The organism is Klebsiella sp. CSG-1 (assembly GCF_056521145.1).
In genome coordinates, this window is record NZ_JBWNLD010000020.1 from 1 (window position 1) to 40,697 (window position 40,697).

A 40,697-nucleotide genomic window follows, 5' to 3' on the forward strand; every position below is an offset into this window, starting at 1 on the left:
CTTATATGTCATTTGTGGTTGCATATCTTGTTTTAAGCGCCTCCCTGTACCCATTCTCATATTATACTTCGGAGAAATTAGCCCTTAAGATAATGACCAAAGACTTTTGGGATCGTCACATTGGCGTGAACAGCGGTGTATTTGGCATGTTCGTTATTGTGTGGTTGTTCTGCATGCCGCTGTCTGTACCCTTATTTATTGTGTATTTATGTATACGCGAAAAAGCTAGAATAAGTACCTAAAAATATAAAAATCTCGTAATTGCATCACGCTACGTCTGATAATGGCATGGAACTGCTGGTAACTACGGGGTTGTTAATTTCTGGAAGGCTGCCGCGTATTTGGCGATGTCGCTCATTTTGACTGGATCACTGGCTGTTTTGTGTGCCCAAAACGGCCCCAAACAGAGCCGTATTGTATTACAGAGTGCTTGCGAAAGCAGCAAATTCTGTGTACCCGCCGGTTGGAACATCGTCCAAAAACACCTGGGGAATGGTTTCTACCAGCTTCCCAACCATGTCACTCAGCTTTTGTTTATCGATCCCTTCAGCGATAATGTCAACATACGGGTATTCGCCGTATCCATGGCCCTGCAGCTGCTTTGCCAGCTCAACGGCTCGATTACAGAAGGAACAATTATCTCGGCCATAAATTACAAAATTATTTTTTTCAATTGCTTAGCGTCGATGGGTTGGGGGGGCGGCCGATCTCTGAACTTGCTGGTTAGTAGTAGGCTATACCGAACGGCAGAGGTAAGAAGTCTTTCTCGGTTTCCATATCAATCATATTTTCCTTACAGATAGGCTTGAAGCGCCACTTTACACAGCTCAGATCGCACGCAATCTTCGGCCGTGAACTCAACGAGGACAACCTGACGGGACGGTTCGAACCGCTCCAGTGAGTCCTCAAGGCCGGATTTAACATTACCTGGCAGGTCACATTGGGTTACATCACCATTAACGATGACCGTTACGTTCTCTTCCATCCGGGTCAGGAACATCTTCATTTATGACACTGTCACGTTTTGGGCGTCATCGAGGATGACCACAGCATTTTCGAACGTGCGACCGCGCATGTATGCGAAGGGCGCGATCTCCACTTTGGCCACCTCTGGCTTTAAGCAGTATTCGAGAAATGAGCCATCTAGGCGCTTCTGTAGCACATCGTAGACGGGACGAAAGAACGGAGCGAACTTCTTCAAAAGGATAAAGCTAGTTATCTTTTTGGTGTGTTCAAACGACAATTCCCTATAGGAAAAGGTATGAAATTCTACTAAGGTGGGAGATATGTCAAATAACATTGTCTATAAAATAATCAGTGGCTCAGATTGGGAGTGGGCGGAAGATTATATATATCTATATGCAGAATATGTTGTAGCTTGCGAACCAGGTCGACAATGTCAAGTAGGTATGGGAGTATTTATTGACGGAGAACCAAGAGGAGAAAAAATACGTTTTTCTGGCGCGGAGACTATTAAAGTGGTATTAGTCGGTGCTCTGTATTTCCGTGTTGACGATGGCAAAGGCCCATGCAACATGCCTTTACTCAAAAGGATAACCAACCGCTCTCATGGACATGGTGAAAATTGAAAAGGCCCAGAAAAATGGGCCTTTTCAATAACAACATCGCTTTCGCAATGGGACGGTTTTCAAGGCCGCTTGGGCGCCATGCTCCCTATCCTCCGTCCAGATGCTTATCTTATGGTTGCTTCAACGAGCTGCAATTCATCACAACGGTAAGGGCATTCAGGGAAAGAGAACCGTCGCGAACAGCCAAAGAGCGCGCCTTCCTTACTGTCGTCCAAATCCCCTTACCGTTGTGGCGAGGTGGGCGGATTTGAACCACCGATCCGTTGATTAACAGTCAACCGCTCTACCACTGAGCTACACCATCTAAGGTGGACACCGTCAGCCTCTGTCGATTTACGGACTTGTGGGGCTGTATCGCCGATTCACCGGTGTCGTTCGCAGCAGTCCTATCAGCAATTGATAGGATTTCTGTCACTTGTGCTTTACGTGTTCACCAAACGCTTGCAAGCCACATGGCGGAGACGATCTGCGGGCTGGTGTAGTGAGCGTTTCGGGGGGACGCGATAGCTGCACCCATCTCGGCCGGTTGCAGAATGTCATTCAGCTCGGCGACTTCCTTCGCCCAGCCGCTGGTGGCCGTACCATCCGTGCGGGCAAACGCTTCCTGGATGCCGCTCCAGCCTACGTATTTGGCGAGCACGGCCTGTTCGTCGACCGTCGCCTGCCGGTTGCCGATCTCCAGCTCTTTCAGCAGTCGGATGGCGGCAATGTTATCGCGGTAATTGGCCTTTTTCCCGCCCTGCCTATGCTGGCGGGGTCGATGGTGAAGAGGTCGGCCGGTTTTTCCTGCGCGGTCAGTCCTGATATTGGGAGGGGCCCTCGTCCTCGTCGTAGAGCGGCATCGCCAGTACGTCCCTCAGCGCCGCACCGCTGCAGAACGGCTCTCTGTCCTGCTTGTCCTTCAGGACCTGTTCTTCGGGCGGAAACAGGTATTTCTCGCGCGTCATCTCCCACGCCTCGTGTTAGTAGAAGCCCGCGTTCTCCAGCTAGTCCATCTCCTCGGACGTCCACATTGCTGCGTCCTGAAGGGCGTCCTCTAGCGTCCCGGCCTTCTTCATTTCTGCGAATTTAGTTGGCTGGAACTCTGCCCAATGTTCTCGGGCTTCATTAATCCAATTTTGCAGCATTACCATTTGATACTGTTTTCAGGGAGGAGATCACCGGTATGCAACCCCGCGCGGGGCTCTGTATTCTGCTGGATGACGGAGACAGCCGGATACTGTTTGATACCGGCCCGGATGAAACATTTATCCGCAACGCCCGGCTGATGAATGAACCTTTGTCGAATCTGAGCGCGGTGGTGCTATCGCACGGCCACTATGACCATATCGGCGGCGTCAACTGGCTCAATTCAGGTACCAGGATTATCTGTCATCCTGACGTTGTACGAGAAAGATATGCCTGTGTACGAGTCCCCGGTAAGGCAATACCGGTCAAAAAGCTTTCACGGCACCTTAATTTCACCGGCGAAAATGTGCTGTTCAGTAAAGGCCCGCACGCAGTGGGAAAACGCTTTACCTGGACAGGTGAAATTCCCGTCGAAAAGCCCGTTGCATATGGTATTACCGATGTCCGTACCGGAGCACTTGATTATGTGCCTGATGAAGGGGCCCTTATCTGGCGCTCCTCCCGTGGCCTGGTCATTATTACCGGATGCGGTCACCGCGGGCTGGAGAACACGATTCACCATTGCCGGAATATTACGCGGGAAGAGAATATTTATGCCGTTATCGGCGGACTGCACCTGCGTACCGCGTCGCCATTAAAACTGATCAATCTTATGAAGTTTCTCAGGGAAATAAAGCCTGAAAAAATCATGGGATGCCACTGCACCGGACGATGGGGCAGACTGTGGCTTAAGGATAAATATCGCCTTTCCTGCGGGGATACACTCTTTTTTGACGCATAGCACCTTTCTGTCTTGCCGGTCATCCGGCACATCTGTCTACGGGAGGGAGCATTTGTGTATCAAATCAGCAGCCCTGTTAAACACGCATAATGCGAAAACAGCTCCTGCATACCTTGATCATTTGCGGCTCGCCGCGTCCGCATAATGCTCACCTCATGCTTGCGCAAGTGGCACCTCCCCCAACACTGAAACTGACCGCCAGCCGAATATGTTGCATTTGGGCGGCGTGAGCGGATTTAAGAACCGTCTTCAGCACTCCGCGACGCTGTCGCGCGTTCTTTCCTGACCGCATGACCATACTGCCAGGTGGATACCAGACATATCAGTAAAACAGGTAACATCATCAGGCCCAGCAGTTTCCAGCCCAGCAATGCCAGCATCACACCCGCCCCTGATGTGGCGATCGCGGAGAAAATAAAACGGCTGGTTTCGGCCAAACCCTGCGCTTTTTTTCGCTCATGATCACGATAAGAGAGACTGAGCAGCGTAGAGCCGCCCACAAACATAAAATTCCATCCGACCCCCACCAGAAGCAGACTTAAGCCGTAAGCCAGCATCGTTTCTCCGGTCAGGTTAACCATGATGGCTGACATGTTGAGAGCGATCCCGGCATATAACAGCACGGTGATCCCCACTTTTCGTATCAGGAGACCGGTAAACAGTGAAGGGACATACATTCCCAGCAGATGCAGCTGAATGACCAGGGCGCCATCATTCATTGAATGGTGGTGCGTAACGGAGAGAGGGGCCGCCGTCATGAGAAAAAGCATCACCAACGAGCCAACGACCAGGTTAAACCAGGCAGTACGATAATCCGGACGTTTCATTAGCTCCCGACTGGTCGGTGACCGTACCGGGGGAGCCGCGGTGTCCGGAGCAGAGGGATATTTTTTTGATCGGCCGAAGAACAGCGCCAGATTAAGTGCCGACATAATACCCAGTGTCGCCACCACGAGATAAACACCGGCAAAGCGAGGTAGCCCGGGAACATCCCGTGCAATAATCGTCAACAGTGGCCCGAGGATTGCCGCCACAACACCGCCAATCATGACCAGAGAGATAGACTGCCCCTTCACTTCCGGCGGGGAGTGATCGGCGGCAACCAGGCGATAGTACTGGCTGAAAGCCTGATAGACCCCCACAAGAAAGCAGCCGGTGCAAAAAAGTAAAAAACTGCCCTTCAGCACAGCGAGAAAAGACAATAATCCGCCCGCTGTACCGCATACAGACCCCAGTATAAACGCGAGTTTTTCGTTTCCCCGCCCGATCATGCCGGCAGCAAACAGACTCGAGAACGCGCCGGCAACAGTGATGAGCGCAAATGGAACGGTGGCCAGTTCATCAGACGGGGCCAGCTGATAGCCCACCAGGGTGGCAATGGTCAGGTCAACAGAGACAGCACAGGTAAAAAACAGATTACTGACCGCAAGGATAGCGGGGATACGGCCTGGTATGTATCGCATGATGCCCTCCTGGAGGGATGAACTTAACGGAAGTCAAGCGGCGGCTCCTGAGCCTAAGTCTCATGGAGTGGACCGGGAAGAACAAAGAGAAGCGGTTGCAGGCGGGCGTCTTTCTCAACGCGAAGCTCCTTGTATTCATTTTTAAGATTCCATCCGTCATTCGTTCACTCAGAACACTATATGTATTGCCTCTCCATGACGTGAGCAATAAATAAAGCAAAAAAGGTGCCATAAAAAAAGGGGGGGACCTGTTATTCATGGCGCTTCTGCACCGTCCGCAAGCAAAGTTATCATTCTCTGGTGCAATGAGCTTAATTACATAATGTTATTATTAATTATAAAATAGATAAATTGTTTACTGATGTCGGTTTTAAATTTAAAAAAAGTCATTGAGAGCGTGTGGCGGCCATGCCATAAAGTTCAGCAGTAATAAAATGTATCCGAAGCCAACCGGTTTCGCGGTCATTTTCGTTGCCATGCGTTCCAGTCTCAGCCTACACGGTATGTCCAGTAAGGCCTTGAATGAGGATGGTAAAATACTGCGGGAGATCGTGTTGATCTCCATCGCATTTAAGCACGAAAAATGCCGGATGTTTACGAGCATCCTGAAAGCGGTTCTCAAATCGGCAGCGGCAGAACGCTGTGCCTGCAGCGCCATGACCTCATTGCTGGCGCGATCGCGACTGCGCGGGCCGCAAAGAAAAATTCAGAATATCCTCCTGCAATAACGGTCTGCCAGGCTTAAATGCAGTGATTTTTTCGGAGGTTGCAATAATCAATAACATAAAATATGAGAATGAACCCCGGGTCATTTATCATGCCTGGTCCAGAAAGAGACTTAATTGTCACTTCTTGTGCTTGAAATATCATCAAATGGTGAAAAATTTGAATGATATTAATTTTAATTAATTGATTTATAAGGCATTAATAAAATTTGATGACAAGAATAAAATGTTACTATAGAGTAAATTTTAGTATATTAATTGCCGTGTTTTATCATGAATACGGCTGAAAAAGAGGGTCTGGCGCCGGTGGGAAATTTACGCTGCCAGTGAGTGCCTGTCAGACAGCACCTTATTTGTCGACTCACCATATCGGGATAATTCCCGCTGATCTTACCGGGGGGCAGAGGCGCCCCTGCACCTGACAGGATATCCCCTCATGCAACAGATCGCTTTTTATATTCTTATTGCCAGCCTGACCATCGCCAGCCCCGGTCCGGGCGTTTTATTCACCCTGACGAACACCCTGAACTATAACTTGCGTCATGCCATGGCCGGGATCATCGGTGTGGCCGCAGGAATGGGGGTGATATCGATCATCGCGGCCAGCAGTGTCGGGGTGATCATTACCACGTCCCGGTTGGCCCTGCTGGCAGTGAAAATCATCGGGGCCGCTTACCTGATTTATCTCGGGAGCAAATTATTTCGTTCACTACCCCGTGCGATGAATAATAACGCGGCCATACCGGGAACCGATGTCGCGCCATCCGCCAGTCAAAGCTTTCGCCAGGGTCTGCTGGTTTCTCTGCTGAATCCCAAACCCATCGTCTTCTTTATGGCGCTGTTCCCGCAGTTCATTAACCCGCAGCAGCCATTTGTCCCCCAGTTTTCGATACTATCGGGTATTTTCTGTCTTTTGGTGATCGTCATCCACACGCTTTACGGGCTTTTCGCACACTCCGTAAAGATGAAGATGTCTTCCGGTAATCTCTTCAGTAAACTCAATAAAACCGGCGGAGTGCTGTTCATGTGTTTTGCTGCAGGCCTCATTATTTCCGCCCTGCAGCCTTACATTTGAACCTATGCTCCCTTATTCCCCCATGGAGTCGTTAAAATGGATATTTTTGTTTGCTATCGCTGATTACTCTGGGCACTAATCTTCTTGACCCCTCAGATTGCATATCCCGGCTTTGTGGGGTGAGTGGGCTGGACTCATCATGATAAACCGTGGTTACCGGGCGATAACGTTCCCGAACATATCCCGCTGACCCTGGCCGTATGCCGTGACGCTGGAACTTATTAAACCGGGTACAGCGACGCAGAATGTGACGCCGGAAGAGCACCGGCTGATAACCAGGAAAGCGCAACTATCAAAAAGGGCATGAAGCTAAAACAGGTGTAGTGGCAATACCGGCTCAGGTATTTGCTATCATCCCCACATGGACACGTGAAGGTTGTCTATGAAGGCAAAACAGCAGCAATGAAAATCCTGTCAGAAGGGAAGCCCATAGTGGGTTGCGCCGGCTACGTAAGATACTTTTCCTGCGGGAAATTGACGGCGGGTCGCCAGGATGTTCTGAAATACAGGTGAAAAATGTTTCAAAAAAAACCGTTTCTCCTCTCCCTGCTTATCGCTCTCTATTCAGGGGGAGTTATCCTGACAACTTTTCTTCTCCTTGGCGGTATCTATTTCTTTCAAAAGAAAGAAATAGAAGATTCTCTCCTTGAGAGCAACCTGGCCTACGCGATGAAAATTGCTGATACGACAGACCGGTATCTGGCCATGGCCCAACGTGAATTAGCCTGGACAGCTTCTGAATTACATAGCACCGATGCATCCGTGGCCAGGTATGAGGTAGAGCGTCTGCGACTCCGGTCAGCCGTATTTAACTCTGTTGGGGTTGTTGACGCTAAGGCTGCGATTATTGCCACTTCACCTTACCTGCCCGCACTGACCGGCGTCAGAGTACATTCCGCAGCAAGCCAAAATGCTCTGGCTGTTCAAAAGCCGCTGATTTCTGGTCCATTCACGTCGATTGCCGGAAATGACATGATAATGCTCTCGCATCCACTCCGTTCGCCGGATGGCCACTATCTGGGCTATCTCGGCGGAAGTATTTATCTGAAAAAACAGAGTATGCTCAGTGATATTATTAGCCTTCATTTTTATAAAGATAATGTATCTGTAACTATTGTCGATCGCGATGGCAAAGTTATATTCAATACTGCTCCCACGATGACCAGGTCGCCCGTCAATCTCACGCCACAATTGAAAACGTATATGAGCAACAACTTAAACGGTTCTTTTGCCGGACGAGATTATTTGGTTGGCTATGCGGGTCTTAAGAAATCTAACTGGAATATTATTGTGTCGACGCCGTCAGAGGTTGTCACCAGTATGTTGTTCAATACGGTGAAGAAAATTTCCGGACTGGTGCTGGCTATCCTGTTCTTTATTACGACAGGGGTGGCTTTTCTGTCGTCACGTATCGCAAAACCACTGGAGCAGCTTGCGCGGCTGGTTCAGACCAATGACAGTCTCACGTCGCCAGAGAAACTCTCTTCCATCAGGGCCTGGTACCAGGAAGCTTATTTACTCAGAGAGGCGATGGAAAAACGTTTTCGTTTAGTCTCTGCCCAATTTGCAGCGCTCAGTGATGAGGCGATGACAGATCCTTTGACGGGTTTGTATAACCGGCGTGGTTTCTATGAGCAATTAACTTATATCAAGAACCTGAAAAATCAGTGCGCGATTGCAGTAGATATCGATCATTTTAAAGCTATTAACGATCGGTTCGGACACAGTACGGGTGATGACGTGCTGGTTCATACGGCGGATTTACTCAGACTGACATGCCGAAAAGAGGATGTTATCAGCCGCTTTGGTGGAGAGGAGTTCGTTATCCTTTTGACGGAAACCACGCTCGCCGGGTCTGCTGCGATAGCCGAGCGGATCCGCCAGGTCATATCGGCTACCGAGTTCTCTGAGGCAGGGCACCTTACGGTCTCGATCGGTGTCGCGGGGCTAAAAGATTATGAGGGTGACTACGAGCGACTCCTCATGGCAGCTGATTCCGCGTTATATCAGGCTAAACGACAAGGACGAAATAGAGTCGTGGTCAGTGGGCATAGCCAATAGCCATGATGGTCAGAAGTGAATGCGCTCAAATTGTGAATGTTCGGTTTTGCTTTATGAACAGAGGCTTGCCGGCCCGCACTTTTGCGGATGTATGTTCAGTAAAACCGTCGGTGCGTAGGGTAAAAGGCTGCAGGGCGTTATGTTGATCACCGTTCTGGTGAAACCCAAAATGTTCCGGATGTTTACGGATATCCTGAGAGTGGTTTTCAGACCGGAACCGGCGGAAGGCTACGCCTGCATCACCATTGACCCTCCCCATTCAGAAACAGAATTCTTCTATGGTTCCCTCTACCTGTAAGGGCGGCGTCTTCCCTAAACCAGGCCGCCTTCCGGCGATGCAGTCCTGGTATAGCCGCCAACATTCCCGCTATAATCGCAGAAATTTCTCAACGGGTTCAGAGACGAAATGACAAAACTCACCTTACAAGAGCAGCTGCTGAAAGCCGGGTTAGTGACCAGCAAAAAGGTCGCTAAAGTGCAAAGAACGGCCAAAAAATCACGGGTACAGGCGCGTGAAGCGCGAGAGGCGGTGGAAGAAAATAAAAAAGCGCAGCTCGAACGCGATAAGCTGCTGGGCGAACAGCAAAAGCAGGCCGCTTTAGCCAAAGAATATAAAGCTCAGGTCAAGCAGCTGATTGAAATGAACCGGATTCTTCCGGCAAAAGGCGACATTGGCTTTAACTTTACCGACAACAATCTCATTAAAAAAATTTTTGTCGATAAGCTGATTCAGGCTCAACTGATTAGCGGCCGTCTCGCGATCGCGCGTTTGGTGACAGACAGCAGCGGCGAGAGCGTATACGCGATTATTCCGGCTAACGTCGCGGATAAAATTGCGCAGCGCGATGCGGACAGCATTGTGTTACACAGCGCGCTCAGCCAGGAAGAGCAGGATGAAGACGATCCGTATGCTGATTTCAAAGTGCCTGATGATTTAATGTGGTAGCTGGCCTTGCCGTTCGTCATCTGTGCCTATGAATGGCCGCGTCGGTGAAAGGGATGAATGCATCGTCTCGCTGCGAAAAATGTCGCTCCCTATCAAAGGATGAATCAATGATTATGCTCCGCCCGATGGGCGAAGAAGAATACCCGGCATATCTGGAATACTTTATTGCGGATTACGCGCGTGAAATTGCCGCCAACTATCGGCTTAGCGCGGAGGATTCGCTGGCAAGAGCGAAGCGTGAAATCGCAGAGGATCTTCCTGAGGGGGTGAATACGCCCGGGCAGGTTTTGCTGTGTCTCTTTAACCAGGCAGACCATTGCGACGAGCACGTCGGTTACCTCTGGTACAAACCCGATACCGCCACGCAAACCGTGTTCATCTTTGATTTTTATATCTTCAACGCCTGCCAGGGGCAGGGGCTGGGCACGCAGGCGCTACGCGCTTTTGAGCGGGAGATGCGAGAGCAGGGGATTGAACAGATTCGACTTCGCGTGGCCGGAGATAACCAACGAGCCCGCCACGTCTACGAGTCTGCCGGCTTTTGGGTGACGGGAATCAATATGAGCAGGACGTTATCCGATTAATGCTCGTGGAGGCAGACAAAAGTCACGTATTCCGACGGGCCGCACGGCGGTGAAAGGGGAGATGAACGCGCGGGGCTTCAGGCTTTATGTTCGGTCCTGCTGCGCGCTGTTCGGTCCGGCCAGGGTTCTGGATAGCGATCCGAACGCCTGACCCGGACTTCTCTTTCAGCGCGCTGGCTCCGCTGACGTTATTTCGCCAGCAGCTCCTTGCGGACGATCTCTGCGCCTGCACTTAACGCATTGAGCTTGCCTCTGGCGACCTGACGAGAGAGGGGCGCCATCCCGCAGTTGGTCGAAGGATAAAGCTTATCGGCATCGACAAACTCAAGCGCTTTACGTAGCGTACCGGCGACCTCTTCCGGGGTCTCAATAGCATTGGTTGCCACGTCAATCGCGCCCACCATCACCTTTTTGCCGCGAATCAGCTCAAGCAGGTCCATGGGGACACGCGAGTTATGACACTCCAGCGAGATGATATCGATATTCGATGTTTGCAGCCTTGGGAACGCCTCTTCATACTGGCGCCACTCTGACCCCAGCGTCTTTTTCCAGTCAGTATTGGCTTTGATACCATATCCATAGCAGATATGTACCGCCGTTTCACATTTTAGTCCTTCAATCGCTCTTTCTAACGCAGCGATCCCCCAGTCATTCACCTCATCAAAAAAGACATTAAATGCCGGCTCATCAAACTGGATAATATCGACACCCGCCGCCTCTAATTCTTTCGCTTCCTGATTGAGAATTTTGGCAAATTCCCAGGCCAGCTTTTCACGGCTTTTATAGTGGTTATCATAGAGGGTATCGATCATCGTCATCGGCCCTGGCAGGGCCCATTTAATAGGTTGTCGGGTCAGCTGACGTAAAAAACGGGCATCTTCAACGAAAACCGGCTTCTGACGCGCCACTTCACCCACGACCGTCGGCACGCTCGCCTCATAGCGATTGCGAATTTTCACCACTTCGCGCTTCTCAAAATCCACGCCGCTGAGATGCTCAATAAAGGTGGTGACAAAGTGTTGGCGCGTTTGCTCGCCATCGCTGACAATGTCAATTCCTGCGCGTAGCTGATCATACAGGGACAGGCTTAGCGCATCTTTTTTCCCTTCAATTAATTCCTGATCGTGTAATTTCCAGGGCGACCATAGTTTCTCAGGCTCTGCCAGCCAGGAAGGTTTAGGTAAGCTGCCAGCCGTCGAGGTGGGTAATAATTTTTTCATAATAGAAAGCCTTGTATGTTCGGTGAATTAAAGCGCGTAGCCAGCAGACCATTTCTCAAGAATATTCTGGTAAGGCTTGATGAAATGCTCTTCAGTAAATTTTCCCTGCTCGATCGCCAGCTGGCTGCGCTCTTCCCGATCATAAACAATTTTTGTTAATGAATGATCCTGGTGATTCAGGTTCGGTTGATAATATTGCCCTGCGGCGGCATTGGCATTGTAAATTTCAGGCCGGTAAATTTTCTGGAATGTCTCCATCGTACTGATGGTACTGATAAGCTCAAGATTAGTGTAATCACTAAGCAGATCCCCAGAAAAATAAAACGCTAACGGTGCAACGCTATTCTGCGGCATAAAATAGCGAACCTTTAATCCCATCCTGGAAAAATATTGTTCAGTCAACGACGAGCCATTTTGCTGATATTCGATACCCAATACCGGATGCTGATTTCCCGTCCGCTGATAGGTGTCTTTGCTCGATACGCTGAGGCAGATTACCGGCGGTTTGTTAAAGTTCTGCTGGTATACAGTAGAACTAACGAAGTGTTTAAAGATATTGCCATGTAACTCACCAAAATCATCCGGGATGCTAAATGCGGATTGCTGTTTGTTATGCTCTAACAACCGCACGCTAAAATCATAATCGCGTACGTAAGAGGAGAAATTATTCCCGGCGAGGCCGTCAATACGTTCGTGCGTTTTTTTATCGAGAATGTTTGTTTTTAAGATCTCAATGACCGGAAAGCTGCCGCTGCGGTGCTGGTCATTGAGTGTCATTTCAACTGAAATAATTTCAAGTTCGACAGAATAACGATCGCCTTGTGGGTTATCCCAGTACGCCAGCGCATTAAAACGATTGTCAATCATCGTCAGCGTGTTACGTAAGTTGTCCTCGCGGTTTTCCCCTCTGGCCAAATTCGCGAAATTGGTTGTAATTCGCGTATTTTCAGCGGGGTTATAATGCGCGTCAAAACAACTACGTTTAATCGTAAAAGTAAAATCTTTATTCATCGCGATGGTGCACCCTAAGTCTGATATGAAAACTGAATGTATTCCCTGAATCCCAGCATATCCTTTCTTTTTATCTGGTTATGTCATTCAGTAATCATCATATTGTCTCTGATTAATAGAACATATTTTATGCCAGAGTCCCTGGATGAGTGAAAGCGACATAATTTCATTACAACATGAGTCATCTTCATGGTCGAAGAGCAACCCCACTGCGCCAAGGCTGGCGGAGAGTCCTGCGTCGAACGTTGTACTTATTCGCGCAGGCGGCTCTTGCGCGCGAGATCTTCCCGTGTAGGCCCCTGAAAATAGAGGGTGCTGATATGACAGCTGCGGGGCTGAGTGAGGACAAAGCGAATGGTTTCCCAGACCGATCGCCCGTTCAGCAGGCGTTCGCCCATTTTGACGCTATCGTCGACATGTTCGTCTAAACCGCTCAGTTCAAAATCCGGCGGATACAGCCCGGTGACGCGGATGTTTTCAGCCGCCAGCTGGTGCGAGAGCGTCTGGGTAAACCCGCTCAGACCATGCTTGCTGGCGAAGAAAGCAGGATGCGCGATTGAATCGGTAAAGTGCGGGATACCGCAGGCGGAGATCATGGATACAATATCTGCCTGCTCCGAGCGTCTTAATGCCGGTAATAACGCCTGAACTAACAACACCGAACTTGTTAACCCGGAATGAAGGGTATCGACGATCTCCGGGGGCGAGCGATCGTCTAAATTGCCGGACAACCATTGCGCCGCATTAAGAATAAGAATATCCACCGGCGTCTCAGACTGTAATAGCTGCGCGGAAAACTGCGCAATGGATGCCGGTTGCGCTAAATCACACAGGTATCCTTGCGCCGTCCCGCCCTCCGCCGCGATCAGAGTGCTGGTTTCCTGGATATCCGCCGGGCGCCGGGCGCAGTAATCGACGCTGACCCCTTCGCGGGCCAGCCAGACGGCCAGCGCCTGCCCAAATCCGCTGCCTCCGCCCGTAATAACGGCTCTTTTACCTTTCAACATCAACTGACTCCTGGTGAGTGACAAGCATGGACACGGAAGTGATTGTGCACAGGAGGCGGGAGCGGCATCTTTCCATTTGTGCCATTCGGCCAATCATGGCATCAATGAACACATCCCCACGCTGTGTTAACCGGAGGTCGGCCCCAATGGACACCGCACAGGGCTTGCATTATGGCCGCCATATTGCAATGCAGTCGCAGAACCGGCGGCAAGAGAAGGCGTATGGAGAGCGGTTTGAAGGGCCGCCAGGCTGCGGCAGAAAGCGGCAGAATGTCGGCCCAGGGGCGGTCAGAAGGCAATCAGACTTTAAGCAGTTTCACCGTGGCATCAATGTCAATCTCATCTTCTGAGAAGATCAATGTCGTTCCCTGAAAAGTGGTGATCGCCAGTTTTTTCAGCGAGCGCATGTCACCGGGCTTAACGTCGGATTTCGGCTTGATGCTGCTCATCAGGATCCCCACGGACAGCACCGCATTTTCTTTATCAATGCGGGTATCGGCAGGCACTTCTTCGCTGTAGACCAGGTAGGATTTGATCGACGTGAGCTTCAGGCGCTCGCCGGCGATATAGATGTATTTGCTTTCCGGCACCACTTTCACCGCATAAGCTGACAAACCCTTGTTATTGGTGGTGGGTTCGAAGGTCACCGCCGCATCTTTCTTAATCAGATCAGGATTGGCGACCTTAATCACATGAAAATAGCGGTTATCGCCGTTTTCATCTTTGATAAATCCAAAACCTTTATCTTTAAACCAGGTTGTGATTGTTCCGTTCATCGCCGTTACCACCTACTTAATCGTGTATTAACTCAATTTTTGCAGCGCGCAGTGTAATGCACAACGCCTGCGCAGACCACGTCTTTGCTTTCAGTCTGGACGATAAATTTTGGCTATGCGAGGGGGAATAGCGTGCGTCAGAATAACAACACGCCCGTTTATCCTGGCCAGAGAGCCCTGCTGAGGCTACTCATTGCCCCACTGATTGAGGAACATCGCGATCTCATCGATACGATCCGCGGGGAGACCGGCTTCGCGCGCCATGTCTGCCTGGGCCTCTTCGCTGATCTCCTCGTTGTTCATGAGACGAGTGAGCAGCAGTTGAAAATAGTGCGCCAGAGGTTCGCGTTCTGATTCACTGACCGGCTTTGCGCATTCCGTCGCGTACTCATCGGCGATGTCATAATACTTTAGCGGTATTTCATTATTCATTAAGTAGGCCCTTAGGTTAATGCCGGTATCATTTGCCGAAGATCATATCATCCTTATTTCATTTTATCTGCCATCCGCGTTGTGGATAGCAGAACGCGAACAACGTCCTGAGTGCAGCGGTCTGATTTTCTGTCCTGCCGGGTGCTCTGACCGTCACGGAGTGCGCGTCAGGGAAAGCCGGGCCGGGCATCGCTTTCTTTTTATTCCCGACGGATGGTAATGTTGCCCGATAACGGGTAACCCGATGCTGCTAATGAAAATATTGCTCGTAAGACATGGTGAAACTGAATGGAATGGCGTTAACCGCCTGCAGGGGCACCTTGATAGCCCGGTGACCGCGCGCGGGCATAGACAAATTGCGGCGCTGATCCGCGCGCTTGACGGTGAGAAAATCGATCGGGTGGTCTCTTCTCCCGCAGGTCGCGCCGTCGCGGCGGCTATGCCGATCGCGGCCCATTTTGCCTGTCCTATCCGTTTTGACGCGCGGCTCATTGAACGGGGCTTCGGGCCATTAGAGGGAACGGTCTACTCGCAGCTCAACGACGAGCAGCGGAGGTTGTTCGATGCGATCTACTCCGGCGATCCGCACGTGACGCCACCGCACGGCGAGTCGCTGGCCGCTGCCGTCGCCAGAACAACAGCGGCGCTGCTTGAAGCCGGTGAGGCGGGGGACCGGTGCGTGTGCGTGGTTTCTCATGGCCAGGTCATGCAGGCGGTTATCTCTACGCTTGACGGCCATGGTGCGGAGAACTTTCCCCGCTATGCGCATCTGAATGGCAGCTACTCGGTTCTGGAGCGCGCGGAAGGTCGGTTATCGCTGGTGAAATGGGGGATAGCCACCCATTTGCTGTTGCGGGGATAAGCAGACAGCTTATCCCCGTATGGCGTTTAGTCGGATTTCAGCATGCCGAAACTGACTATCCGGGAGCGCCCCTGCTCTTTGGCCCGGTAAAGTGCGGCATCCGCGGCTCGCAGCAGGCTGTCGCTCTGGGTATGCTGCGGGAAACTGGCAATGCCGATTGAGACATCCACCTGGCCAATCTCGGTGAGACCATCGCGCAGGGTCAGGCTGCGGACACTGTCGTAAATCTCCTCTGCGCAGGCCCGGGCCGTCTCTTCATTGGCGCCGGCAAGTAGCACCAGAAACTCCTCGCCGCCGTAGCGAAAAGCCATGCCTTTGTCGCGTACCGCGCGTTGGACAATGACCGCCACGCTCTTGATCACCAGATCGCCGGCTTCATGACCATACCGATCGTTAATCGTTTTGAAGTGATCGATATCGATCATCAGGCAGCTCAGCGGAGCATGGTTTTGCACCGCGAGATTGATTTGCGTATGCAGGGCATCATCCAGATGATGACGGTTACGCAGCCCGGTCAGCGAATCAAACAGCGCTTTCTCCAGCAGCGCGCTGCGCAGACGCTGGTTTGCCAGCGCCAGACCCAGCGCTTCGGCCATCAGCTCCAGATAGGCGCGAGAAGGGGCGGTGGCGGGAGTGACATTCCTGAAGGAGAGCAGGCCGATCGCTTCTCCTTGCGCAACCAGCGGCACGCAAAGCGATTGATGAATGCAGGCGTCGGGCAGGTGTGTGCAGGCGATGTCAGGCTCACCATTGACCGGCGGATGGCTTAATCCACGGCGCACGGCCCAGCAGTTGTCAGGATAAAAGACCTCGGGTTCATCCGGCGGCGAGAGCCATTGAGCCACACAGCGCAACTGCCAGGGATTGGTTTCGAGAACATACAGGCGCCCGGGAATTGCGGGGGCGATATTCGGAGCGAAGAGCTCGGCGACCTTGATAACATCGTCAAAAGATTCGCAGCCCTGCAGACGCTGCGTCATGCGCGCCAGCAGTTCCCGAATCGCCCAGTCGGCATCCCGCTCTTGCTCAAGACGCTGACGCGCCAGGCCATTTTCGCGGAAAATACGGATCGCCTGGGCCATATCGCCAATCTCATCGATCTGCGTGAACTGGGGGGCTTCGACGGCATAATCCTGTGAGGCAAGACGTTGTACCACATCACTTAAACGAACAACCGGGTACAATACTCGCCGTTGCAGGATAAATCCGAGGACAAACAGGAACATCAGCGCCGTCAGCGCGACCATTATTTCTGATAACGTACGCCAGGTGTGCGATTTTTCCGTGGCTTGCGCAATGGCGCTGGCGGCCCGGCCTTCCAGCATAAGGCGGAAGTGATCGATCTGGGTCTGTACCCGTTCCAGCTCCTGTTCATAAGGCTTGCCGTAGAGCAGGGTGAGCGCCTCGCTGTCTGCTCCACGTTCAATACTGGCAAGCGCGGCCTGCTGTTCATCCTGCAGCTCATCCGCTATCTGCAGCCCCTCGCGCAGCAACATCAGCTCCTGCGGCGTCGCTCCCCGATCTTTCAGCTTTTCCAGCCGGTGCTCTATCGTCGTCAGCGAACGGGCCTGCTGGCGGTATTCCTGTAACACATCCGGGTTTTTGTTAATGACGTAAGCGCGAGCGAGGTCGGATAATTCCCAGCTCTCGGTTTCAACCGTTTCGGTTAGCTGGTCGAAGATCTGCCGCTGTTGTACGACCTGGCGCTCGGCGGTCTCCGCGTTGGACGCCATCAGCATGGCAATACCGGAAGTGATGGTCAGGCAAACGGTGATCCCGTAGGCCCAGTTGGTCATGGTGGCGATTCTCACCCGAATTTTCCTTGCATGCAGATGAACAAATGACGTTACGTCTAATTATAGAACCCGCTTCTGCCCATTTGCGGGCAGAGGGTTAGTCGCGTTTTTTCCGAATAATCGTGCTATGTAGCGTGTCGGCATGCTGGCATAACGTACAAAAAACATCTTTATCCAGGGCGCCATTTATAACATCGTTCTCTATCAGCTGTAATGCATCCTGATAACGCATGGCAACGCGATAGGGACGATCTTCGGTCAGGGCGGTAAAAATATCGGCAATGGCGATGATACGGTCAGGGAGTTGCAGATAATCCTGATTCAGATGCAGCGGATAGCCGCTGCCATCGAGTTTTTCATGGTGGTTGGCCGCCCAGTTAATGATTTCACCGAGTTCACTAAAGGCGCTGAGAATTTCACCGGTCATATAGCTATGCTCTCGCACCTGACGCAGTTCATCAGGCGTGAGTTCGCTTTGCTTTTCCAGGATATCCAACGGGATATTAATTTTACCAATATCGTGCAAATAGCCGGCAATCTCGATTTTTTTACACTCCTCTTCCGGCAGATGCATATAGGTTGCCAGCAGGCAGGATATTTCGCCGACCATAATACTGTGACTGGCGGTGAAGCTGCTGTAGGTATCGACAATTTTGGCAATTAACAAACAAATATCTTTCAGCCCGTCGATATCGATGTACAGCTCGTTAATCGGGCCGATGATCTCCAGCATCCTTTGGATATGTCCGGGATGAAGATGCAGCCAGAAATGCTCTTTTTGCGCGAGCTGGCAGACGGTGTCACAGAGCATCGGATCAATCTCATGATGCGATGTGCGAAAGGTGTCGATGATAATGTCGGGGTGATGATCTGTGGTGATATTTCCGCTGGAGAGCAGACGTTCAAAAGCATCGGCAAAAAAAACGATATGCTCTTCGAGGTTACCTTTATACGCCGGGTTAAAGTGGTGATGGCGAATAACAGGCAAAACAGGCGCGAAGGTGGGTAAGCCGCCGAGCATCTCGGCGCCCCGATGCTGGTGGGGGTCTTCGATATTATCAATGTCATTCAGCGAAGTGACGATTCGCTTATCCCCGAGCACGCCAATATCGTGAAGCAGTGCGGCGCAAAATATGGTCTGCTGCTGCGACCGCGGCAGTTCCAGAGCTAACGCGAGCTCGAGAGCAATTAGCGCCGTGCGTTGCATATGCAACTGAAGTTCCGGGTTGATTATCTGTATAACGCGCGTGGTTAGCATCAATGCTGATTTTAAGGCGAGACGCATCGTTTTTCTCCATCCGCGTGATTGGGATAATATCGGCTCATTCCGGTGGTCTGTATCCAGATAACGCCAGCAGAGGGTAGAGACGCCAGTACGTGGCGAAATGATCGGCGAGTAAATCCCGAAATAATTTCATTTATAGCAATACTCAAGCCCGAAATGCATGGCGACAAAGACGCATAAAAGCGTGAAAAAGTTTTTAACAGACGTCAGTTAATCATTTTGCTCATAAAAAGAAAATACATTGTCGTGAGCCACTTGCGTTATCTCGCTGCCGGGATGATACATATCTGATTCGATCGTCGGCAAAACGAATTTTAGAACAAGATGCGTGATGGGGTGATGAACGCTTGCCGGCCGCCGCTGACGGAGACGCAGTTTCCTCGCGAGTTGTCGGGGGCGAGACGCCTTTACAGCGCCAAACGTCGGCATCAAGGCTGAAAGGCGTGCTAAAACGTCACCGTCACCGCCCTATGGCGGGACGGTGACGGAATACCCGCACAACCTTTTGCTCACCCCCAGGTCGTCATCAGAATGTCATGGCACCTTGCAGATACAAGGTCCGCGGCTGGCCGACATAGATGCCTTTGTTGTTATCGTCGTATGAGCGGGTGTAGTACTCATGGTCGAAAATGTTTTTCACGCCGAATGCCAGGTTGAGATTGGCCATTTGCGGGCCAAAATCATAGGCGACGCGGGCGCCCCACAGCATGTAGCCCGGAATGCGGCCGTTGCTGCCGTCAGCGCTCTCCGCCACGGTGTTGGCATTGTCTGCAAACTGACTGGACTGAAAATCGCTATTGAGGTTGAACGTCCAGTTACCCGGTTTGTAGTCCACGCCAAGCGTACCTTTATGTCTGGGTGAGAAAGGCACCTGGTTACCGTAGGTATCGCCTTTCTCACGAATGACGGCGTTGACATAGGCATAGCTGGCATAGACCGACAGATTTTCCAGCTGCGGATTGAGATCGCCGAGGTCGTAACGCGTCTGCGTCTCCAGCCCGCTGTGGCGCGTTTTACCGCGAGCGGTGACGGTATCGTTGGTCTGGTTGGAGTCGTACTGATTATTGAAGTTAATCAGGAAGAGTCCCATTTCCGCGCTCAGCGCGCCGTTGTCGTAGCGGGTACCGACTTCCCAGGTACGGGCTTTTTCCGGTTCCACATTGCCGCTTTGCACAGCCTTGCCAATTTGGCTGTACTGTACGGTACCGAACGATCCTTCTGTGTTGGCATAAAGATTCCAGCTGTCGGTGAGATGATAAAGTACGTTAAGCGCCGGCAGCGGGGCGTTATAGCTGACCTGCTGACGGGTGCCTTTCAGACTGTCGTCCTGGTAAGACTCAATATGTTCGAAACGCATGCCCGGCGTGACCGTCCAGTTGCCGATATCAATACGATCGTCGATATACCAGGCGTGAGCCTCGGTGCCAGAGCGGGTATCGCGGTCGTACGGACTGGCGGTGTCGGGCAACTTGCCGCTGATGGTGGGGGTGTAGTAGCGCATCTCGTGCGTGGATTCATTCACGTAGCGATAGCCGACGCCGACTTCATGAGCGGAAGCGCCAAGCATAAAGCTCTGGCTGTAGCGCGGTTCGATACCACGCACCCAGTATTCACGCGGGGAAAGCGTGGTGCGCTTCCCTTGCTCCAGATAACCGCTGCGCAGCGTATGGGTATAGAAGCCCTGAATGTTGAACTTGTGCTGTGCATCCGGCTGGAACTGATAGCCGAGGCTGGCAAGCTGACGTCGTCCCCAGAAGCGATCTTTTAAGCGGGTGGACTGCCAGCGATCGGCAGCATAATCGGCGCGGGACAGGCCGCCGGGCATATCGGCTTCACCATCGTAGTATTGCAGCAAGCTGTTGAACGTGTGCACCGCGTTTGGCGCATATTTGCCTTTCAGCATCACGTCATCGATGCGCGTGGCGCTATGTTCACGCCAGTCGCTGCCGCGGGTACCGGAATAGAGCAGGGCAGCCCCCAGTCCGTTATCGGCGGTCCCCCCCAGCATCAGGTTGTGGGTCTCTTTGGGATTGTTCTGCGAGGAGGTCGGGCTGAGCTGACCTTCCACGCCGCCCGCTATGCCAAAATCCTGCGGGATGGCCCGGGTGACAAAGTTCACTACGCCGCCCACGTTTTGCGGTCCGTAGCGCACGGCGCCTGCGCCGCGAACCACATCTACAGCATCCATGTTGCCCAGCGATACCGGCGCCAGCGATAGCTGAGGTTGACCGTAGGGGGCGAAAGGTACCGGAATACCGTCCATCAGTACCGTAGAACGGCTGGCGAGGCGTGGGTTCAGCCCCCGGATGCCAAAGTTCATCGCCAGATCGTGGCTGCCGGTACCGGTATTTTCCGGAGCATTGACGCCGGGAATGCGATTCAGGACTTCGCGCATGGTGGTGGCGCCGGTTTTGGCAAAATCATCGCGGCGGATAACATCGCGGGCGCCAGCATGTTCAAAAACATCGTTTTCCCGGGCGTCGCCAAGCCAGTCGCCGACCACCGTCAGCGTGGATTCCGTATTCGCAGGCGCCGGCTCCAGCGTCCAGGCCTGATTGCCCAGAGACTTCAGCTGCAGCCCGCTACCGTCGAGCAGCGTTTGCAGACCGTCTTCCACCTCATAGCTGCCGTGCAGGCCATCGCTGTGTTTTCCGCGAGTCAGGCCGGCGTCCGCCGAGAGCGTAATGCCGCTGCGGGCGGCATATTGGTTCAGGGCGCTGTCTAAATCCCCGGCGGCAATGTCAAACTGCGTTGCCGCCAATGTGGGGGCCGCGACCAGCCCCGCGAGAGGCAGCAGGCTTAAACGGATTGCCATCACCAGAGGCATCGGTTTGCGTAATACGCGTAAAGGCGTCATGTGTTCTCCACAATCGTTTTTGGTTGTCATCACCTGTTAAGTCGAACGAGCAGGTGAAAAGGGACAATGGAGAAGGCTAATTTTTTGTTTTTTTCTCAGGCCGCGACGACAGTGACCCAGTAGCGGGTGGCAAACTGCAGTTTTACCGGCAGGGTCTGCGCGATGATGCGCAAAATCGCATCAGTGTCGCCCAGTGGAAAGGTGCCGCTCAGACGTAAACCGGCGACGGCGGGATCGCAGCGCAAGATCCCCGGGCGATAGCGGGAGAGTGTGGCGAGCACCTCATGCAGGGGACGATCGCGGAAACTGAGGACGCCCTGCGTCCAGCTTACGTCGCTGCCATTCAGCGGCTGAAGGCGGGAGAAGGTGTCGTGGGTAAACCACAGACTCTCGCCGGCGTGGACAATCTTGCGCTGTCCGCCTGACAGCACCGCCTCGACAGCGTGCTGTTGCACCGTCAGGCGCGTGTCACGGGGAAACTGGCGGAGGGTAAATTCGGTGCCCAGCGCGGTAAGTAAACCATCTCGGGTCTGGACGCGAAACGGTCGCTGTCGGCGGTCACGGGCGGTAGTAACGGCAATTTCGCCGTAGCGCAGGCGAACCAGGCGCAGGCGATCATCAAAGCGCACATCGGCGGCGCTGTCGGTATTGAGCGTCAGCAGAGTGCCGTCGTTGAGGGTTTGCCGCAGCGGCAGGCCTTTTGCCGTGCGGTAATCGGCGCGCAATCCTTCCGCCAGTTCACTGGCCCACATTTGCCAGCCGCCGCCGGCGGCGACCAGCAGCATCAGCCCTTTCAGTACCTGGCGACGCGTCAGGCGACTGTCGTTGAGCGTCCGGCTGGCAAGGGGACCGGGAAGTTGTCCCATCTGCTGGCGCAGGTTTTCGACCTGCTGCCACGCCCACTGGTGATCGCGGTTTTGTTCATACCACTGTTGCCAGCGGGCTTCTTGCTGTGGGTTGACGCGACCATCGCTTAATACCGCGTACCAGCGCGATGCGGAACGCAGGGCCAGGCGACGGGATTCGGTTAATGCGGAACTCACAGGCCATTCTCCAGGCGAAAAAGCAGGCAGTGCTCAGTTGCCCTGGCGACATATTTTTTCACTGAGCTGACCGAGACCATCAGGCGTTCGGCAATCTCGGCATACGTCAGCCCCTCCAGTTGCGAAAATAAAAAGGCCGCGCGGGCTTTGCGGCTCAGGCCATCCAGCATGGCATCGACCTGCTGCAGCGTCTCCAGCTGAATGTGCTGTAGTTCCGGCGAAGGGACCATGGCCTGCGGAAGCTGGGCAAGCATCTCCAGCCACGCGCGTTCCAGCGCGTTACGGCGAAACAGATCGATCATCACCCGTCGGGCGATGGTGCACAGGAAGGACTTAGGATCGCGGATAGCGGGCAGAGATTCGCTGCCCATGACGCGCAGAAAGGTATCCTGAGTGACATCATCGGCGTCAAAGGCGGATTGCAGCTTGCCGGTTAACCAGGTTGTCAGCCAGCCGTGATGGGCCTGATACAGAGAGGCGAGCGTGAACGGTGTGGCGGCGGAAAGCTGAGACATGAGCAGGTTCAGAACAGGTTATCAATAGTGATATGTTAATATGAGAATGGTTATCATTACAATTAAAAGGCGGCGCAAAAATGGGCCGCGCGAACAATAATTTCAATAAGTGACTGTTGCGATTGGGAAATGTTGTTGATTTCACGGTATCCGCTCTCAGGCCTGCGTTACGGGCGGCTGATCGCCGAAGATTGGGGGATAAAAAATGATAATTGTTCGTTACAAACGAATGATGTGCGATTTATTTTCTGAAGGCGCCAGATATTGCGCGGATTTATAAAATAAGGTGATTCTTATTTGATATATAGAAAAGGAATGAAAAGATACGTTGCATGCTATTTCATAGGTTATGACTCTGATATATGGAGAAGCGTTATATTGATTGCCGCGATTCTTTAGCGACGTTTATACTTTTTACCTCCGCGCCGCCGCGCGCAGGATGAGAGGGCGGTAGGATGTCGCCGGCCAGTGACAGCAGGGGTTGCGAAGCAATATGATACTGAAAAGTACAAATTGATTTAATAATGTGCAATCAGCGAATCGAAATAATTAGCGAGAAAAGGGTTGCCATAGTAAATATTTGTAATGAGATCTTCTTTTTTATTTTACATTCTGTTACAACTGTGAGGGTATTATGCTTTTTTCACCGCGGGGATGTTTTTTACTTGCCGGAGTGAATTTAGCCGGATTACTATTGTCATAGTTGCTATACGTACCGCCTAACGACTGATGAATGGACTTCGTTTTTTCCTTAAGCGCTACTCATTTATAGACGTTTACAGGAAAAATCATGCCTTGCGCTTTTAATAAAAGTCTTCTGCACCCTCGCAACTGGGGGACCTGGTTTGGCCTGGCCATTCTCTGGTTAATCGTGCAATTGCCTTATCCTCTGTTACATATCATCGGCACCAGCGCAGGAAAGGCGTCGCGCCGCTTCCTTAAGCGCCGCGAACATATTGCCCGCCGCAATCTTGAACTCTGTTTTCCGGACATGTCGCCGCAAGCGCGGGATAAGATGATTGAGCAGAATTTTATGTCGCTGGGGATGGGGCTTATCGAAACCGGTATGGCCTGGTTCTGGAGCGACGAGCGGGTTAAAAAATGGTTCGACGTTGAAGGCTTTGAGAATCTGAGCAAAGCATTAAGCGCCGGGCAGGGCGTTATGGTCGTTGGCGTGCACTTCATGTCGCTGGAACTCGGTGGCCGTACCATGGGCCTGTGTCGGCCAATGATGGCGACCTATCGCCCGCACAACAGCCCGCTGATGGAGTGGGTTCAAACCCGCGGACGCCTGCGTTCGAATAAAGCGATGATCGATCGCCGTAATTTATCTGGTCTGGTGCACGCGCTGAAAGCCGGCGAAGCGGTATGGTTCGCCCCGGATCAGGATTATGGCCCGAAAGGCAGTGTGTTTGCGCCGTTCTTCTCTGTCCCTCAGGCGGCGACGACAAACGGTACCTACGTCCTGTCGCGTCTCTCCGGTGCGAAGATGCTGAGCATCAGTATGGTGCGCAAGATGGACCGGAAAGGTTACACCTTGTACATCAGCGATGTGCTGAATGACTATCCTGGTGAAGATAAACAGGATGCGGCCAGCTACATCAACCGGGTGATTGAAAAAGAGATTCTGCGCGCGCCGGAGCAATATCTGTGGGTACATCGGCGTTTCAAAACCCGCCCGCTGGGCGAGGGCTCACTCTACTAAGCCAACAAGCACCGTAAGCGCTTTCAAAATCGCGGCAGTTGCGTTAACGTGAGCGCGATCATGTTTTTTGTTGAAAGCGAAGGAGTGCAGCGTGTTCGCTGAGTTTGGTGTGTTGAATTATCTGACCTATCTGGTCGGCGCTATTTTTATCATCCTGGTGCCCGGCCCTAATACCTTTTTTGTTCTGAAAACCGGTATTGCACACGGCGTTAAAAAGGGCTATCTGGCGGCGGCTGGCGTGTTTATCGGCGACGCTGTGCTGATGCTGTTGGCGTTTGCCGGCGTCGCGACCCTGATTAAGACCACGCCGGTGCTGTTTAATATCGTTCGCTATCTGGGGGCGATTTACCTGCTGTGGCTGGGGGGCAAAATGCTCTATTCCGTTCTGACCCAGCGGGAAGGGCACGCGGACGCCGGAGCTGAACCGGGAAGCGCGATTCTGAAACGCTCGCTGACGCTTAGCCTGACGAATCCTAAAGCCATTCTTTTCTATGTCTCTTTTTTCGTGCAGTTCATCGACGTTAGCGCGAAAACGCCCGGGCTGGCGTTCTTTATCCTCGCGCTGACGCTGGAAGTGATTAGCTTTATGTACATGAGCTTCTTGATCCTGTCCGGTTCGTTCGTGACGCGCTACGTGAAGACCAGAAAGAAACTGGCAAAAATCGGCAACAGTCTGATTGGTCTGGTGTTTGTCGGTTTTGCTGCGCGTCTGGCAACGTTGCAATCGTAAACCGCAGGCCGGTCGTGATTCCGGCCTGATAGCGATATCCTCTGGCTTGTAACAAAAACCCTTCAGTTTTTATTGCATTAATGTTACATATACAGCCGATTATCGGTCAGAGAAAAGGGAACCCGGATGATTCTGCAAAAGCTCATCAGTAACAAAAACAGCAAGAAATTCTTCTTGTCGATAGGGATTGTGTTTGCCATCGCGCTTACCGTGGTGGGCCGCGCAACGTTTGGCGGGGTCGTTAGCGAATACAATATGCCGTACTCCGAATGGAGCACATCGATGTTTTTCCTGCAGGGGGCGATGGTGACCGTGTACAGCATCGTGTTCACGCTGCTGTTTTCCATCCCGCTGGGTTTCTTCTTTTTAGGTTCTGACCGTCAGGACTAAGACTATGGGGCGAACGCGCGTTCGCCCTGTTTAACCCTTTCGTCACCAGCCGCGGCCGTCATAATGATGATGGTGGTGGTGCCTGTGGTGATAGCCGTCGTCAACAATACATCCCGATAACAGCGTGCATAGCGCAAGAATCAACGATAACACGATCGGTTTTTTCATTTCTCACTTCTCCGTTGTCCACCGTCCGCGGGCAAAGAGCTTGCGGAGTCGGCTGATGAAGTGAGTGTATAGCGTTAACTTATTGAGTGGATAGGATAACTCCGCAATAACGCTCTGACGAATGATCCCCGGCCGCAGGCGCTACCACCAGCCGAACTGAACGCCGGCCAGGGCCACGATCGCGATGATAATCATCAGAATGGTACTTTTTTTCATTACGCGCCGCCCGGAGCCGCGTAGCCGCCGACAAAAAACCAACCGAGAAAAACAACGGCGACGATAAAAATGGCCACCGGGAAAAGAATACCCAATCTCATGATGTTACCCCTGAAGCTAAAAATATGACCTGTCCTGCCACAAAACCATTAAGCCGTTGCATTACATCGCCACAGCTTACCGGAAAACCTCGCTATCATACTGGATATCGCCGTCAGGTTTTAATCAATATTCAGAAAGGAATCGCGCCGACGGGACTTTTTATCCTGATACATCGCATCATCCGCAGCGCGCAGCGCACTTTCGACATCCTGAATCTGCGGATTCACCTCAGTGACGCCAAAACTGGCACCGGGATAGTTAATTCGGTGTTCACCCAGAAAGTAAACTCCACGTAAGGCCTCTCGCAGGATCGCAACAAAGGACTGTTGTTGCACAGTGTCCAGTTCGGTGCCGACGACCAAAAACTCATCGCCGCCCAGACGCCCCACCAGGTCTCCCTGGCGAATATTCGCCTTCAGCCGTTCGCCAATCTGGATCAAAAAGCTGTCGCCGCACTGATGACCAAAGCGATCGTTGATCGCTTTAAAATCATCGAGGTCGATAAAGATCATCAGCAGATTGCGCTGCCGTTCGCGCTCGCGGGGAAACATTGACGACAGATGCTTAAACAGCGCCCGGCGATTGGCTAAGCCGGTCAGCTCGTCGGTATAGGAGTGCATTTCCAGCGCGACGTTGGCGGCGCGAAGCTGATCAACCAGCGTCTCTTTCTCAATATAGTGAGAAATTAAGTTAGCAAACAGCTCCATCACCTGCTCGCCTTCGAGGTTATAGGGCTGCTTATTGCGGCTGGTTGCACACAATGTGCCGTACAGCGAACCGTCGGCGAGGCGCACGGGAATGCTGAAGAAGGTGATAATACCCATGCCCTGAGCGGCGATGCACGACGGCCAGCGGGTGTTGACATCGTTACTGAACTGGCAGTTATCATCGATTGCACGTTTACACAGCGACTCATTCCACGGCACCGAAAACCCTTCCGGGATCTGCATTTCGCTGCTGTTATGCGCGTACAGGACCAGCTGGCGCTGCGCTTTTAAATCAATACGAGTCAGATAAGTCGACTCCATTCTGGTCACAAGCTCCAGCATCTCTAGCAGCTGCCTGACTAACATTTCGAGGGAATGTTCATTGGCGAGCGTTTGCGAGACGCGAGCAAGAATAAAATCTGACATGAATGTACGGCTCCCGATCGCGGGTGGGGCCGTCAGTCATTTATGCTGGAAAACGGCTACCAACGAAGAGTAAACATAGATACAACAAATTTAACACATTAATGAAGGGAATACCTGCGATCGCAGCGGGGAAAAAAGCCCCGTCGGGGGCGACGGGGAAAACTCATTGATTATGGAATGATCTGTTCTCTGGTCAGTTCGAGAACAAGCGCTACTCTACGGGGCAAAAGTGTAGTTAAAATGGAGAAACCATGAAGAATCAGGGCAAATACCTGCTCTGTGCAAAGAAGGAGCAGAAATGAAGTGGATGATAATGCTACTGCCGCTGACCCTGGCCGGATGCGCGAAGCAGCCGCAGCCGCAGGATGCCCCGCCGCCGCCGCAGACTATCGGCATGGCCAACCCGGCTTCCGTCTACTGTACGCAAAAAGGCGGTAGTCTGATTCCGGTTCAGACGCCGCAGGGCGTGCGCAGCGACTGTAAGCTGCCCGGCGGGGAAACCCTCGATGAATGGGAACTGTGGCGCCGGGATCACCCCGCTAAGCCGTAACCGGTAGATTCTCAAGCCAGTTAGCCAGCACCAGCGCATGGTTTTGCCGGGTATCTTTGGCGGCATACAGCAAGGTTAAGGGCTGTTGGCGAGCCAGTCCGGCGAGACGTAATCCTTCGTCACGCCGGGCGTCGAGTTCCTGGCGATACTGTTGACTGAAGCTGGCAAAATCGATCGCCTCGCCGTGGAACGCTTTACGTAGCGCCGAAGAGGGCGAGAGCGATTTGCACCATTCATCGTAGCGCAAAGCCTCTTTTTTCATCCCGCGCGGCCAGAGTCGGTCGACCAGGACGCGGTAACCGTCGCCGGCCTCTGCCGGATCATAAACGCGTTTACAGTGAATCATCGCTATTTTCTCTCTGTTGCATCCAGGCGAGGAGTTGGGGCAGCTGTTGGTCGGAAAAAACGGCGATTCCGTGTTCACGCAGCAGCGCCGCCGCCACGCCTGAGCCCGGCTTTCGCTGCCCGCTGAACGTCCCGTCGTAAATAAACTGGCTGCCACAGGTCGGGCTGCCATCGGTTAACAACGCGGCCTCGCAGCCGGCATCCTGTGCGGCGCGCAGGGCCAGCCATGCGGCCAGCTGATAGTGCGGGGTGACGTCCTGACCGTCGCTTTCAACGATACGCGCGCGGTCTTGCATGACATCCGCGCCCTGGGCGTGAAGGATTTCGGCCGGCAGTCGGGGGACCGGCAGCCCGGCGGCCAGCTCCGGGCAATGAATTACCAGCCGACCTTCGCGCTGCCAGCGCGCCAGCGCGTCGGCAAGCTGCGCTTTTTGGCTGCCATTATAGCGAACCTGAAAACCCATCAGGCAGGCGCTGACCAAAATTTTGCTTTTCATAGGCGGTCCATCATTATTCCTCGGCGCTATACAATAGCGCCTGCGCGGGGAAATTACCCGCGCACAAAGCAATCCGAAAGCACGAATGGCCTTCTGCCGTGGTGAAAACAGGGGTTGTGTTCCGCGACGGAGATCGCTAATCTGAGGCTCCTTGTGTTGCCCGAAAATCGCTCTGACATAAGGATCCTGCTATGAACACCCCCCTGCGTATTGCCCTGGTTGGCGACTACAATCCTGACGTGATTGCCCATAAAGCTATCCCCCTGGCTATCGACGATGCTGCTGCCGTGCTGGAGCTGCCCGTGCGCTATGAGTGGCTGGCAACTCGTGATATTCATCATGCCGATGCGCTGGTAGATTACGCTGCTATCTGGGTCGTGCCCGCCAGTCCGTACGAAAATGCCGAAGGCGCGTTTACCGCCATTCGCTACGCGCGCGAAAACAGCGTGCCTTTCCTTGGAACCTGCGGTGGTTTTCAGCACGCGATAATCGAATATGCGCGAAACGTGATGGGCTGGCAGGATGCGGCACATGCTGAAACCGATACCGAAGGACGGATGGTGATAGCGCCGCTCAGCTGCTCGCTGGTTGAAAAGTCAGACACCATTGAGCTGCGCGCTCATACCCTGATTGCCCGTGCGTACGGTCGCGATCATATTGAAGAGGGCTACCACTGCAACTACGGTATCGCCGACAGCTTTGCCCGTGAACTGGAGCAGGGGGAGCTGCGGGTAACCGGATGGGATGAAGAGGGGGAGATTCGCGCGGTGGAACTGGTCACACATCCGTTCTTTGTGGCGACCTTGTTTCAGCATGAACGTCATGCCCTCGAAGGGCGTCCCGCACCGCTGGTGCAGGCGTTTTTACATGCCGCAAGCCAGTAATCTCAGCGCCGGTTAATCTTACTGGATTGAGTCCGCATTGCCGGTATCACCCCGGCAGCGCGGGCGAGCAGGAAAATATTGCCGCCATCGTAATGGCGGCTTATCAAAGCGCTATCCGTTTATCTCCCGGTCGCGTCCGGCCAGTGCGCCGAACAGCGCCATGACGACTGAAATCAGCGCCACGGCGATAAGCGGGATCTGCCAGTCGCCGTTGGCATCATGAATTTTCCCCATGAGCGGTGGTCCGCAGGCGGCCAGCAGGTATCCGATGGTCTGTGCCATCCCCGACAAGGCCGCTGCCTGGTGCGCAGAGTTTGCGCGCAGGCCAATAAACGTCAATCCCAGAATCATGGTCGCCCCCGAACCGAAACCAAAGATCAGCGTCCAGACTACCGCCTGTCCCGGCCAGAACCACAGCCCGCAGGCGCTGATGGCGCACATCAGCGCCACAATGACCGCGATGGCGCGCTGGTCTTTAAGGCGATGAAGAATCAGCGGAATCGCCAGCCCGGGGGCCGCGGTGGCCAGCTGGAGCAAACCATGCAGAGAGCCCGCCTGCGCCTCGCTGTAGCCAAGGCTCTGCAAAATGGCCGGCAGCCAGCCAATAATAACGTAATAGACCAGCGAGTTGATGCCGAGGAACAGCGTGACCTGCCAGGCGAGCGCGGAGCGCCAGATTCCGCGATTGTGCATGGCGCCGGAACCGGTGAGCGGCGCAGTCGCGGTCTTGCGCGTTTGCGGTAACCATACCAGCAGCGCCAGCAGCGGAAAGACCATTAACATCAAGAGCGCGCCGTGCCAGCCGAAACCCGCCAGCGCCAGCGGCACCACCATGGCTGAACCCAGCGCGGCCGCTCCGCCCATAGTGATCGAGTAGGCCCCGGTCATCCTCGCAACATGCTGTGAGAAATCGCGTTTGATCAGACCTGGCAGCAGAACGTTACCGAGCGCAATTCCGCAGCCGATGATCGCCGTACCGCCGAACAGTAAGGCGGTGGAAGGAAGCGAACGCAATCCGATACCCAGACAAATAAGGACTAACGCGACCAGCAGACTGCGCTCAATGCCTAGCCGGCGACCGACGCCTGCCGCTAGCGGCGATACCAGGCCAAAGGCCAGCAGCGGCAATGTGGTGAGCATCCCGGTTTGTGCGGTGGAGAGACCATAGTCCGCGCGAATGGCGTCCAGCAGCGGGGCTGCGCCGGTAAAAGTCACGCGTAGCGTGGAGGCAATCAATAAAATCCCGGCAATCAGCAGCAGATGACGGCGGCCGGTAGAAGGCAGAACAGAACTCATGGCAATCTCTGACGAGTAAACAGGGCGGCTACAATAGCGCGTTTGCCGATGGTTTAAATCAAGCTAAAATGACAGATTATCGCTAATATCGGACAAAATCATGATAGGACTTGGCCTGGATGGCTACGATCCGGACAGCGGCCATGAATCGGCCCTCGCTTTTCGCATTCAGGTGGTGGAGGACGAGCAGTTCATCCCTCGCCATCAGCACCGCAAAGGCCAGCTGATCCTCGCCTTGCATGGAGCGCTCACTTGCGAGGTGGAGAACGCTATGTGGATGGTGCCGCCGCAGTACGCGGTGTGGGTACCGGGTCAGATGCCCCACAGCAACCGCGCCACGCCGGGGGCGCAAATCAGTTTTCTGTTTATTGAACCGGATGCTGCGCCAATGCCGGCGCACTGTTGTACCTTAAAAATTTCTCCCCTGGTTCGCGAGCTTATCCTGACCCTCGCCGGACGTCACGGGGAGGCGTTTGCCCATCCGACTACTCAACGGCTGGTACAGGTGCTGTTCGATGAGCTCCCACGACAGCCGCAGGAACATCTGCAGTTGCCGGTTTCCCCCCATCCGAAGATTCGCCAGATGGCGGATTTCATGGCGGTTGATCCGGCCCGTTGGCAGACGCTGGGGCAGTGGGCGGCGGAATTTGCGATGAGCGAACGGAATCTGGCGCGGCTGGTGGTGCGTGAGACCGGGCTGAGCTTTCGCCGCTGGCGACATCAGCTGCAGCTGATCCTGGCCCTGCAGATGTTGATTCGTGGGCAAACGGTCCAGCAGACCGCGCAAACGCTGGGATATGACTCGACGACCGCGTTTATTACGATGTTTAAAAAGGGGCTGGGCCAGACGCCAGGGCGCTACCTGGCGAGTCTGGTTACGACTTCCCGATAAACAGTGAAATGATGCCAGCGGCGATCAGCGGGCCAACCGGTACGCCGCGGAACAGCGCTACGCCAAGGACCGTGCCGACCAGCAGCCCGGCGACCAGCTGCGGTTGCGACCCCATCAGCGCCACGCCGCGACCGCCCAGCCATGAGACGAATACGCCCACCGCAATCGCCAGCAGCGACTTCCAGTTAACGAACGAGTGCAGCAGCGTCGACGGCGGCAGCGTGCCGCTGGCAATGGGGGCCATGACGCCAATGGTCAGAATAATAATCCCGATCGTCAGCCCCTGTTTTTCAATCCACGGGAAAAAGACGTTGAGCGGCGTGACGCGAACGATGATTAAAACGAGGATAGAAATGGCCACGGTGGTGTTATGGCTGATAAAACCCAGCGCGGCCAGCCCCAGCAGAATAAACAGGGTTGTATCGAACATGAAGGGAGATCCTTGCCAAAATAATAAGCCTGTCTACTTTACGCGTAATAGCGTGAATAGACAGGCTTTTTTTGACGAACGACCGCGTATTCAGGCATCTGCACAATTTTACGTGGCGGCGTACTATCACACCTCAGCTTTCGCGGCGAAAGGCGACCAGCTCCGGGCGGGCGATGCGCAGATAATCCCTGGTGTTGAGGATAATGGATTTATCCAGCTGGCCGGCGTTAAAGGCAATTTCAGGGTAGCGATCGAACAGCAGCGGATCGGCAATCAGCCGCAAGTCCGGATGAAAGCTGAACGGTGGGATGGCGCCAAAAACGCAGGCGGTGAGCGTATCGACTTCCGCCGGACTGGCCAGCGACGCCTTGCTGCCGCCGATATGCTGCGCCAGGCGTGACAGGTCTGCCTGTTGATCGGCGGCGAGGATCGCCAGCACATGCTGGTTCACGCCGTTCCCTTTGACTTTACAGACCAGCGCTTTTGCGCCCTGGCCCAAAGCGGTACCGCGAATTTCCGACACGGCCTCACATTTCCCCACGGCCTCATGTTCTACGACGCGATAGCGTGCCTGATGCTGTTCAAGCAGCGCGAGCAGCTGACGGTGGGTGTTGCGTTTTTCCGGCATGTTCATCTCAATCTTTCCAGCATGACAAAGCCGTCAGCATAATCTTCTTCACGCCTGATGAGAACCCACGGAGCCCGTAGGAGCATTTTGTTCTGATTGCTTGCGCGGTGAATGTGGACCTGAGAGGAGAGGGATAAACGACATGATGCTCAACGATCAATACCTCCGCGAACGGTGAGGGCCAATTCATATCTTCTCATCGGATTATTCGTATTTAATTCATAATTTAAGCAAATTCTCTTCAATTTATCGCTGGCCAAAGCACTCCTCACGACAAAATGGAAAGAATTTATTAAGCAATAGAACTTTTCTCATTTTATTGAGTCCTTAACAAAATCGATAGTAGTGCGGTTAATTGTGGTTACGAGGATATGATGATAGATAACACAGCGGTGCGGGTATCCCCGAAGAAGTTTAAAAAAATAAGGGAACTTAACAGGCGCCGTAATTATTTTACAAAAAGAGTGCGTAACGCCTTACGGGTTTATATCGCAAAAACGCTGTGGGATAGCCCTGCGCGTCATGAGCCGGATTTGTCATCGGCAAAAACGGTGCTGCTGATGCGCAATGAAGGCGCTATCGGGGATGTGGTTGTCGATTCTGCATTGGTTAAGTGCCTTCATCAGTCTGGATTTATCGTGGATTTCCTGCTGACAAAATCGAATAGCCAGGTGATGCGGTATCATCCGGGTATTCGCCGGATCTATGAGGCTGAGAATGTAGCCTCCGGTGATTTCCTGCATAAATTTACCCATAATGTTCCTGAGTCCGTTATTAATGAGCTTGCGAATAATAAGTATGACATTGTTATCGATCCCTCTTTATTCGACATGCCCATACACCGGATGCTGTTATTGCGGCAAATAAAAGCAAAGTCGGTCCTGGGGTTTAATAAATGGGCATCTATTAATCACTATTCAAAATCCTTTGATTTTGATTGTGAAAACTGGCATGTCAGCAAAACCTATACGTTTATCGCCGAGCATCTGAATCTGGATAAAAAACATCTGGAGCGCTATGACCTCCATATTCCAGAAGATATTTATCAGCAAACCCGGCAGTATCTGGCGGGGATTGTCGGGCGAAAAGTCATCATTAATATTTTTGCCGGGCATCCGGACCGCAGTCTGTCGCAGGCGCAGTTGTCATCCCTCATCGGCAAACTGCAGGAGGCCTATCCCGATGTACAGATCATTTTGCTCGATCACCGCAATGAGATCCGACTCCCGCTGCCAGAAAAGGTTCGCATTAACCCTTTCAAAACGCTGCATCACGCCATGGCGCTGATTGCCGATGCCGATCTGGTTATCTCACCGGATACCTCGGTGGTCCATATGGCGGCAGCGTGGAGAAAACCGCTGGTGGCTATCTATAAAGATGTGCGCATGAACAACCGATTGTGGGCGCCGGGATATGACAACGCGCGGCAGATCATTGTCAAATGCGGCAAGGTCCATCACATGGAGAATCTGGCCAGTCTGATTATGAGTGAGATTGAAGGTGGCGTGCTGGCAAAAGAGCCCGGGCGGGATGGTCTCAACGATCGATAATCGTCGCTGCTGGCAGAGGGGCGTCCGGCAGCAGGGCATCATCATGTGGCCAGCGATACAAGATCGCTGGCTTTTTTATGCACCAGATTCCCGGTCAGCCAGCACAATAGCAGGAGTCAAAAAGGGGGATTTACGCCACAGGGATAATCCGGCGAAAGGGCCGGCCAACGGGGAGCGGCAGTCAGCCGAACGGCAGGTTATGTAAAACGAAAGACCTTTTAGCCTGAATTTTGCGATGGCTGATTATAATGACGCGTATTCAAAACCAAGGCGGCCGCGGTAAGCGGAAGGCCGTCTTACGTTGATGCCGGGGAGCGCCTCACCGTTTTGCTTCCAGACTCTCGCCCGTTGCCTGTTGCGCTTTCATCAGGCCTTCTGTTCCCTTGCGGACCCGATTGGAGGTACTATCTAACCCATTATCTCTTTGTAACAGGTAACCTCTCCAATGGCTCTGATCCCTAAAAACTATGCCCGGCTGGAAAGCGGCTATCGTGAAAAAGCACTAAAAATCTATCCGTGGGTATGTGGGCGCTGCTCGCGGGAGTTTGTCTATTCCAACCTGCGCGAATTAACGGTTCACCATATCGATCACGACCATACCAATAATCCGCAAGATGGCAGCAACTGGGAGTTATTGTGTCTGTACTGCCACGACCATGAGCACTCCAAATACACCGAGGCGGACCAGTACGGCACGCGAGTGGTGGCGGGGGAGGATGCGCAAAAGGATGTGGCCGCCGCAACCTATAATCCCTTTGCGGATTTAAAATCGATGCTCAATAAGAAGTCATAAAATCAGCCATCTTTCCTGCTGGCACAGGGCTGCCTGAGCCGCCCTGACAGGCGCATCTTTGCGTGGTTCAGGTCTGGCTTATCACCGCGACTTTGCTGCCCGGCGCATTCGCTCAGACAGCACCCTTCGCCGGTTTGCCGACTGCGGGCAGCTTATGCCAGTCGCCCGCAGTAGACAGTGCATGATTACCAGAAGACGTTAGCCTGAATACCCACAGCCCAGGTGTCGTTGTCCAGACCATTATTGAAGGACGATTCGCTGGCATCCGTCCAGTTATCCCGGTCGCTATCGTAGTGGCTGACGAATACGCGTAATTCTGGCTTATCGCGACCGTAGGACAGCGCCTGAGCAAGGGTGTACTTTGCTCCGCTGCGATCGTAGTCAGTCCCGTTAACCGTTTTCTTGTCGTCGAAATAACCCATTTCAAGATACGTTCGGGTGTAATCAGACCAGTGATAGGTCACTTTCGCGCTGACGGACGCCGTTGACGCATCGCCCTTATCACCATTCCACAGCTCAACATCGTTGGCGGCAGCATAGTTCAGCGCATGGCTGACATCCCAATCCGCGGCAACCGGGATGGTGCCGTAGTTACGCAGTGCCCAACCTTCACCCTCTTTAACCGTGCCATTGAGCGTGTCCGCAGCGCCGAAGGTCACGCCTTGCAGGGCCGAGCCTTTGCCATAATACTGGATAACCGTATTGTTAACGCCTTTGTCGAAGATCTGCTGTTTCAACACCACCATCGCGGTTTGGCCATCGACATAATCGTGGTTGGCTCGCTCGACTTGTTCATCGTTAGCATCTGCGTGGAGATATTTATAACCCACCGCTAACGTTGCGCCATCCCACAGAGGCTGGCTGTCATACATGAGTTCAAGTTGATTGGAATCGATCAGCTGCTGAGCGTCCACTTCGCCTTCGGCAAAGGCAGAAAGATCTTCATCAATATCGCGATGTAAGAATGCGACAGAAAGTTTCCCCTGACCGAGACTCATTTTTTCAATACCGCCGCCGACGTTGGTATGGTTCCAGTAATCGTAGTCGTTGGCGTCAATACTGTATTTATTATACTGGCGAATACCCGCCCAGGTTGTTTCATCAAGGCCCATGAAGTTACGGAACTGGATATTCATATTTTCCCAGCCGAACTTATTTTCGTGGCTGCTATTGGTATCGCCGTCGTACATGTTGATCATCGTCTGAATATATACAGACTGACTTCCTGAACGATATAGTTCTTTACCAAAGCCAACTTCAGCGTAGGTGTCAAATTCATTACCCAGACGGCCAAGTTTATTCTTCTCGAAGCTGCCGCCGGTCGCGTCTTTCATCGAACCACCGCCGTCACTGGCGCCCATGCCTGAACGGAAATATCCATAAAAATCAATGCCAGCTAAGGTGTCGGTGGCGGTAACGGTTTTGGATGGGGCATCTGTTTTATCATCTGCAAATACGGCTGTGGACACCATTGAAAGTGACGACGCAATGGCAAGGGGCAATAAAGATTTTTTCATTAATTAATTCCTGGTGTTTTAAAATATAATTTCCGTAACAAATTGCACGGGATTTAATTATTAAATTTCAGCCGCTGCTAGTGGCGGTTAAAAGGTAAAATATTTTAATTGCTATAAAAGAATATTAATTTTCAGGCGCTATTGCACGTTCAGGCATAGTGTATGGTGTAACCTGCGGCTCTAAAACAGCACATTTATTTAAAAGTAAATATTGCCCTTGCGGAATATTAAATTGTGGACTAACGCACAAAAATAAGCGTTTTAAAGGTAACGCTGACCCTGAGGAGCCGCTTGGGAGAGGGGGCTGGGGGAAGGGCAGCCTCCGCCGCGTCATGTTGGAACGACAGTCGGCTTTGGTTGCGCCAGTTGAAACGGGATCCGGAGGGACTAATTCAGCAGACCTGCGCCGACGTTGACCGACAGACCCAGTATCGCGAGATTGAACACAAAGGAGATAACCGATTGTAGCAGCGTGATTTGACGAATCCCGGTTGTCCCGGTGGCCACATCGGCGGTTTGCGAGGCCACCGCAATCGTAAACGCGTAGTACAGGAAGTCCCAGTATCCAGGGTCCTCCGGCTTTTCAGGAAATATCATCGGGGTGACGTCCTGCGTCCGATGCAGGTAGTGCTGATGGGCATAGTGCATAGCGAAAGAGCTGGGCAGGAGGGCCCAGGAGACAATGAGGGTTGCCACCGTCAACAAGAGATGCACTACGCGCGGCGTGCCGGAGAGCTCTTTCAACGCGGAGAGTTCGCTTAAAATGGCGACGATGCTGGCCGCACAGGCCACAATCACTATCGTTAGCACGAGCATCGCGCTTTGGTCCTGTAATCGGGCAATGCGCTGAATGCCCGATACATCAGTAATCAACATGCGGATCCAGATAAAAATCAGATAAGGCCATGCCAGCGTATTCCAGCCGATCAGCACTCTTTGCAAGGTCCCCAGGTGTGCCGGAAGCAAGAAAAAACAGACGACGCCCAGAACGATAGAAATCAGCAGGGGCAGACGAACGTAGAGGTGGGCGGTAAGGCGCATAGTGGCAGTCGCTTCCAGTCAGACACTGATTCAGGCTTATTCAAACGTCATTATTGGAATTGACGCGCAAATACTCAACGGCCAGCCTTCAAGGAAAACAGTCAGGATCTTAATGTAACTGACTGTTTTTATTGGCTAGTTTCTGACCTCGGAACCCTGCTTGTGGAACAATTCGCAATTTTATAATTTATTGAAATTGAAGGTTATTTTTCTTTCTCCAATATTCCCCCAAAATTCTTCCCCAAAACGCTACGTAAAAAATACGGTGGGCTCGGCAGGGTTTGCCTTCATTTTTCACGTAGCGATATCTAGTTTATTCCAGTCCAGCCCCCGATCATCGGCGTACTTCTGACTCATAGTGTCCGTCTTATGACCCAGGAGGGTTTTGACGTCGATGCCCTGTGCTTTATACAGTCGAGATGATAATGATCTCTGTTCATGAAATGGTGGTGGCGTCGCATCATCCCCCCAACAAATCCCTGACGAGTCCCTGGCCGTGGCAAAATATCTTGAAATTGATTTTTCGGGGATTTTCGAGCCAGGTTTTCCATTCGCATGGTGAACAGTATGATGAATCAGGTATGCACTGATCACTCTATCCCGGCATCTCGAGATCACTTCACCGAGGGTCACTCCAATGGCATCACACCTCAGAGTAAGCGGAAGGGCAATTTTTGACCCTGTTTTGTTTTGAATGATATGAAGGTGCCCATCCCAGACATCAGAAAATTTTAAATTAACAATATCCCCAAGTCGCTGCCCTGTGACCAGTGCGAGAAGCATTGAGTTTTGTGCCGCTGCCTGCATAGAAGATGCGCTTTCAAAAATGATTTTCCATTCGTCCAGACTTAACCGCTTCCGCTTAACTTTCGCGACAGGATTTCTTGATGCCATCGCCGGGTTATAGCCTGGTGGAACCTCTCCAGCGTGCTGAGCCTCTTTGAAGATATCAATAAAAACGGACCTGATAAGTTGTGCCATGCGTAACTTTCCTTCGGCCTTGTACTCGTCAATTATTGTTGCAATCGCTTTTGTATCCACGTCCGCGATTCTGACATTTGGAACTCTTTCATATAGCACCTTTGAGCAAAGCCGTCTGGAGTCAACAGTGGGTTTCTTTATTTCCTTGTTTTCCATTCGCTCAAGCTGAATTTCGTTGTATTTTTTTACCCAGTCTTTCACGCGCATCCCTGGTAGATGCTTCGTTTTGGCTTTAATGGCCATGTCAATCAGGGCATAGGTTTGCTGGGTTTCTTGTTCAGCGATCAGGCGATTCATTTCGGATGCTGCAATTTTCGCCGCATCCTCATCTGTCCCAAATCCGACGAACACTCCAGACACCGGGTGCCTGTATTGCCAGTAGACGCGTGATGTCCTCTTATCCAGCTTGCAATAAAGATTAGGAATATCAATGTTATACTTTCTGGGGCGTGCGGCCATTTAGCGCTTTCTCCACTAACTGACGGGCTTTACCTGATATTGATGATGAAATATCTACGTTACCCACCATTCCAATAAAGCGAGCATCTTCATCTACTACCCAGCGTTTACCTTGTTTTATGGCTGGAGGGTAGGTTTGTTTCGTCTTAGCGATTTTATTAAGGGCCGATTTACTAACAGGCTGTTTAAAACCGTTTGGACCAGATGCCCAGTCATAGATAGTTACCAGTTGTCCCATGCGTTTTTATCTCCACTAAACCGGCTGCAACCGGTTATCTGCCACTATACGAACAGGATGAACATCCACCCCGCAGGCCGTCGTTACAACTTTTGCATAGCTGGTGGTCCTGCATCACTCCTTTAAGTTGGTTGTATATTTCTCCTGGTACAATTACCGGCATCGGCACACGCAATTGCTGGCTACGTAGCAAAGCGATTTCATCAGCATGCTCAAGGGCTATTTGCTTCCAGTCTTCCGCTTCAGCTTTGAACCATGCCAGGTCGTCCCGCATGCGCCGCCAGCGGCGACGCTTCAGCTTATTCGCTTTCACTTCACCTCCCGCTCAACGTCAGGAAGCACCGTTTTAACGGCTTCGCGCACCTCTTTCATTGAACGATCAAACCAGTTTACTGAGGTTGTATAACCGTCGAACTTCGCACCTTTGGCGTTAATTTTTGCCACCGTGATATCTCTGGCGGCATTAATCATTGCCACGGCTACAGCCTCCGGGATGCTGTTATTCACCTTTCACCTCCTGCGGGGCGGCTGGCAGCGGCATCCAATGGGTGACACTGACAGGGATCACGTTATCAATAGGCTCTTCACTTCCGCTCCATGAAACATCCTGCAGCCATAGCTGACCGTTGAAAGTTGCATGAATTGGCTCATCTTTCACCGGGAAGCATAAGACCTTCACGCCCACTTCCGGCATCCGCTCGCTTACCGGAATCCATCCCGGAACAACCTGAGCCTTCAGCTTGCCAACCAGCGGGCCATTAGGCCCGCTATCATCCGCGAGCATTGCCGGCGCGGCGCTTTTAAGCAGCTCTACAGCTTCGGCAATTCGCTGCTCTGAACCATCCGGAATTACCGGAGAGTTGCCAGCCTGGAGCATGGCGGCGCGGCAGGCGTCATAGATTGTTTGAGCATTAGCCTCGCACTCTACAAAACCGCCGCACTCCTGATAGATAACCTGATAAACATTTTCCGGTATTTTCTCCGGCACTACCGGCT

Annotated in this window: 45 protein-coding genes, 1 tRNA gene and 1 pseudogene; 16 read left to right on the top strand and 31 right to left on the bottom strand. The window is 52.6% G+C overall.

Translation table 11 applies throughout. The features are described from left to right. Positions 1 to 242, top strand: a 242-nt coding sequence (locus AC007G_RS26895) for a colicin E1 family microcin immunity protein (protein ID WP_479466733.1), incomplete at its 5' end; no start/stop codon positions are given. A gap of 177 nt (positions 243 to 419) precedes the next feature. On the opposite strand, the gene AC007G_RS26900 is transcribed toward AC007G_RS26895, so the two are convergent. Continuing rightward, the gene (locus AC007G_RS26900; protein WP_072025005.1) at positions 420 to 674 is read right to left on the bottom strand and encodes a GrxA family glutaredoxin; all 255 of its coding nucleotides are present in this window, start codon (positions 672 to 674) and stop codon (positions 420 to 422) included. A gap of 119 nt (positions 675 to 793) precedes the next feature. Then, a pseudogene (locus AC007G_RS26905) lies at positions 794 to 1,198 on the bottom strand (PhoH family protein); the annotation flags it as partial. Positions 1,199 to 1,286: 88 nt separating this feature from the next. On the opposite strand from AC007G_RS26905, the gene AC007G_RS26910 reads away from it, so the two are divergent. After that, complete coding sequence (locus tag AC007G_RS26910; RefSeq protein ID WP_142630358.1) at positions 1,287 to 1,589, top strand: hypothetical protein; 303 nt, start codon at positions 1,287 to 1,289, stop codon at positions 1,587 to 1,589. A 230-nt stretch (positions 1,590 to 1,819) separates the two neighbouring features. Here the strand turns inward: AC007G_RS26910 and AC007G_RS26915 are convergent. The 3 genes from AC007G_RS26915 to AC007G_RS26925 all read right to left on the bottom strand — a co-directional run bounded on the left by AC007G_RS26915 (position 1,820) and on the right by AC007G_RS26925 (position 2,536). Continuing rightward, positions 1,820 to 1,893, bottom strand: a tRNA-Asn gene (locus AC007G_RS26915). A 126-nt stretch (positions 1,894 to 2,019) separates the two neighbouring features. Next, positions 2,020 to 2,229 (bottom strand): hypothetical protein, encoded by a 210-nt coding sequence (locus AC007G_RS26920; protein WP_047664677.1) that lies wholly within the window; start codon positions 2,227 to 2,229, stop codon positions 2,020 to 2,022. Between the two features lie 154 nt (positions 2,230 to 2,383). Next, positions 2,384 to 2,536 (bottom strand): hypothetical protein, encoded by a 153-nt coding sequence (locus AC007G_RS26925; RefSeq protein WP_180888578.1) that lies wholly within the window; start codon positions 2,534 to 2,536, stop codon positions 2,384 to 2,386. A 218-nt stretch (positions 2,537 to 2,754) separates the two neighbouring features. On the opposite strand from AC007G_RS26925, the gene AC007G_RS26930 reads away from it, so the two are divergent. Further along, positions 2,755 to 3,498 (top strand): MBL fold metallo-hydrolase, encoded by a 744-nt coding sequence (locus tag AC007G_RS26930; RefSeq protein ID WP_142630356.1) that lies wholly within the window; start codon positions 2,755 to 2,757, stop codon positions 3,496 to 3,498. 236 nt (positions 3,499 to 3,734) lie between these two features. On the opposite strand, the gene AC007G_RS26935 is transcribed toward AC007G_RS26930, so the two are convergent. Further along, on the bottom strand, positions 3,735 to 4,961 hold the full coding sequence (locus tag AC007G_RS26935) for an MFS transporter (protein ID WP_142630354.1): 1,227 nt from the start codon (positions 4,959 to 4,961) through the stop codon (positions 3,735 to 3,737). A 1,161-nt stretch (positions 4,962 to 6,122) separates the two neighbouring features. Here AC007G_RS26935 and AC007G_RS26940 point away from each other — a divergent pair. The 4 genes from AC007G_RS26940 to AC007G_RS26955 all read left to right on the top strand — a co-directional run bounded on the left by AC007G_RS26940 (position 6,123) and on the right by AC007G_RS26955 (position 10,352). Beyond that, on the top strand, positions 6,123 to 6,761 hold the full coding sequence (locus AC007G_RS26940; RefSeq protein WP_142630352.1) for a LysE family translocator: 639 nt from the start codon (positions 6,123 to 6,125) through the stop codon (positions 6,759 to 6,761). 516 nt (positions 6,762 to 7,277) lie between these two features. Next, positions 7,278 to 8,822: a sensor domain-containing diguanylate cyclase gene (locus tag AC007G_RS26945; RefSeq protein ID WP_032700262.1), complete on the top strand. Its 1,545-nt coding sequence runs from the start codon at positions 7,278 to 7,280 to the stop codon at positions 8,820 to 8,822. 406 nt (positions 8,823 to 9,228) lie between these two features. Beyond that, entirely contained in the window at positions 9,229 to 9,768 is a 540-nt protein-coding gene (locus tag AC007G_RS26950) for a DUF2058 domain-containing protein (RefSeq protein ID WP_099972815.1), read from the top strand. A gap of 107 nt (positions 9,769 to 9,875) precedes the next feature. Continuing rightward, entirely contained in the window at positions 9,876 to 10,352 is a 477-nt protein-coding gene (locus AC007G_RS26955; RefSeq protein WP_032688298.1) for a GNAT family N-acetyltransferase, read from the top strand. 188 nt (positions 10,353 to 10,540) lie between these two features. Here AC007G_RS26955 and AC007G_RS26960 read toward each other — a convergent pair whose 3' ends face one another. From AC007G_RS26960 to AC007G_RS26980, 5 genes are all read right to left on the bottom strand, one after another. Continuing rightward, positions 10,541 to 11,572, bottom strand: a complete 1,032-nt coding sequence (locus tag AC007G_RS26960; protein WP_032688297.1) for a methionine synthase — start codon at positions 11,570 to 11,572, stop codon at positions 10,541 to 10,543. Positions 11,573 to 11,599: 27 nt separating this feature from the next. Continuing rightward, a complete protein-coding gene (locus AC007G_RS26965) occupies positions 11,600 to 12,583 on the bottom strand; it encodes a DUF1852 domain-containing protein (protein ID WP_032695763.1) in 984 nt (327 codons plus the stop codon). Between the two features lie 251 nt (positions 12,584 to 12,834). Next, positions 12,835 to 13,590 (bottom strand): SDR family oxidoreductase, encoded by a 756-nt coding sequence (locus tag AC007G_RS26970; protein ID WP_133959373.1) that lies wholly within the window; start codon positions 13,588 to 13,590, stop codon positions 12,835 to 12,837. A 299-nt stretch (positions 13,591 to 13,889) separates the two neighbouring features. Then, the gene (locus AC007G_RS26975; RefSeq protein WP_004860714.1) at positions 13,890 to 14,366 is read right to left on the bottom strand and encodes a cold-shock protein; all 477 of its coding nucleotides are present in this window, start codon (positions 14,364 to 14,366) and stop codon (positions 13,890 to 13,892) included. A 186-nt stretch (positions 14,367 to 14,552) separates the two neighbouring features. Further along, positions 14,553 to 14,798 carry a YmjA family protein gene (locus tag AC007G_RS26980; protein WP_032688295.1) on the bottom strand — a complete coding sequence of 82 codons (246 nt, stop codon included), beginning with the start codon at positions 14,796 to 14,798 and terminating at the stop codon, positions 14,553 to 14,555. Positions 14,799 to 15,051: 253 nt separating this feature from the next. On the opposite strand from AC007G_RS26980, the gene AC007G_RS26985 reads away from it, so the two are divergent. Further along, positions 15,052 to 15,660 carry a histidine phosphatase family protein gene (locus tag AC007G_RS26985; protein WP_228258711.1) on the top strand — a complete coding sequence of 203 codons (609 nt, stop codon included), beginning with the start codon at positions 15,052 to 15,054 and terminating at the stop codon, positions 15,658 to 15,660. A gap of 26 nt (positions 15,661 to 15,686) precedes the next feature. Here AC007G_RS26985 and AC007G_RS26990 read toward each other — a convergent pair whose 3' ends face one another. The 5 genes from AC007G_RS26990 to fecI all read right to left on the bottom strand — a co-directional run bounded on the left by AC007G_RS26990 (position 15,687) and on the right by fecI (position 23,156). Next, positions 15,687 to 17,471, bottom strand: coding sequence for a sensor domain-containing diguanylate cyclase (locus AC007G_RS26990; protein ID WP_032688294.1), 1,785 nt, complete (start codon positions 17,469 to 17,471; stop codon positions 15,687 to 15,689). A gap of 82 nt (positions 17,472 to 17,553) precedes the next feature. Next, a complete protein-coding gene (locus tag AC007G_RS26995) occupies positions 17,554 to 18,741 on the bottom strand; it encodes an HD-GYP domain-containing protein (protein WP_032688293.1) in 1,188 nt (395 codons plus the stop codon). 526 nt (positions 18,742 to 19,267) lie between these two features. Beyond that, positions 19,268 to 21,598: a TonB-dependent Fe(3+) dicitrate receptor FecA gene (gene fecA / locus AC007G_RS27000; protein WP_032700252.1), complete on the bottom strand. Its 2,331-nt coding sequence runs from the start codon at positions 21,596 to 21,598 to the stop codon at positions 19,268 to 19,270. Positions 21,599 to 21,693: 95 nt separating this feature from the next. Next, the gene (gene fecR / locus AC007G_RS27005) at positions 21,694 to 22,641 is read right to left on the bottom strand and encodes a ferric citrate uptake sigma factor regulator FecR (RefSeq protein ID WP_142630350.1); all 948 of its coding nucleotides are present in this window, start codon (positions 22,639 to 22,641) and stop codon (positions 21,694 to 21,696) included. Further along, positions 22,638 to 23,156, bottom strand: coding sequence for a ferric citrate uptake sigma factor FecI (gene fecI, locus AC007G_RS27010; protein ID WP_032688290.1), 519 nt, complete (start codon positions 23,154 to 23,156; stop codon positions 22,638 to 22,640). The genes fecR and fecI overlap by 4 nt, the downstream gene beginning before the upstream one ends. 790 nt (positions 23,157 to 23,946) lie before the next feature. Here fecI and lpxP point away from each other — a divergent pair. The 3 genes from lpxP (at position 23,947) to AC007G_RS27025 (ending at position 25,981) form a co-directional block, all read left to right on the top strand. After that, complete coding sequence (gene lpxP / locus AC007G_RS27015; protein ID WP_032688289.1) at positions 23,947 to 24,861, top strand: kdo(2)-lipid IV(A) palmitoleoyltransferase; 915 nt, start codon at positions 23,947 to 23,949, stop codon at positions 24,859 to 24,861. A gap of 91 nt (positions 24,862 to 24,952) precedes the next feature. Beyond that, the gene (gene leuE, locus AC007G_RS27020) at positions 24,953 to 25,591 is read left to right on the top strand and encodes a leucine efflux protein LeuE (protein ID WP_032695767.1); all 639 of its coding nucleotides are present in this window, start codon (positions 24,953 to 24,955) and stop codon (positions 25,589 to 25,591) included. A gap of 126 nt (positions 25,592 to 25,717) precedes the next feature. After that, a complete protein-coding gene (locus AC007G_RS27025; protein WP_004860746.1) occupies positions 25,718 to 25,981 on the top strand; it encodes a DUF2534 family protein in 264 nt (87 codons plus the stop codon). A 42-nt stretch (positions 25,982 to 26,023) separates the two neighbouring features. Here AC007G_RS27025 and AC007G_RS27030 read toward each other — a convergent pair whose 3' ends face one another. The 3 genes from AC007G_RS27030 to AC007G_RS27040 form a co-directional block, all read right to left on the bottom strand. Beyond that, positions 26,024 to 26,149: a hypothetical protein gene (locus AC007G_RS27030; protein WP_088911622.1), complete on the bottom strand. Its 126-nt coding sequence runs from the start codon at positions 26,147 to 26,149 to the stop codon at positions 26,024 to 26,026. 215 nt (positions 26,150 to 26,364) lie between these two features. After that, positions 26,365 to 26,466, bottom strand: a complete 102-nt coding sequence (locus tag AC007G_RS27035; protein WP_004101234.1) for a YoaK family small membrane protein — start codon at positions 26,464 to 26,466, stop codon at positions 26,365 to 26,367. 120 nt (positions 26,467 to 26,586) lie between these two features. Continuing rightward, positions 26,587 to 27,600: a sensor domain-containing diguanylate cyclase gene (locus AC007G_RS27040; protein WP_064793034.1), complete on the bottom strand. Its 1,014-nt coding sequence runs from the start codon at positions 27,598 to 27,600 to the stop codon at positions 26,587 to 26,589. 298 nt (positions 27,601 to 27,898) lie between these two features. Here AC007G_RS27040 and AC007G_RS27045 point away from each other — a divergent pair, with 298 nt between their 5' ends. Then, positions 27,899 to 28,150, top strand: coding sequence for a putative hemolysin (locus tag AC007G_RS27045; RefSeq protein WP_032688245.1), 252 nt, complete (start codon positions 27,899 to 27,901; stop codon positions 28,148 to 28,150). Here the strand turns inward: AC007G_RS27045 and AC007G_RS27050 are convergent. Next, complete coding sequence (locus AC007G_RS27050; protein ID WP_032688243.1) at positions 28,140 to 28,496, bottom strand: DUF488 domain-containing protein; 357 nt, start codon at positions 28,494 to 28,496, stop codon at positions 28,140 to 28,142. The two genes, AC007G_RS27045 and AC007G_RS27050, sit on opposite strands and share 11 nt — an antisense overlap. Next, positions 28,483 to 28,992, bottom strand: coding sequence for a 2-thiouracil desulfurase family protein (locus tag AC007G_RS27055; protein WP_032700247.1), 510 nt, complete (start codon positions 28,990 to 28,992; stop codon positions 28,483 to 28,485). The genes AC007G_RS27050 and AC007G_RS27055 overlap by 14 nt, the downstream gene beginning before the upstream one ends. A 191-nt stretch (positions 28,993 to 29,183) precedes the next feature. On the opposite strand from AC007G_RS27055, the gene AC007G_RS27060 reads away from it, so the two are divergent. Then, a complete protein-coding gene (locus tag AC007G_RS27060) occupies positions 29,184 to 29,876 on the top strand; it encodes a CTP synthase C-terminal region-related (seleno)protein (RefSeq protein WP_032688240.1) in 693 nt (230 codons plus the stop codon). Positions 29,877 to 29,987: 111 nt separating this feature from the next. Here the strand turns inward: AC007G_RS27060 and AC007G_RS27065 are convergent, their stop codons facing one another. After that, positions 29,988 to 31,172 (bottom strand): CynX/NimT family MFS transporter, encoded by a 1,185-nt coding sequence (locus AC007G_RS27065; protein ID WP_064385049.1) that lies wholly within the window; start codon positions 31,170 to 31,172, stop codon positions 29,988 to 29,990. Positions 31,173 to 31,269: 97 nt separating this feature from the next. Here AC007G_RS27065 and AC007G_RS27070 point away from each other — a divergent pair, with 97 nt between their 5' ends. After that, positions 31,270 to 32,064, top strand: a complete 795-nt coding sequence (locus tag AC007G_RS27070; RefSeq protein WP_164673306.1) for an AraC family transcriptional regulator — start codon at positions 31,270 to 31,272, stop codon at positions 32,062 to 32,064. Here the strand turns inward: AC007G_RS27070 and AC007G_RS27075 are convergent. Further along, on the bottom strand, positions 32,048 to 32,494 hold the full coding sequence (locus tag AC007G_RS27075) for a DUF441 domain-containing protein (protein ID WP_004860772.1): 447 nt from the start codon (positions 32,492 to 32,494) through the stop codon (positions 32,048 to 32,050). The genes AC007G_RS27070 and AC007G_RS27075 overlap by 17 nt on opposite strands. Positions 32,495 to 32,627: 133 nt before the next feature. Next, positions 32,628 to 33,128, bottom strand: coding sequence for a YbaK/prolyl-tRNA synthetase associated domain-containing protein (locus tag AC007G_RS27080; RefSeq protein WP_032688232.1), 501 nt, complete (start codon positions 33,126 to 33,128; stop codon positions 32,628 to 32,630). Between the two features lie 368 nt (positions 33,129 to 33,496). On the opposite strand from AC007G_RS27080, the gene AC007G_RS27085 reads away from it, so the two are divergent. Together AC007G_RS27085 and yajD are read left to right on the top strand one after the other, a co-directional pair. Then, a complete protein-coding gene (locus tag AC007G_RS27085) occupies positions 33,497 to 34,672 on the top strand; it encodes a glycosyltransferase family 9 protein (RefSeq protein WP_032700278.1) in 1,176 nt (391 codons plus the stop codon). Between the two features lie 445 nt (positions 34,673 to 35,117). After that, the gene (gene yajD / locus AC007G_RS27090) at positions 35,118 to 35,465 is read left to right on the top strand and encodes an HNH nuclease YajD (protein WP_032688230.1); all 348 of its coding nucleotides are present in this window, start codon (positions 35,118 to 35,120) and stop codon (positions 35,463 to 35,465) included. Between the two features lie 185 nt (positions 35,466 to 35,650). On the opposite strand, the gene AC007G_RS27095 is transcribed toward yajD, so the two are convergent. From AC007G_RS27095 to AC007G_RS27125, 7 genes are all read right to left on the bottom strand, one after another. Further along, positions 35,651 to 36,982 (bottom strand): carbohydrate porin, encoded by a 1,332-nt coding sequence (locus AC007G_RS27095; protein ID WP_032688228.1) that lies wholly within the window; start codon positions 36,980 to 36,982, stop codon positions 35,651 to 35,653. A 387-nt stretch (positions 36,983 to 37,369) separates the two neighbouring features. After that, positions 37,370 to 38,023, bottom strand: a complete 654-nt coding sequence (locus AC007G_RS27100) for a DUF1345 domain-containing protein (protein WP_032688227.1) — start codon at positions 38,021 to 38,023, stop codon at positions 37,370 to 37,372. Between the two features lie 294 nt (positions 38,024 to 38,317). Further along, complete coding sequence (locus AC007G_RS27105) at positions 38,318 to 39,463, bottom strand: phage integrase Arm DNA-binding domain-containing protein (protein ID WP_479466734.1); 1,146 nt, start codon at positions 39,461 to 39,463, stop codon at positions 38,318 to 38,320. After that, positions 39,438 to 39,701 carry an excisionase gene (locus AC007G_RS27110; protein ID WP_479466735.1) on the bottom strand — a complete coding sequence of 88 codons (264 nt, stop codon included), beginning with the start codon at positions 39,699 to 39,701 and terminating at the stop codon, positions 39,438 to 39,440. The genes AC007G_RS27105 and AC007G_RS27110 overlap by 26 nt, the downstream gene beginning before the upstream one ends. Before the next feature lie 34 nt (positions 39,702 to 39,735). After that, a complete protein-coding gene (locus AC007G_RS27115; protein WP_479466736.1) occupies positions 39,736 to 40,014 on the bottom strand; it encodes a hypothetical protein in 279 nt (92 codons plus the stop codon). Then, entirely contained in the window at positions 40,011 to 40,208 is a 198-nt protein-coding gene (locus tag AC007G_RS27120; protein ID WP_479466737.1) for a hypothetical protein, read from the bottom strand. Before AC007G_RS27120 ends, AC007G_RS27115 begins: the two co-directional genes overlap by 4 nt. Continuing rightward, positions 40,201 to 40,697: DUF551 domain-containing protein (locus AC007G_RS27125; protein ID WP_479466738.1), on the bottom strand; the 497-nt coding region annotated here is incomplete at its 5' end. The genes AC007G_RS27120 and AC007G_RS27125, both read right to left, overlap by 8 nt.

What these genes read in the sequence shown, in the direction of transcription:
- AC007G_RS26910 (WP_142630358.1), top strand. Translation starts at nt 1,287, where the DNA reads ATGTCAAATAACATTGTCTATAAAATAATCAGTGGCTCAGATTGGGAG.
- AC007G_RS26925 (WP_180888578.1), bottom strand. Translation starts at nt 2,536, where the DNA reads ATGACGCGCGAGAAATACCTGTTTCCGCCCGAAGAACAGGTCCTGAAG.
- AC007G_RS26930 (WP_142630356.1), top strand. Translation starts at nt 2,755, where the DNA reads ATGCAACCCCGCGCGGGGCTCTGTATTCTGCTGGATGACGGAGACAGC.
- AC007G_RS26935 (WP_142630354.1), bottom strand. Translation starts at nt 4,961, where the DNA reads ATGCGATACATACCAGGCCGTATCCCCGCTATCCTTGCGGTCAGTAAT.
- AC007G_RS26940 (WP_142630352.1), top strand. Translation starts at nt 6,123, where the DNA reads ATGCAACAGATCGCTTTTTATATTCTTATTGCCAGCCTGACCATCGCC.
- AC007G_RS26945 (WP_032700262.1), top strand. Translation starts at nt 7,278, where the DNA reads ATGTTTCAAAAAAAACCGTTTCTCCTCTCCCTGCTTATCGCTCTCTAT.
- AC007G_RS26950 (WP_099972815.1), top strand. Translation starts at nt 9,229, where the DNA reads ATGACAAAACTCACCTTACAAGAGCAGCTGCTGAAAGCCGGGTTAGTG.
- AC007G_RS26955 (WP_032688298.1), top strand. Translation starts at nt 9,876, where the DNA reads ATGATTATGCTCCGCCCGATGGGCGAAGAAGAATACCCGGCATATCTG.
- AC007G_RS26960 (WP_032688297.1), bottom strand. Translation starts at nt 11,572, where the DNA reads ATGAAAAAATTATTACCCACCTCGACGGCTGGCAGCTTACCTAAACCT.
- AC007G_RS26965 (WP_032695763.1), bottom strand. Translation starts at nt 12,583, where the DNA reads ATGAATAAAGATTTTACTTTTACGATTAAACGTAGTTGTTTTGACGCG.
- AC007G_RS26970 (WP_133959373.1), bottom strand. Translation starts at nt 13,590, where the DNA reads ATGTTGAAAGGTAAAAGAGCCGTTATTACGGGCGGAGGCAGCGGATTT.
- AC007G_RS26975 (WP_004860714.1), bottom strand. Translation starts at nt 14,366, where the DNA reads ATGAACGGAACAATCACAACCTGGTTTAAAGATAAAGGTTTTGGATTT.
- AC007G_RS26980 (WP_032688295.1), bottom strand. Translation starts at nt 14,798, where the DNA reads ATGAATAATGAAATACCGCTAAAGTATTATGACATCGCCGATGAGTAC.
- AC007G_RS26985 (WP_228258711.1), top strand. Translation starts at nt 15,052, where the DNA reads ATGAAAATATTGCTCGTAAGACATGGTGAAACTGAATGGAATGGCGTT.
- AC007G_RS26995 (WP_032688293.1), bottom strand. Translation starts at nt 18,741, where the DNA reads ATGCGTCTCGCCTTAAAATCAGCATTGATGCTAACCACGCGCGTTATA.
- fecA (WP_032700252.1), bottom strand. Translation starts at nt 21,598, where the DNA reads ATGACGCCTTTACGCGTATTACGCAAACCGATGCCTCTGGTGATGGCA.
- fecI (WP_032688290.1), bottom strand. Translation starts at nt 23,156, where the DNA reads ATGTCTCAGCTTTCCGCCGCCACACCGTTCACGCTCGCCTCTCTGTAT.
- lpxP (WP_032688289.1), top strand. Translation starts at nt 23,947, where the DNA reads ATGCCTTGCGCTTTTAATAAAAGTCTTCTGCACCCTCGCAACTGGGGG.
- AC007G_RS27025 (WP_004860746.1), top strand. Translation starts at nt 25,718, where the DNA reads ATGATTCTGCAAAAGCTCATCAGTAACAAAAACAGCAAGAAATTCTTC.
- AC007G_RS27030 (WP_088911622.1), bottom strand. Translation starts at nt 26,149, where the DNA reads ATGAAAAAACCGATCGTGTTATCGTTGATTCTTGCGCTATGCACGCTG.
- AC007G_RS27035 (WP_004101234.1), bottom strand. Translation starts at nt 26,466, where the DNA reads ATGAGATTGGGTATTCTTTTCCCGGTGGCCATTTTTATCGTCGCCGTT.
- AC007G_RS27040 (WP_064793034.1), bottom strand. Translation starts at nt 27,600, where the DNA reads ATGTCAGATTTTATTCTTGCTCGCGTCTCGCAAACGCTCGCCAATGAA.
- AC007G_RS27045 (WP_032688245.1), top strand. Translation starts at nt 27,899, where the DNA reads ATGAAGTGGATGATAATGCTACTGCCGCTGACCCTGGCCGGATGCGCG.
- AC007G_RS27050 (WP_032688243.1), bottom strand. Translation starts at nt 28,496, where the DNA reads ATGATTCACTGTAAACGCGTTTATGATCCGGCAGAGGCCGGCGACGGT.
- AC007G_RS27055 (WP_032700247.1), bottom strand. Translation starts at nt 28,992, where the DNA reads ATGAAAAGCAAAATTTTGGTCAGCGCCTGCCTGATGGGTTTTCAGGTT.
- AC007G_RS27060 (WP_032688240.1), top strand. Translation starts at nt 29,184, where the DNA reads ATGAACACCCCCCTGCGTATTGCCCTGGTTGGCGACTACAATCCTGAC.
- AC007G_RS27065 (WP_064385049.1), bottom strand. Translation starts at nt 31,172, where the DNA reads ATGAGTTCTGTTCTGCCTTCTACCGGCCGCCGTCATCTGCTGCTGATT.
- AC007G_RS27075 (WP_004860772.1), bottom strand. Translation starts at nt 32,494, where the DNA reads ATGTTCGATACAACCCTGTTTATTCTGCTGGGGCTGGCCGCGCTGGGT.
- AC007G_RS27080 (WP_032688232.1), bottom strand. Translation starts at nt 33,128, where the DNA reads ATGAACATGCCGGAAAAACGCAACACCCACCGTCAGCTGCTCGCGCTG.
- AC007G_RS27085 (WP_032700278.1), top strand. Translation starts at nt 33,497, where the DNA reads ATGATAGATAACACAGCGGTGCGGGTATCCCCGAAGAAGTTTAAAAAA.
- yajD (WP_032688230.1), top strand. Translation starts at nt 35,118, where the DNA reads ATGGCTCTGATCCCTAAAAACTATGCCCGGCTGGAAAGCGGCTATCGT.
- AC007G_RS27095 (WP_032688228.1), bottom strand. Translation starts at nt 36,982, where the DNA reads ATGAAAAAATCTTTATTGCCCCTTGCCATTGCGTCGTCACTTTCAATG.
- AC007G_RS27100 (WP_032688227.1), bottom strand. Translation starts at nt 38,023, where the DNA reads ATGCGCCTTACCGCCCACCTCTACGTTCGTCTGCCCCTGCTGATTTCT.
- AC007G_RS27105 (WP_479466734.1), bottom strand. Translation starts at nt 39,463, where the DNA reads ATGGCCGCACGCCCCAGAAAGTATAACATTGATATTCCTAATCTTTAT.
- AC007G_RS27110 (WP_479466735.1), bottom strand. Translation starts at nt 39,701, where the DNA reads ATGGGACAACTGGTAACTATCTATGACTGGGCATCTGGTCCAAACGGT.